The 57,671-nt window shown below is 53.9% G+C and carries 44 protein-coding genes, 2 pseudogenes, 1 riboswitch and 2 other annotated features (1 of these 49 running past the window's edge); of the genes and pseudogenes, 39 read left to right on the top strand and 7 right to left on the bottom strand.

Translation table 11 applies throughout. The annotated features are described in order from the left end of the window. The 5 genes and pseudogenes from ACFSW5_RS03790 to asd form a co-directional block, all read left to right on the top strand. A protein-coding gene (locus tag ACFSW5_RS03790; RefSeq protein WP_379270073.1) for a hypothetical protein crosses the window boundary here: on the top strand, window positions 1–634 show its 3' portion. The gene continues 104 nt to the left of window position 1, outside the view; only the last 634 of its 738 coding nucleotides appear in the window; the start codon falls outside the window, past its left edge; it ends in the stop codon at window positions 632–634. A gap of 53 nt (window positions 635–687) precedes the next feature. Further along, window positions 688–1,626, top strand: a pseudogene (locus ACFSW5_RS03785) (aldo/keto reductase family protein). 175 nt (window positions 1,627–1,801) lie between these two features. Next, a complete protein-coding gene (locus tag ACFSW5_RS03780) occupies window positions 1,802–2,935 on the top strand; it encodes a zinc-dependent alcohol dehydrogenase (protein ID WP_379270070.1) in 1,134 nt (377 codons plus the stop codon). 155 nt (window positions 2,936–3,090) lie between these two features. Then, window positions 3,091–3,317: a binding site (T-box leader), on the top strand. A gap of 96 nt (window positions 3,318–3,413) precedes the next feature. Further along, window positions 3,414–4,673: a tyrosine--tRNA ligase gene (gene tyrS / locus ACFSW5_RS03775; RefSeq protein WP_379270068.1), complete on the top strand. Its 1,260-nt coding sequence runs from the start codon at window positions 3,414–3,416 to the stop codon at window positions 4,671–4,673. Between the two features lie 57 nt (window positions 4,674–4,730). Continuing rightward, window positions 4,731–4,995 (top strand) — a binding site (T-box leader). A 187-nt stretch (window positions 4,996–5,182) separates the two neighbouring features. Then, window positions 5,183–6,268, top strand: a complete 1,086-nt coding sequence (gene asd / locus ACFSW5_RS03770; protein WP_379270066.1) for an aspartate-semialdehyde dehydrogenase — start codon at window positions 5,183–5,185, stop codon at window positions 6,266–6,268. Window positions 6,269–6,362: 94 nt separating this feature from the next. Here the strand turns inward: asd and ACFSW5_RS03765 are convergent, their stop codons facing one another. Both ACFSW5_RS03765 and ACFSW5_RS03760 read right to left on the bottom strand, forming a co-directional pair. Continuing rightward, window positions 6,363–6,638, bottom strand: coding sequence for a hypothetical protein (locus ACFSW5_RS03765; RefSeq protein ID WP_379270064.1), 276 nt, complete (start codon window positions 6,636–6,638; stop codon window positions 6,363–6,365). Then, window positions 6,619–7,362 carry a hypothetical protein gene (locus ACFSW5_RS03760; protein WP_379270062.1) on the bottom strand — a complete coding sequence of 248 codons (744 nt, stop codon included), beginning with the start codon at window positions 7,360–7,362 and terminating at the stop codon, window positions 6,619–6,621. The genes ACFSW5_RS03765 and ACFSW5_RS03760 overlap by 20 nt, the downstream gene beginning before the upstream one ends. A gap of 171 nt (window positions 7,363–7,533) precedes the next feature. Then, a riboswitch (cyclic di-GMP riboswitch) is annotated at window positions 7,534–7,625 on the bottom strand. 400 nt (window positions 7,626–8,025) lie between these two features. On the opposite strand from ACFSW5_RS03760, the gene ACFSW5_RS03755 reads away from it, so the two are divergent. After that, window positions 8,026–10,569: a LamG-like jellyroll fold domain-containing protein gene (locus ACFSW5_RS03755; RefSeq protein WP_379270060.1), complete on the top strand. Its 2,544-nt coding sequence runs from the start codon at window positions 8,026–8,028 to the stop codon at window positions 10,567–10,569. Window positions 10,570–10,789: 220 nt separating this feature from the next. After that, complete coding sequence (locus tag ACFSW5_RS03750; RefSeq protein WP_379270058.1) at window positions 10,790–11,665, top strand: MBL fold metallo-hydrolase; 876 nt, start codon at window positions 10,790–10,792, stop codon at window positions 11,663–11,665. Window positions 11,666–11,770: 105 nt separating this feature from the next. Here ACFSW5_RS03750 and ACFSW5_RS03745 read toward each other — a convergent pair whose 3' ends face one another. Continuing rightward, on the bottom strand, window positions 11,771–13,720 hold the full coding sequence (locus tag ACFSW5_RS03745) for a stalk domain-containing protein (RefSeq protein WP_379270056.1): 1,950 nt from the start codon (window positions 13,718–13,720) through the stop codon (window positions 11,771–11,773). Between the two features lie 204 nt (window positions 13,721–13,924). On the opposite strand from ACFSW5_RS03745, the gene ACFSW5_RS03740 reads away from it, so the two are divergent. From ACFSW5_RS03740 to ACFSW5_RS03725, 4 genes are all read left to right on the top strand, one after another. Then, on the top strand, window positions 13,925–14,917 hold the full coding sequence (locus ACFSW5_RS03740) for an aminoglycoside phosphotransferase family protein (RefSeq protein ID WP_379270053.1): 993 nt from the start codon (window positions 13,925–13,927) through the stop codon (window positions 14,915–14,917). Window positions 14,918–15,076: 159 nt separating this feature from the next. After that, window positions 15,077–16,543, top strand: coding sequence for an N-acetylmuramoyl-L-alanine amidase (locus ACFSW5_RS03735; protein ID WP_379270051.1), 1,467 nt, complete (start codon window positions 15,077–15,079; stop codon window positions 16,541–16,543). Between the two features lie 155 nt (window positions 16,544–16,698). Then, window positions 16,699–17,580 carry an ROK family protein gene (locus ACFSW5_RS03730; protein ID WP_379270049.1) on the top strand — a complete coding sequence of 294 codons (882 nt, stop codon included), beginning with the start codon at window positions 16,699–16,701 and terminating at the stop codon, window positions 17,578–17,580. Between the two features lie 22 nt (window positions 17,581–17,602). Further along, on the top strand, window positions 17,603–18,772 hold the full coding sequence (locus ACFSW5_RS03725) for a sn-glycerol-1-phosphate dehydrogenase (protein ID WP_379270046.1): 1,170 nt from the start codon (window positions 17,603–17,605) through the stop codon (window positions 18,770–18,772). A gap of 212 nt (window positions 18,773–18,984) precedes the next feature. On the opposite strand, the gene ACFSW5_RS03720 is transcribed toward ACFSW5_RS03725, so the two are convergent. Then, entirely contained in the window at window positions 18,985–19,395 is a 411-nt protein-coding gene (locus tag ACFSW5_RS03720) for a hypothetical protein (protein WP_379270043.1), read from the bottom strand. Window positions 19,396–19,494: 99 nt separating this feature from the next. Then, complete coding sequence (locus tag ACFSW5_RS03715; RefSeq protein WP_379270041.1) at window positions 19,495–19,887, bottom strand: hypothetical protein; 393 nt, start codon at window positions 19,885–19,887, stop codon at window positions 19,495–19,497. 318 nt (window positions 19,888–20,205) lie between these two features. On the opposite strand from ACFSW5_RS03715, the gene ACFSW5_RS03710 reads away from it, so the two are divergent. The 4 genes from ACFSW5_RS03710 to ACFSW5_RS03695 all read left to right on the top strand — a co-directional run bounded on the left by ACFSW5_RS03710 (window position 20,206) and on the right by ACFSW5_RS03695 (window position 26,069). Then, window positions 20,206–22,509 carry a helix-turn-helix domain-containing protein gene (locus ACFSW5_RS03710; RefSeq protein WP_379270039.1) on the top strand — a complete coding sequence of 768 codons (2,304 nt, stop codon included), beginning with the start codon at window positions 20,206–20,208 and terminating at the stop codon, window positions 22,507–22,509. 218 nt (window positions 22,510–22,727) lie between these two features. Next, window positions 22,728–23,627, top strand: a complete 900-nt coding sequence (locus ACFSW5_RS03705) for an ABC transporter permease (RefSeq protein WP_379270129.1) — start codon at window positions 22,728–22,730, stop codon at window positions 23,625–23,627. A 23-nt stretch (window positions 23,628–23,650) separates the two neighbouring features. Then, window positions 23,651–24,526 carry a carbohydrate ABC transporter permease gene (locus tag ACFSW5_RS03700; RefSeq protein ID WP_379270037.1) on the top strand — a complete coding sequence of 292 codons (876 nt, stop codon included), beginning with the start codon at window positions 23,651–23,653 and terminating at the stop codon, window positions 24,524–24,526. A 58-nt stretch (window positions 24,527–24,584) separates the two neighbouring features. Beyond that, window positions 24,585–26,069, top strand: a complete 1,485-nt coding sequence (locus ACFSW5_RS03695) for an extracellular solute-binding protein (protein ID WP_379270035.1) — start codon at window positions 24,585–24,587, stop codon at window positions 26,067–26,069. A 158-nt stretch (window positions 26,070–26,227) separates the two neighbouring features. On the opposite strand, the gene ACFSW5_RS03690 is transcribed toward ACFSW5_RS03695, so the two are convergent. Together ACFSW5_RS03690 and ACFSW5_RS03685 are read right to left on the bottom strand one after the other, a co-directional pair. Next, complete coding sequence (locus ACFSW5_RS03690) at window positions 26,228–27,469, bottom strand: MFS transporter (RefSeq protein ID WP_379270033.1); 1,242 nt, start codon at window positions 27,467–27,469, stop codon at window positions 26,228–26,230. Window positions 27,470–27,570: 101 nt separating this feature from the next. Then, complete coding sequence (locus tag ACFSW5_RS03685) at window positions 27,571–28,527, bottom strand: AraC family transcriptional regulator (protein ID WP_379270030.1); 957 nt, start codon at window positions 28,525–28,527, stop codon at window positions 27,571–27,573. 234 nt (window positions 28,528–28,761) lie between these two features. Between ACFSW5_RS03685 and ACFSW5_RS03680 the strand changes: the two genes are divergently transcribed. From ACFSW5_RS03680 to ACFSW5_RS03565, 24 genes and pseudogenes are all read left to right on the top strand, one after another. Continuing rightward, window positions 28,762–31,575 (top strand): glycoside hydrolase family 3 C-terminal domain-containing protein, encoded by a 2,814-nt coding sequence (locus tag ACFSW5_RS03680; RefSeq protein ID WP_379270027.1) that lies wholly within the window; start codon window positions 28,762–28,764, stop codon window positions 31,573–31,575. 245 nt (window positions 31,576–31,820) lie between these two features. Then, window positions 31,821–33,629 (top strand): sensor histidine kinase, encoded by a 1,809-nt coding sequence (locus tag ACFSW5_RS03675; protein WP_379270025.1) that lies wholly within the window; start codon window positions 31,821–31,823, stop codon window positions 33,627–33,629. Further along, window positions 33,622–35,169 carry a response regulator transcription factor gene (locus ACFSW5_RS03670; protein WP_379270023.1) on the top strand — a complete coding sequence of 516 codons (1,548 nt, stop codon included), beginning with the start codon at window positions 33,622–33,624 and terminating at the stop codon, window positions 35,167–35,169. Before ACFSW5_RS03675 ends, ACFSW5_RS03670 begins: the two co-directional genes overlap by 8 nt. A 428-nt stretch (window positions 35,170–35,597) precedes the next feature. Further along, window positions 35,598–36,488, top strand: a complete 891-nt coding sequence (locus ACFSW5_RS03665) for an ABC transporter permease (protein ID WP_379270128.1) — start codon at window positions 35,598–35,600, stop codon at window positions 36,486–36,488. A 13-nt stretch (window positions 36,489–36,501) separates the two neighbouring features. Further along, window positions 36,502–37,395, top strand: coding sequence for a carbohydrate ABC transporter permease (locus ACFSW5_RS03660; RefSeq protein ID WP_379270021.1), 894 nt, complete (start codon window positions 36,502–36,504; stop codon window positions 37,393–37,395). A 77-nt stretch (window positions 37,396–37,472) separates the two neighbouring features. Continuing rightward, on the top strand, window positions 37,473–39,158 hold the full coding sequence (locus ACFSW5_RS03655) for an ABC transporter substrate-binding protein (RefSeq protein ID WP_379270019.1): 1,686 nt from the start codon (window positions 37,473–37,475) through the stop codon (window positions 39,156–39,158). A 254-nt stretch (window positions 39,159–39,412) separates the two neighbouring features. Then, a complete protein-coding gene (locus ACFSW5_RS03650) occupies window positions 39,413–40,873 on the top strand; it encodes a spore germination protein (RefSeq protein WP_379270017.1) in 1,461 nt (486 codons plus the stop codon). Window positions 40,874–40,893: 20 nt separating this feature from the next. Further along, window positions 40,894–42,015: a spore germination protein gene (locus ACFSW5_RS03645; RefSeq protein WP_379270015.1), complete on the top strand. Its 1,122-nt coding sequence runs from the start codon at window positions 40,894–40,896 to the stop codon at window positions 42,013–42,015. Further along, window positions 41,999–43,189: a Ger(x)C family spore germination protein gene (locus tag ACFSW5_RS03640; RefSeq protein WP_379270013.1), complete on the top strand. Its 1,191-nt coding sequence runs from the start codon at window positions 41,999–42,001 to the stop codon at window positions 43,187–43,189. The genes ACFSW5_RS03645 and ACFSW5_RS03640 overlap by 17 nt, the downstream gene beginning before the upstream one ends. 421 nt (window positions 43,190–43,610) lie before the next feature. Then, entirely contained in the window at window positions 43,611–44,105 is a 495-nt protein-coding gene (spoVAC, locus tag ACFSW5_RS03635; RefSeq protein WP_379270011.1) for a stage V sporulation protein AC, read from the top strand. Window position 44,106: 1 nt separating this feature from the next. Beyond that, window positions 44,107–45,120, top strand: a complete 1,014-nt coding sequence (gene spoVAD, locus ACFSW5_RS03630) for a stage V sporulation protein AD (protein WP_379270009.1) — start codon at window positions 44,107–44,109, stop codon at window positions 45,118–45,120. A gap of 5 nt (window positions 45,121–45,125) precedes the next feature. Then, window positions 45,126–45,476 carry a stage V sporulation protein AE gene (spoVAE, locus tag ACFSW5_RS03625; RefSeq protein ID WP_379270007.1) on the top strand — a complete coding sequence of 117 codons (351 nt, stop codon included), beginning with the start codon at window positions 45,126–45,128 and terminating at the stop codon, window positions 45,474–45,476. A 724-nt stretch (window positions 45,477–46,200) separates the two neighbouring features. Next, entirely contained in the window at window positions 46,201–47,151 is a 951-nt protein-coding gene (locus ACFSW5_RS03620) for an AAA family ATPase (protein ID WP_379270005.1), read from the top strand. 3 nt (window positions 47,152–47,154) lie between these two features. Beyond that, window positions 47,155–48,411, top strand: coding sequence for a DUF58 domain-containing protein (locus ACFSW5_RS03615; RefSeq protein ID WP_379270002.1), 1,257 nt, complete (start codon window positions 47,155–47,157; stop codon window positions 48,409–48,411). Between the two features lie 2 nt (window positions 48,412–48,413). After that, window positions 48,414–50,729: a transglutaminase TgpA family protein gene (locus tag ACFSW5_RS03610; RefSeq protein WP_379270000.1), complete on the top strand. Its 2,316-nt coding sequence runs from the start codon at window positions 48,414–48,416 to the stop codon at window positions 50,727–50,729. A 99-nt stretch (window positions 50,730–50,828) separates the two neighbouring features. After that, window positions 50,829–52,079, top strand: coding sequence for an MFS transporter (locus ACFSW5_RS03605; RefSeq protein WP_379269998.1), 1,251 nt, complete (start codon window positions 50,829–50,831; stop codon window positions 52,077–52,079). A 97-nt stretch (window positions 52,080–52,176) separates the two neighbouring features. Next, window positions 52,177–52,701, top strand: a complete 525-nt coding sequence (locus ACFSW5_RS03600) for a YqeG family HAD IIIA-type phosphatase (RefSeq protein ID WP_379269996.1) — start codon at window positions 52,177–52,179, stop codon at window positions 52,699–52,701. Next, entirely contained in the window at window positions 52,698–53,822 is a 1,125-nt protein-coding gene (gene yqeH, locus ACFSW5_RS03595; protein ID WP_379269994.1) for a ribosome biogenesis GTPase YqeH, read from the top strand. Before ACFSW5_RS03600 ends, yqeH begins: the two co-directional genes overlap by 4 nt. A gap of 42 nt (window positions 53,823–53,864) precedes the next feature. Further along, window positions 53,865–54,767, top strand: coding sequence for a shikimate dehydrogenase (aroE, locus tag ACFSW5_RS03590; RefSeq protein WP_379269991.1), 903 nt, complete (start codon window positions 53,865–53,867; stop codon window positions 54,765–54,767). 53 nt (window positions 54,768–54,820) lie between these two features. Further along, complete coding sequence (gene yhbY, locus ACFSW5_RS03585; protein WP_379269989.1) at window positions 54,821–55,120, top strand: ribosome assembly RNA-binding protein YhbY; 300 nt, start codon at window positions 54,821–54,823, stop codon at window positions 55,118–55,120. Between the two features lie 30 nt (window positions 55,121–55,150). Beyond that, window positions 55,151–55,741 (top strand): nicotinate-nucleotide adenylyltransferase, encoded by a 591-nt coding sequence (gene nadD, locus ACFSW5_RS03580; protein ID WP_379269987.1) that lies wholly within the window; start codon window positions 55,151–55,153, stop codon window positions 55,739–55,741. After that, complete coding sequence (yqeK, locus tag ACFSW5_RS03575; RefSeq protein WP_379269985.1) at window positions 55,731–56,306, top strand: bis(5'-nucleosyl)-tetraphosphatase (symmetrical) YqeK; 576 nt, start codon at window positions 55,731–55,733, stop codon at window positions 56,304–56,306. Before nadD ends, yqeK begins: the two co-directional genes overlap by 11 nt. Before the next feature lie 3 nt (window positions 56,307–56,309). Next, window positions 56,310–56,657, top strand: a complete 348-nt coding sequence (gene rsfS / locus ACFSW5_RS03570) for a ribosome silencing factor (RefSeq protein WP_379269983.1) — start codon at window positions 56,310–56,312, stop codon at window positions 56,655–56,657. Further along, a pseudogene (locus ACFSW5_RS03565) lies at window positions 56,654–57,547 on the top strand (CvfB family protein); the annotation flags it as partial. The gene rsfS and the pseudogene ACFSW5_RS03565, both read left to right, overlap by 4 nt. Between the last annotated feature and the right edge of the window lie 124 nt (window positions 57,548–57,671).

Here is a 57,671-nt window from a genome sequence, read left to right as displayed (position 1 = left end):
CGATCTGAAGATGTACTATATTCCGTTTAATACGGTCAATGCGGAGGCGAAGGTGTTCATCATCGGCATTACGCCGGGTTTTACGCAGATGGAAATCGCGATCAGGCAAGCCCGGACGGACTTCTTGAACGGGCTGCCGGACGAAGAGGTGTACCGGCGGGCCAAGCGGCAGGCCAGCTTTGCCGGTTCGATGCGCCGCAATCTGATCGCTATGCTGGACGAGCTGGGACTGCCGGACGCATTATCGCTTCGCAGCAGCGCCGACCTTTTTCAAAACCGGAACGATTTGCTGCATACGACTTCGGTCGTTCGCTACCCGGTATTTGCGAAAGGCCGCAATTATACCGGACACAACCCTGAAATATTGAAGTCCCCTATGCTCAGCCGGTTCGCATGCGGGCTGTTCCGCTGGGAGATCGAGACGGTGGGCCAGGCGCTCGTCATCCCGCTCGGCAAAGCCGTCTCCGGGGTGCTGCGGCATTTTATAAACGAGGGGATTGTCCCGGAAAACAGATGCCTGCTGGACTTTCCGCATCCGTCGGGGGCCAACGGCCACCGGAGGCCGCAGTTCGAAAGCCTCAAATCCGAACACCGGAAACGGATTGCCGATTGGTTCGGGGCTTCCCAAGCTTAAGGCATTGCTATATCATGAAAGGGTAACCATAACAATCCAGGGAGGAATGTGCAATGAAGTACCGGAGATTGGGCGGAAGCGGGTTAAAGGTAAGCGAAATCAGTTTGGGAAGCTGACTTACATACGGCGGTTACGTAGAGAAGGAGAACGCGATCCATTCGATTAAAACGGCTTACGAGCTCGGCATAAATTTTTTTGATACGGCCAATGTGTACGAGAAAGGAGCGGCCGAGGTACTTGTCGGCGAAGCGTTGAAAGCGTATCCGCGCGAGTCGTACGTGCTGGCGACGAAAGCGTTCTGGCCGATGGGCACGGGTCCTAACGACCGGGGCTTGTCCCGCAAGCATGTGACGGAGCAGGTGAACGCCAGCTTGAAACGGCTTGGGCATGATTACGTCGATATTTTCTATTGCCATCGCCACGATCCGGAGACGCCGCTGTACGAAACGCTTCGCGCCATCGACGATCTGGTGCGCCAGGGCAAGGTGCTGTACGTCGGCGTAAGCGAGTGGCAAGCGTCGCAAATCGCGGAAGCGCTTGGCGTCGCCGACCGTTATTTGCTGGACCGCATCGTCGTCAATCAGCCGGTTTACAACATGTTCCAGCGGTATATCGAGAAAGAGATCATCCCGCTTAGCGAACGGTCCGGCATCGGCCAAGTCGTATTCTCGCCGCTGGCCCAAGGGCTGCTGACGGGCAAATATACGTCCGCGTCCGATCTGCCGCAGGACAGCCGCGCGGCGAAGCTGGAAAATATGCGCAAAAACATTACCGAGGACAAAATCGAGAAGGTGAAGCAGCTGGAAAAAGTGGCGGCGGAGCTCGGCATTTCGGTCGGCAACCTCGCGCTTGCATGGATACTGCGGCAGCCGAATGTCGCGAGCGCCCTTGTCGGCGCCAGCCGGCCGGAGCAAGTGGCCGAAAACGCCAAAGCTTCCGGCATCACGTTAAGCGAAGACGTGCTTGCGCGCATCGAAGAGATTTTGAACTGATACGATCTTAGTTGAATCGATTGATTGGCGGGCGTAACCGGCACACCGGATTTCGCCCGTCTTTTTTGTTCTTCAAGCGGTCTCCTCATTTTCGCGCAAGGCGAATAAACGGCAGTATTTTCAACAAAATAAACGTTGTTTAACTTGAGTGAACAGGGAGGCGGCTTGACGGATCATGAAGGCGGTAACGTATCAGGGACCTAACACGGTTGAAGTGAAGAACGTGCGGGACGCGGCAATTGAGAAAAAGGACGACATCGTGGTGAGGATTACGAGCACCGCGATTTGCGGGTCGGATCTGCATTTGTATCGAGGAAATTTTCCGCTTCCGCCGGGCTATGTGATCGGACATGAGCCGATGGGCATCGTGGAGGAGGTCGGTCCGGAAGTGACGCGAGTCAAAAAGGGAGACCGCGTCGTCATTCCTTTTACGGTGGCATGCGGCGAGTGCCGATACTGCAAGCATGGGTTGGAGAGCCAATGCGATAACAGCAATCCGCATTACGATTCGGGCGGTTATTTCGGCTACTCGGAGAAATTCGGCAATTATCCGGGCGGGCAAGCCGAATTTTTGCGGGTGCCGTTCGGGAATTTCATGCCTTTCGTCATCCCGCCGTCTTGCGAGCTCGAGGACGAATCGCTGTTGTTCCTGTCCGACGTGCTCCCGACCGCATATTGGAGCGTCGATCATGCCGGAGTCAAGGACGGCGACACCGTCATTGTGCTCGGCTGCGGGCCGGTAGGGCTCATGACGCAGAAATTCGCTTGGATGAAAGGGGCGAAACGGGTGATCGCCGTGGATTATTTGCCCTACCGGCTGGAGCATGCGAAGCGGATCTACGCCGTAGAAACGTTTAATTTCGAGAAGCACGACGACATGGGAGAGTATTTGAAGGAGATTACGCACGGCGGGGCCGACGTCGTCATCGACTGCGTAGGGATGGACGGGAAGCTGTCTCCGCTTGAATATATCGAACAGAAATTAAAGCTGCAAGGCGGAACGCTCGGTCCGATCCAAATCTCGACCAAAGCCGTCCGCAAATGCGGAACCGTCCAAATGACGGGCGTTTACGGCGGCAATTACAATTTGTTCCCGCTCGGCGCTTTTTTTGTCCGCAACATTACGCTGAAGATGGGACAAGCCCCGGCCGCCCATTATATGCGGGAACTATACGACAAAATCGCAAATCGCGAATTCGATCCGACAGCGATTATTACGCACCGGGTGCCGCTAGACGAGGCGGATCGGGCGTATCGGATGTTTCACGGGCATGAGGACGGCTGCATCAAAGTCGTATTGAAGCCGTAAACCGGGGGGTTCATTTACTTGCGGGACGCGGCCATATCCGGTAACAAGCCGCCGTGAATCGGCCCGTTTCCGGACGGGGAAGGAGGCGGGGCGGCTGTCTTTTTGCCGTATTGACATCGATTTTGCGGTTCGCTATACTGTCTGTAATCTTATAGCGCAATACGTTGAAAGAGAAAGTAGCAGCTTTGTCCCTGTTGCAGAAAGTCAGGGGTTGATGGAACCTGATACATACAAGGACTGCGAATTACACTCTGGAGTATCTTGGGTAACGCCAAGCGGAGACGGCGAACGATATCTCGCCGAGAGTGGCATGCGAAGATGCGGTTTCCCGCGTCGGTCATGCAAGCTGGGTGGTAACGCGGTCATAACGATCGTCCCTATGTCTGAACTAGACGAGGGGCGATTTTTTTTATGCCCGAAACGACAGTAAGAACCTTACCCCTGGAACAACCAATTTGATTGAAGGAGCTGTTACGCAGTGAACATTATCGACGAACTGGAATGGCGCGAAGCCATCAACCAGCAGACCGACGCCGAAGGATTGCGGGAATTGACGAATACGAAGTCGATTTCGCTTTATTGCGGCGTCGATCCGACCGGCGACAGCATGCATATCGGCCATTTGATTCCGTTTATGGTGCTGAAGCGGTTCCAGCTGGCGGGCCATCGCCCCGTTATTTTGATCGGAGGAGCGACGGGCACGATCGGCGACCCGAGCGGCCGGCAGACGGAGCGCTCGCTGCAAACGCTGGAGCAGGTGCAGGCGAACGTCGAGGCGCTTACCGCCCAGATGAAGAAGCTGTTCGTTACCGAAGGAGACAATCGGGTCCGCCTGGTCAACAACTACGACTGGACGCACAAAATTAACGTGATCGACTTCCTGCGCGATTACGGCAAAAACTTCAGCATCAACACGATGCTGGCGAAAGACGTCGTGGCGAGCCGCCTGGAGACGGGCATTTCGTTCACCGAGTTTTCTTATCAAATTCTGCAGTCTCTCGACTACCTGCACTTGTACCAGCATGAAGACGTGCAGCTGCAGATCGGCGGCTCCGACCAATGGGGCAACATTACGAGCGGCCTGGATTTGATCCGCAAAAAAGTCGGGCCGGAAGCGAAGGCGTTTGGCTTGACGATTCCGCTTATGCTGAAAGCGGACGGCACGAAGTTCGGCAAGACGGCCGGCGGCGCGATCTGGCTGGACCCGGCCAAGACGACGCCTTATGAATTTTACCAGTTCTGGGCGAATACCGACGACCGCGACGTCGTGAAATATTTGAAATACTTTACGTTCCTGAGCAAAGAAGAGATCGAAGCGCTTGAGGAGAAGGTGAAGACGGAACCTCATAAACGCGAAGCGCAAAAAGCGCTGGCAGAGGAAATGACGCGATTCGTGCACGGCGAGGAAATGCTGGAGCAAGCGAAGCGCATTACGGCGGCGTTGTTCAGCGGAGATATCCGTTCGCTTACGGCGGACGAGATCGAGCAGGGCTTCAAGGAGATGCCGACGTACGAGGCGGGCCGGGAATCGAAAAACATTGTGGATTGGCTTGTGGAGCTCGGCATCGAGCCGTCCAAGCGCCAGGCGCGCGAAGACATTACGAACGGCGCGATCTCGATGAACGGCGACAAGATCACCGACCTTGCGTTTGAAGTGGCGGCGGAACAAGCGATCGGCGGCAAGTTCATCATCATCCGGAAAGGCAAGAAAAACTACAGCCTCGTCCGGTTGGCGTAGCACCGACAATTTCATATTTACTTCTCTGTCGATATTTGTTATTATATTCGCAACATTTCAAATGCGATGAAGAGACGAGTAGATAGATGAATTCTTTTACAGAGAGCCCGGATGGCTGGGAACGGGCAAAGAATTGTTTATTGAAGAAAGACTCAGAGCAGCGCATCGGAATTCGCTTAAGCGGAGGGTGGTGCGACAGGAGCTCCTGTTACAGAGCTAGAGTATAAGCGTTGCGCGGCAATGCCGTACTCGAAGAGGTTAATATGGCGACGTATTGACGAATTTAGGGTGGTACCACGAGGATAACAATCTCGTCCCTGAGGCTGACACGAGTCTTGGGGGTGGGATTTTTTTATTGTTGCTTCAGCAGCTCGATTTGGTTTATATACGTGTTATGCGGCTTCGGCACACCAAATCGGCCGGCTTGAATAGTAATTTAGGGAAGACCTTCGCTTGGAACATGTATTCTTACTTATTGATCATAACTAAGGAAAGGATTTGGAATTCCGATGGCACAAAAATTGAAGGTTGGTATCGTTGGCGGAACGGGAATGGTAGGTCAGCGTTTCGTCGAGCTGTTGAATGGGCATCCTTGGTTTCAAGTAACGGCTATCGCGGCGAGCGCCGGCTCCGCGGGCAAAACGTACGAGGAAGCGGTGCAGGGCAGATGGAAGCTGTCCGGTCCGATTCCGGAAGACGTGAAGCCGATCGTCGTGCAGGACGCCTCGAAAGTGGAGGAATTTGCGGGCCAGGTCGATTTCGTGTTTTGCGCGGTCGACATGAAGAAGAACGAAATTCAGGCGCTGGAGGAGGCTTACGCCAAAACGGGCACGCCCGTCATCTCCAACAATTCGGCTCACCGCTGGACGCCGGACGTTCCGATGGTCATCCCGGAAATCAACCCGGGCCATATCGAGGTTATCGAGGCGCAGCGCAAACGGCTTGGCACCGCAACCGGGTTCATTGCCGTGAAGCCGAACTGCTCGATCCAAAGCTATGTGCCGGCGCTTAACGCGCTTCTCGATTTCAAACCGACCAAGGTGGTCGCTTCGACGTATCAGGCGATTTCCGGAGCCGGCAAAAACTTTACCGACTGGCCGGAAATGCTGGACAACGTTATCCCGTACATCGGCGGGGAAGAGGAAAAAAGCGAGCAGGAGCCGCTCCGCATCTGGGGCAGCGTCGTAAACGGCGAAATCGTGAAAGCGAGCGCGCCGCTCATTACGACGCAATGTATCCGCGTTCCGGTAACGGACGGACATTTGGCGACGGTATTTGCGTCGTTCGAGAACAAGCCGTCGAAGGACGAAATTTTGGATCGTTGGCGGAGCTTCAAGGGCCGTCCTCAGGAGCTGGGCCTTCCAAGCGCTCCGAAGCAGTTCATCACCTATTTTGAAGAAGAAAACAGACCGCAGACGAAGCTCGACCGCGATATCGAACGCGGCATGGGCGTGTCGGTCGGCAGGCTGCGCGAGGACTCGATTTACGATTATAAATTTGTAGGATTGTCTCATAACACGCTTCGCGGCGCGGCAGGGGGCGCCGTCCTGATCGCCGAGCTGCTGAAAGCGGAAGGCTACATTAAAGCCAAATAAGGATATCAGGATCGCTATAGCACTTTATTGATTGCGGCCGGCCAGAGCTTTACGTTAAGCTCTGGCCGGCTTTGACTTGGCAGGTGTTAATGCATTATTCCCTTTCAACGATACGAAGCAAATCCGCGGCAATTTCTTTTTGCGACTCAGGAATCGTATTCGCCCATTCATGGAGCGCCAACCGTACACTGGTCTCAGTCATCGTCTGCGTATCCATGATGGATTTAAGCTTCGGCGGCAGAGCAATACCTTCTTGTTGACTGATGTCAGCCGCCATCCCGACGACGGTGGCAAGCTCGCAAGGGCGATGGTCGGCTATGCTGCATTCCGCTGTCAAGCCATACACGGTCTCATTGTCTAGTTGACTCATATGATTTTCCTCCCCAAGCTTTAAGTACATCCCGGCGAAAGCTTGAATTCAGTTCCGCCGCTTCCTTCTGCGCGAGTTGCAATGTCTCCTGGTCCGGATTCACGTTGACTTTCCGCGAGATTTCGGCAAAACGGACGCTTACGAATTCAAGATCATCCGGTGTGGTGATGCCGTTCACAAGCTGATGCCGAGCCTCGCGAATTTCCGGAAGCACCTGTTTTATTTCGTCGCGCGTCTTCGGATCCAGAAGCAGCAGTTTTTCCGGCGCGAAACGAATCCGTTCCAAGCCATTCACCAGTTCCTCAGAACGTTCAAGCCGCATCTGTACTTCGGGATGCTCTATACCGTCCACCCTGGCGAAACGGATCGCTTCTTTAAGCGATGCAGCAATCGCCGTCAATTCCGGCACACGTTCGGCCAGCTTTTGTTGCAAGGAGGAAATAGCCTCTGCATACTTGGCTAATACTTCCCGGTCTTTATCCGGTGTTGCAGCCAGCTTCTCCGGCGTCAAATCGTACTCCATCAGTGCGGAGATCTCTTCACGCGCCGTCTCGGCATCCCCCTCCTTGAGCGCTGCGGAAACCGACGACAAGTGCGCTCTGGTACATGGGATACAACCGACCGATACATGCATGTCCGGCGCATATTGACTGTAAGGCGCCGCCCCATTTTCCATTACTGCAGATCCCGAAATAGAGGTATCGTTCTGTTTGAAGTTACTCATCAGTATCCTCCTTTAAATTTAAGTTCAACCACAAAAAGCTCGAAAACTTGTTTTTTGAGTAACAGTGTTTAATTAATAAGGTAATCTTTGACTTATTCAATATAAAAAAGCAGCACAAAAAACCTCCCATCTGGAATCATTAGTATGAATAGACGGAGGTATCCCGTCGTATTCGGTAACTGGCTGGCATAGCGAGCGGTACATTCGCCTTAGCCCCTGTAGCTTTGCGTCCCCGTTTTTCAACGGGTTTGCCATTATCGTACGACCATATATATTTGTCGTATAATGTAAACTTACAAGATTTTTCCTCGATTTTATATAGGACTTTGGTTTTATTTCTCATTAAATAATAGTTAATTAGAAATAGTTAATTCATTTAAAAGCATTCGAAGAGGCAATTTTACCATAGTCCTTAGACTTAAACGATTTGAACAAAAACGGAGCAACAGGTTCTTGTCAAAAGCGGGAGCGTATAGTAATATTAATTTGTTAATGAATTAATTAATGATGTTGTTATCTTATCCATAAGGATAACGGAGAAACGGGGGGGATGCCCCGCGAAACGGTCTCGCCGCCACAGGCCGGCAGCAGCTTTTCGCGAAAGTGTAAGCGCTTTTTTGTTGTAAGAGGTTTTTATCACGAGATGGGAGGAGTATGGACGAAATGATTAAGAGCTTCGGCAGCAAGCTTGCGTCATTATCATTAATGATTATGTTAACTATTCCAACGACGGCGATGGGGGGAGGAGCGATGAGCTATAACAGCGAAAAGCCGCAAGAGGACGCTGGCGATACGGAGCCCGTATTCCAAAACGTATCGGTTCACGACCCTTCCATTGTGAAGGACGGCGATACGTATTATGTGTTCGGCACGCATATCGAGGCGGCCAAGTCCAACGACTTGATGAGCTGGACGGTGTTCACGAACGGCTACACGACGCCGGGCAACGCGATTTACGGCGATCTGTCCAAAAACTTGGCCGCTTCGTTCGCATGGGCGGGCGAAAACGATTCGGACAGCAAAGGCGGCTTCGCCGTATGGGCGCCGGACGTTTTTTACAACCCGGACTATATCAATGAAGACGGCACCCAAGGCGCGTACATGATTTATTATTCGACGTCTTCGACCTATATTAGGTCCGCAATCGGTTACGCCGTATCGCAAAACATCGAAGGGCCTTATACGTACGTCGATACGATTATTTATTCGGGATTTACCGAAGAGGAAGCCTACGACGCGAACAGCAAGGTAAACAAAAAGTGGACGAACACCAATCTTTCGTCGCTGATCGATTCGGGCGCGCTGCAGGGCGAAAACGGCGATTGGTTTAACGAAGACGGAAGCTATAACAACAAGATGTATCCCAACGCCATCGACCCGATGATTCTGACGGACAAAAACGGCAAGCTGTGGCTCACGTACGGCTCCTGGTCCGGCGGCATTTTCCTGCTTGAACTCGACCCCGCAACGGGCAAAGCGGTTTACCCCGGCGCCGATTCGACGACGGCGGACGGCCGCATGGTGGACCGTTATTTCGGAACGAAAATTGCGGGCGGCTACTTTAAATCGGGCGAAGGCCCTTATCTCGTTTACAACAAAGAGACCGACTATTACCACCTGTTCGATACGTATGGCTGGCTTGGCGCGGACGGCGGCTACAACATGAGAACGTTCCGTTCGAAAAACCCGGACGGCCCTTACGTGGACGCTGCCGGCAACGCCGCGGTTCTGCCCGGCGACGTCGATCATGCGGCTTACGGCAACAAGTTGATGGGCAATTTCCTGTTCAAACGCGAAGTGGGCGATCCGGGAACCGGTATCGGATTCGGTTACAAGTCCCCGGGGCACAACTCCGTGTATACCGATCCGGAGACGGGCAAAATGTTCGTGGTGTTCCATACGCGTTTCCCGCAAAGAGGCGAGACGCACGAGCTGCGCATCCATCAATTGTTTATGAACAAGGACGGCTGGCCAGTCGCGGCTCCATACCGCTATACGGGCGAGTCGCTGGAGAAAGTCGATAGGCAGGATATCGTCGGCGAATACAAGTTTATCAATCATGGAAAAGCGATTTCCGGCGATCTGATCGAATCGTCCTATATCAAACTTGAGCAAAACAACAAAATTAGCGGCGATGTGACCGGCACCTGGAAAAAAACCGGCCATAACGAAGCCGAGCTGACGATCGACGGTCAAGTTTACAGCGGCGTATTCGTGCGCGGCTGGGATCCTATGGCGGAGCAATACGTCATGACGTTTACGGCCATGTCGGAGCAAGGGGTTGCGGTTTGGGGAAGCAGGCAGGAAGATAAAACTGATCAGCAAATCGCGGACGATATTATCGCCGATCTGGAGCTTGAAAATACGGATGCGGTAATTGCCGATTTGAGCTTGCCGACCGAAGGCGCCCGTCACGCGTCCATTGTATGGACTTCCTCCAATCCGGACGTCGTGGCCGAGACGGGAGCCGTCAACCGGCCGGAATCCGGATCGGACAATGCGACCGTTACGTTGACGGCAACCGTGACGAAAGGATCCGTCTCCGCTTCCAAAAGCTTTACGGTGACGGTGCTTCCTTATGTCAATGCGGAGCTGACGGCAAAGTATTCGTTTGAAGGCAATCTGGACGAGTCGACCGGAAGTCTGGAGGCTGGCAAAGTAACGGGCGACCGGATCGACAACACGGGCGGCACGATTACGTATGCCGAAGGCGCAAACGGCGGCCAAGCCGCCGTGTTCGACGGAGCTTCCGGCATTCGACTGCCGGACGGCTTGATCGCAAGCAACGACTATTCGGTATCGCTGTGGGTGAAGCCGGAGCAGCTGACGACGTATACGGCGACCTTCTTCGGCGCCAGGGACGCGAACAACTGGGTGAGCCTTGTGCCTAAAGGCTCCGTAGGTGACAATACAATGGTATGGTCCGGCAGCGAAAGCTGGTATGACGGAACGACCGGGCTGACAATCGCCGCGGGCGAATGGACGCATCTGGCGTTCTCCGTCAGCAACGGCACGCTGAAAGTTTACGTAAACGGCGAGCAGAAGTTTACGGGTTCGAATTTCCGCGATATTTTCACGACGGACAGCGGCGCCTTCAGCTTGGGCGTAAACTGGTGGGACGCGCCGTTTAAGGGCGCATTGGACGAGCTGCAAGTTTTTGAAGGCGAGCTGACTCCGGCACAGATTGCCGAGCTGTCGAACCGGTAGCCGTCAATCGGCGAAGGAGCCGGGAATGATTCGAAACGACTTTGTCTTCCGTGAGGAAGGCAAAGTCGTTTCTGTTTGTATTCGGCCGCCGTTCAACCTAAGCGGCCAGCGGAACGCGAATTCTCTTGGAAAAAGGAAAGAAAAGGACTACAATCGGTTAACGAAGGAGCTTATTAGAAGGAGCATATTAGAAGTAGCTTCTATGAAGGGTGGAGAGAGGATGACGGAAACGTCTTGGGCAGGATGGAATCCGGAACGTTTGGCGGCGGAAATCGAGGAGACGGCCGTACCGTACGGCATGGTTGCGGTATGGTGGCTCGGCCAAGGCAGCTTTGTGCTGAAGGGCGGAACTTCTATTCTTTATATCGATCCGTTTGCGATGGGGGAGGATGAACTCAAAAGCCGGCACGGGTTAAAGAGAAGCTACCCCCCGCTTCTTGAGCCGGAGCATATCCGCCATGCGGATTATTGCCTAATTACTCACGAGCATATCGATCATCTTGATCCCGCAGCAATCGCCGCCATGGCGAAGCAGAAGCGGGAGACGATTTATATGTCGCCGCGCTGCTGCATCGATGTTCTTGTTGAGCTCGGCGTCCCGGCGAATCGGATAACCGCTGCCGACGTCCGCAAGCCGCATGTGGACCAAAACCGGAAATTGGCCGTGCAGCCCGTTCCGGCCGCGCACGAGGAACTGGAGCCGGACGAACATGGCTACCATCGGTATGTAGGTTATGTGATTCGTTTTAACGGCGTTCATATTTACCATGCCGGCGATACGCTTGTTTACGGCGGTCTTCCCGAGAGGCTGAAGCAGGAAAATATCGATTTGGCGTTTGTTCCGATCAACGGCCGGGACGTCTTCCGGACCGATCGGGGCATCGTCGGCAACATGAACTACCGCGAAGCGGCCGAGCTGGCTCATCTGGCGAACTTCCGGACAACCGTGCCGATGCATTACGATATGTTTCCCGGCAATACGGAGCATCCCGGTTACTTCGTCGACTACGTATACGATCGTTACCCGCATCTGCCGGTCGCAGTTCTGGCGAGAGGACGGCGGTTTCTTTATGCAAGCGACGAGGCGCTTCGATGAGAAATAGGGAGTACAAAGAACGGGCTGCAGGCTCCGCCGATTATCGGCAGGCCGTGCAGCCCGTCTGTCGTCTTCATCCTCGAAGGATTTCGATCAAGTTTATATTCAGTCGATTCGTTCCGGCATCGGCTCGAAAATAAGGTTCAGCGGCAGATTGCTTCCGGACGCCGGAGTAAATACGATCGTTACCGTTTCCTCCGTATTGCCGGTGCGGTACAGGACCCCAACCTCCGTCGAGCTGTTTACGACGGAATTGTTGGTGGTATAGACCACTTCGCCGTTTACCAGGAACGTTCCGCCGTAATGGCCGCCGCGAGGATTAAGCCCGATCAGCGTATTCGGCTGCACCCGCTCCAGCGTAATATAGTAGTTTACGCCGTAGTTCCCGCCGTTTGTTTTCTTTTCTCCGGTCGTTGCGTCGACGCCGGTCAGATAAGGGTCGAAGTTATTGTCGGCCAAAGCCATGCGCGAAGCGGTGTCGCCGATCGGCTCCGAAATCGTAATATGCTTGTCGGCGTTCAGGAACGTACCGCGGTCATGCTTCATATCCCAAGGCAGGACGGATAGGTTCGGAAGCTCGGTCAATACGTCTTTGCCTTTGTCCAGAACGACAACCGTAAATTTGATCGGAGCGGTCGTTTTCACGTCCGCTTGAGCGGTAATGACTTTTCCCCTCTGCAGCGTAGCGGCGCTGATCTCGTTCAAAATGACCTTGCTTTCGCCGGCTTTGATGGCGATCTCCTTGTTTTGCGGCTCACCGGACAAATAACGGGCAACCGAGGATTTGCCGGTAGCCGATACGTAGGTGGACGGGCCGCCGATGCCTACGTTGCCGATCGTGACGCTTGCGTCGGTCGCATTTTCGTTGGTGGCGACAACGTAAATATTGACCGGATTCGCCCGCAGGTTCATGTTATGAAGCAGGAAACGGACGTTGCCGCCGGCCGTCTCTTCATAATAGATGCCTTCTTCGACGATCGATTCCGGAGAGTTGGCGCGAATGAGCGTATTGGGCACGCCGCTGGTTGACGTATACGAAAGAAGCGGAAGCTGCAGCACGCTTGTGGAATCGATCTCGAATTTTTCGCCGATGTCGGTGAAGAGCAGATTGAAGTCCAGGGCATTGTACATCAACTCGTCTTCGATCGTTATCGTTTTGGAATATTCCGTGGTCAAGCCTTGCTTATCCGTAACTTTCAGCGTAACGGTCTGTTCGCCGGGCGTAAAGAAGCCTTTTTGGTTGTTGACCCACTCCGTTTTTGCGATGCCGTAATCGTCGGTGCTTTCGTCCTCGTACACGACCGGCTCGCCCATCTTGTAGCTGTCCTTGTCGGTCGTGAAACGGGCGACAGGAGGTTCGTTCGCTTTCAGCACGGTTACCGAAACCGAATACGTATCGCTCCAGACGCCGTTTGCGTCCTGGACGGTACGGGAAACGGTATAAACGCCGGGTTCGTCGAATACGGTTTGTTTATTGGTCCATTGTTCGTCAACGATTTCCGTATCCGATTCGCTAAGATCCGTATAAATAACCTCCGTCTGGCCGGCATAAATTTCCGCCGGGCCGACCGAGAATTTCGCGGAAGGCTTGACGGACCAGCTTAATTTGATTTGCTTTCCTTCCGCCGCCATCGTAATTTGGAACGGCGCGACCAGCGAACGGAGCGGTACCATCAGCGTTCCGTCCCATACGTACGGCGTTCCCGTCCCGTTTACGCTCGTTCCGTTAACGATGTAGGCGCTGCTGCCGGCAGCATACCGGACTTCCGTCGTTGTATTCGTAAGGACGTATTGCTTGGCGGCCGAGTCGTATTTCAATTGAAGCGACAGCCTGTCGGAGACGGAGCGAAGCGCGACGTACGTCACGCCGTCTTTGACGACGGCAGGCTTCGCCGATGTATACGCGCTTCCGTTATGGAGCAGCTGATTCGAGTCTTTTGTAATGACAAGCTGCTCTTTTCCGTTTGTTTCGCCGGCAGCTTGCGCAGGAGAACCGATTGTGACCGCCAATACAAGGATTGCGATTAATGAGGCCAAAGACAGTTTCTTCATCATACTTCGAGATTGTTCCTTTCTGCTACTAGAGTCATAATTAATAGATACCGGTAATATAGACGTGGAAAATCAAAGAAAGTTGTACGCTCTCGAAAAAAATTGGATAAAGAAGATTTTTTGAGGCAAGTAGATGTTGAGCTTCGCGGAAAAATGTTTTACTTTGAAATATAGAAAGGAATTATGCCGCGGGGAGGGAACGCTCGCATGGAACGGCCGGCCGAAGGATGGGATAAACGGATTTGCGGGAGAGAGCTGCTGTATCGAGGATTAAACGGCAGGAATGTCGAACGGGTCTGGCTCGCCTCCGGAGAAAGCTTTATTTTGAAGCCGCTTCCGGCGGACGACTCTATCAATCGCGAAGCATGGGTATACGAGCATGTGCTGCCCATGTTTCCTCCCGTATTTCCCAGACTGGCAGCTTCGTCGTCCGTTTCCGGCATGCCAGGCCGAGGCTGGCTGCTGTTCGAGGACATGGGCGAGCTGAACCATTCGTTCAGCGAAGAGACCGCCGTATTGCTGGCGGCTGCCGTCGCCGAATGGCATTCGCTGCCCGTCTCGCGCTGGGCGGACGCGCCGCTAAGCGGCCCGAAGCCCGGCATCGAAGCGATGGCCGCCGAGCTGATGGAGGACGGACGAAAGCCGTCCCCGGACGGCTCGGCGGGAGGCCCGGGCGAGCGGGATGCGGCGGAGGTTATCCGGGCTCTCGCGCGGCGTCTGAACCTGCATGAAATTGAGGTCGAATCGGTGCTGAAGCTGTGGGAACAAGAGAAGCCGTCCCCGGAGACGGTTATGTGCCACGGAGACCTGCATCTGGGCAACTACGCGGTGAAGGATGGACGGTTGATCGTATTGGATTGGGAGCACGCTCATCCGAATTATCCGTATTGGGACTTGTATCATCTCATCGATTTGTCCCATCCCGTATTTCCAAAGACGGTCACGGCTTCCGTACGGGAGCGCGTGCTCGACGTTTACGTCGAACGGCGGGGCCTCCGCGGGTTTCCTTCCGACCCGGGTACATTCAAACGGGGATACGCTCTTTTTGCGTCGATCTTCTCGTTATGGATGCTGAGGCTGATTGCGGCCGATCTTGAAAGCGGCGGCGATGTTCCGTGGACGCCCGATCAATTGAAAAGGCAAAGGACGGAGACGGAGGCCGCTTTGGAGGCTTGTCTATCGATGTTGAATTTGCGTTAGGAAGGAATCGACAGGAGAAGCAACATTTTGCAAGATTTAGCGTCTGTTTAATAGAAACAGCGACGTATGATTACCCATGTACGCCTAGCCCGTCACGCGGCGCCATTCCCGCAGGCGAGCGGTTTGTACGGATAAAAAAGAATATGGTTGAGGTGCAGGATGAAGAAGCTGATGCTGGCGTTGCTTGTCGTAACGATGCTGTTGTCTTTGTTCCCCGGAATCGGACTGGCCGGGCCGTCCGCGGTCGTTCCGAAATTGTATTTGAACGGGGAACAGTTGAAATCCGAAGTAGAACCGCAGATGATTAAAGGGATGTATACCGTCGTTCCGATCCGAATCGTTTCGGAGAGCATCGGCTACGAGGTCGAGTGGAACCAAGCTTCAAAACTAGTGACGATACATAACGGCAATGACGAAATTATTCTTCAAATCGACGATTCAAGCGCATTGGTCAACCAATCGCCGGTTCAGATGGATGTCCCGGCGATCGTTCAGAACGGCGTAACGCTCATCCCTCTTCGCTTTGTCGGGGAACAGCTTGGCCTTAAGGTCGAATGGGACCAGCAAACGAAGTCGGTCTATTTGACGCAGGAAGTGCAAGATAACCCCGCGGAACCGGAAGAAGAACAGACGGAGGAACCGGATAAACCGGAGCAGACGGAGGATTCCGGTTCCGGCACTTCTTCCGCCGGCGGTACGGTGACATCGGTAGCCGTTGACGACGAAGGCGCCATCGTCCTCGCTTATAGGGGAGAGGTCGAGCCGGACAAGCCGTTTAAGCTCGACAACCCGCAGCGTATCGTCCTCGATCTTCCGGATGCGGATTTTGCGCCGGAGCTGCTTGACGCGCCGGACAAAGCGCTTTCCCTTCCGGATCATCCTTACGCCGGGCAAGTCCGTTACTCGCTGTTTGCGAACGATCCCCCCGCCGTCAGGCTCGTGTTCGATCTGACGGCGGATGCGGGAATCAAGCTGGAGAACGGGGACGGCCAGTTGCGGATCGTGCTGACCGATCCCGCTCAATCCGAAGCATGGGAGCCGGATCCGGACGATAACGAGCCCGAACAGCAGCCTGTCGTACCGGACAAGCCGTATACGGTTGTCATCGATGCCGGCCACGGCGGTGAAGATCCCGGAGCCAAAGGAGTGAACGGCAAATGGGAAAGCGAGCTTAACTTAAGCCTTTCTTTGAAAGTAAAAGAGCTGCTTGACCAAGAACCGTATATTACGCCTTTATTAAGCAGGCCGGAGGACAAATATGTGACGCTGCCCGGCAGGGTGGCGTTCGCGGAGCAAAACGGCGCCGATTTGTTCGTTTCCATCCACGGGAACAGCGACCCGAAAGGGACGGCAACCGGCACGGAAACGTATTATACGCGGGACGACAGCCGAGCGTTTGCCGAAGCCGTGCACAAGGAATTGGCCGCCGCTACCGGACTGAAGGACAGAGGCGTCAGGAAGCAAAGCTTGCATGTCACGAGAGAAACGACAATGCCGGCGATTTTGCTGGAAACCGGCTTCCTCAGCAATCCGTCCGACGTGGAAGTGTTGTTCGACGAAGAGGCTCAATATCGGATGGCAGAGGCGATCGTTGCCGGCATTAAGCACTATTTGAATCTTCCATGATGCAAAAGGCACGGATGCGAAAGCCTGCGGCTTCGTTATCCGTGCCTTTTTAAAGCGCTTTTGTCCCCAATTAAAACCCGGATGTGGTACACTTTTACACGGGATTGTCTTTTATTCCAGCAATATTCGATATTAATCAAAACGGGGTGCTGCTATTGTTTATCGGCGCAATTGAAGCTGGCGGAACAAAAATCGTATGCGGAATCGGGAAGGAAGACGGACAAATCGTCGACCGGGTCTCTTTTCCGACGGAAAACCCGGACGTCACCATTCCTCGTATCGTCGAGTATTTCCGAGACAAATCGATCGAGGCGATCGGAGTAGGGACGTTTGGACCGATCAATTTGGATAAGAACAGCCCGCAATACGGCTTTATTACGACGACGCCCAAGCCGGGCTGGTCTAACTTTGATTTTTTGGGAACGCTGAAAACGTTTTTTGACCTGCCGTTCGGCTGGGATACCGACGTTAACGCGGCCGCGCTTTCCGAAGCGGTGTGGGGAGCCGCCAAAAATCTGGACAGCTGCGTTTATTATACGATCGGTACGGGGGTCGGCGTCGGGGTTTACGCGGAAGGCCGGCTTGTTCACGGCTTGATGCATCCCGAAGGGGGACATGTCCCGGTCAAACGCCATCCGGATGACGCTTTCGCGGGCTTCTGCCCGTATCACTCGGACTGTCTGGAAGGGATGGCTGCCGGTCCGGCGATCGAGAAGCGCTGGGGGATAAAGGGCAGCGAGCTTCCGGTCGATCACCCCGCATGGGCGATGGAAGCCCATTATATCGGGCAAGCGCTGACAAGCACGATTCTGATGCTCGCTCCGAAAAAAATTATTTTGGGCGGAGGCGTCATGCATCAGGAGCAGTTATTTCCGTTGATCCGTTCGGAAGTTCAAAAAAATTTGAACGGCTATATGAATATACCGGAAATCGTATCCGGCATTGACAGCTACATCGTTCCGCCGGGACTTGGGGACAACGCGGGCTTATGCGGCGCTTTGGCGCTTGGTCTGGCCGCTCTGAAGCAAGGTTCATAATCGAAGGAAGGGAAATTTGGCGATGAGCGAGTTAATGGCATATGTCAGGGAGCAAGCGGCGCGTCTGGAAGGTTTCGACCCTTCGGCCATCGATATCGGGCCGGTCCTGCTGGAGGCGGGAGCTTTGAACCGCGTTGCGCCTTACTTGAAGGAGCAAGGATACCGGAAAGTTATCGTGGCAGCCGATGCGACAACCATCGGGATTGCCGGGAGGGTCGTGGAGCAGGCGATTTCCGGGGAAGGCATCGAGGTAAGCGCAACGATTATCCGGCCGAACGAGCTGGGGGACGTCATTGCCGACGAACAGTCGCTCATTCAGCTTATATTGGATGTCCGCTCCCGCGGCGTGGAGGCGATTATCGCTGTCGGCTCCGGCACGCTGCACGATATTTCGCGTATGTCCGCTTATGCGACGGGCATTCCGTTTATTTCGGTTCCGACCGCACCGTCGGTTGACGGCTTTAATTCCAAAGGCGCACCGATTATTTTGCGCGGCGACAAACAGACGATCCAATCGGTTGGCCCCGATGCGATCTTCGCGGATCTGGACATTTTGACGAAAGCTCCGCCTGCGCTTATCGCGGCCGGCTTCGGCGACATGCTCGGCAAATATACGTCGCTGTTCGATTGGGAATTCGGGGCGTTAACGGGCGGAGAAGCGTATTCCCCCGTCATTGCGGACATGACCCGCAAGGCTTTGTCGGATTGCGTTCAGCATGTGGACGAGATTGCCGCCCGTACGCCGGAAGGCATCCGGCTGCTGACCGGCGCTTTGCTCGAATCGGGCTTTGCGATGCTGCTGTTCGGCCAATCCCACCCGGCATCGGGCGCGGAGCATCATTTGTCCCACTATTGGGAAACGTCGTTTTTGCGAACCGGCCGGAGACAGATTTTACACGGAGCCAAAGTCGGCGTCGCATGCGCGGAAATATCCGGCTTGTATCACCGTCTTGCGGACGAGGACAAGCTTCCGGTCGAAGACCCGGACAAGAAAGCTCGAATCAAAGAAGCGATCGCCAGCATTCCGCGGCAGGACATGATCCGGGGCTGGCTGGCCAAGGTCGGCGGTCCGAATACGCTTGAGCAGCTTGGCGTAGACAACGATCTGTTCGAGCGCAGCCTGAAGGAGGCGCACCTTATCCGGCTGAACCGGCACACGCTGCTCCGGGCATACAACGAATTGAAATCGTAAGTTGTAGTAGTAAAATACCGCAAACCGTTTAGGGCTTGCGGTATTTTTTGTTGTCCCATGGCAGATTGCGAGCAGTGACGCCGAAGACACCTCGACTCCAGCAGCCCACCAAAATCATTTGCAGAAGGTCGGCACTATGGATTTAACGAAGTTTCCGATACAAGGAAATACTGCTTGTTAGTAAATAACTATACGAATTGTTTGATAACATTCTATTTGCTCTCATCTTTCTCAAAAAGTGCGTTGATGTAGTCCTCATCAATCTTTCCAGATTCATCTATGTAAAAGAAACCACGGTATCGTATTCTTTCATTACTGTTAATAATAATTTCTTTATATTTTCTTCCCTTATCATCATAAATAGTCATTCTAAACTTATATCCCATGTAACCAATACTTGGCTTGTCTTTTTTAAAAGTTATCTTATTAAGATTTGATATAATATGCTCCGTTTGTTCTGAATTACTTATTGTTATTAATTCGCCACGGTTTCCATCAAATATCTCTATTTTAGAAACATTATTTGGTTGAATAGAAATAATATTTTTGGGGATATAAGTAAATCCATATAGTCCGATTATAATGACTACAGTAATTATAAATAGAAAAATCTTTTTTTTCAAAATATCCTCTCCATTTTAGAACCAGGAGCACCTTCCTTCTTGTTAGTACATTTCCGGATTAATTTGGAAATGTACTCCTGACTAGATGTTCATTAGTGACTACATTTCAAAAACTGTCACACTGCCAAATTCATTTATCATTTGTTGATAATGAATATATCTTGTTGAAGTAGACCAATTATCTTTAACCATTAAGAATTTAGCAACATCATATTCTTTATATCCAAATACAGAAACAGTGTGATTCTTATAGTAACATGTACCAAGATTGTATAATAATGGCCTCTCATTATCAATTTCATTTACAAAAGTACTAAAACCCCATACGTATTCATTAGTAGCATTTCCGCCATACCCCCATCCACTAAAGCTATCTTCAATTATATTATCAATATTAGTTGGAGGTGTTCCACTAGATGTAGTATACCCATGATTTTTAGCTTCCACTAGTACGTCTGCATAAATTGAGCTTGCAGTGTTCGGAATATCCAAATATCCTTTTTCGTTCCCCCTTAATTTGTTTTCATAATTTTGGCATCAAAATCATTATTAGTATAATTTGGTTAATCACGAAACGTTAACTTGTATTTCCCGCAATATGCATTTCGGGTCAATAACATGAAGCTATTCTATATGATTCGACGGAAAACCTCGGTGCTCGCACCATACCACTTCAGTCTCAGGTTCTAAGCAGATAAGTACTCATGATCTCAGTAATGTTTAATAATGAAAACCCGTTATCTTTGACGATTTGTCTAGATTATGCCATTCTTTGCCTATATGACTCATCATTTTTTAAGGGGGTAAGGGATGCGTACCTATTCGCTCAGGCTGCTTTGGTTCAGTTTTGTTCTCGCGACCGTTCCCGTTATTGCGATCGGATTGATTTCCTACTCCATCGCCTCGAACGATATCGAGAACAAAGTGAAGGAAAGCAATATGCTGATTTTGCTTCAGACGCAGATGAGGGTCGAGCAAATGCTCAAAACGCTGGAAAAATCGGCTCTGCAGTTTACGAATTCCCCAATGGTCAAGCGGGCGCTGAATGAAAAGTGGACGACAGACGACTTTGTCAAGGTGCGCGAGATGTCGACCGAGCTGACCAATCTACAGACGTCCGTTATGATTCATAAGGCGTATTTCGCCAACCTGAAGCAAGGCTGGGTAGTCGGCTTCGATGTGTTCAAACCGCTGAACGAATTTGGGCTCGGGCCTTTGTTTCAATCTTATGCCGGGAATCCGGACAGCCTGTTTCTTGCGACGGGCCCGCAAGCTGCCGTTCAGGGGGACGAGGATACCGGCGGCAACGAGAACGAATCGACGATTACGATGGTTCAGAAGATCCCGCTTCTTCCGGGGCAATCGATGCCGAGAGGCTTGCTTGTCGTACAGATGCTGAAGAAAGACGTCCGCCATCTGCTTGCGCCGGCGAAAGAGCTTGGCGTTCATTATTTAATCGATCAGAACGGCGACAACTTTCTTGGATCGCCCCAGGATAAGGAGAGGTACGGCGGCATAAACGAAGCGATCATTCGGCGGGTCGGACGGACGGATGCAAAGGCTAAGGAAGGCGCATTCCGTACCACGCTTGGACGAGAAGAAGTTGACGTTGCTTACCGAACGTCTTCCTACAACGGCTGGACGTATGTATCCGTCGTATCCGTATCGCAAATGATGAAGCAGACAAGGAATATTCAAGCGGCAACGGCCGCGGTGTGCTTGCTGATGGTCGCGCTTGTTTTTGTTAGCGCTTACTTCGGGAGTCGTCGAATGTATTTACCCATCCGCCGCTTGCTGGAGCTGGTGAAGCAGACGGTAGCGGCCGTTCCTTCGGATCCGAAACGGGGCGACCTTCATTACATCGAGGATAGCATCCGCTCCTTGTGGAAGTCGCGTACCCAGCTCGAGCAGGAGATGAACGTCCAGATCCATCATCTGAAAGAGTTTCTCGTACAGAAGTTGTTTACGGGACAAATAAAAGAAAAAGATTTCGCAAGCCTGTCCGGCCAATACGGATTTCCCCGCGAGTGGAAACGGCTGGCCGTCATGACGCTGCAGATCGATACGCTTCAGGGGACCCGATATCGGGAATACGACCGGGAGCTGCTGCTCTTCGCCATCCATAATATGGTCGGGGAGCTGCTGCGGCCGGAGATCCGGTTTGCACCGATCGTCATTGACCAGTCGCAGGCAACGATACTTGTCGGCGATACGGATTCGGACGCCGCGCTGCAGGAGTATGTGTACCGCGTCGCGGAAACGGTTCAACACGAGGTAAACCGTTATCTCCAGCTGCAAGTGAGCATCGGAATAAGCAAGCCTTTCTCCGGCTTGTCGGAAACGGTCCGGGCCTACGAGGAAAGCCTGATCGCGTTGAAAGGCAGAATGAGCCTCGGTTACGGCATTATTGCGCAATACAAGGAAGCGGACAACCGGGAAGGCCCGGATACGGCGGCATACGCCCATTTGAAGGCGTTGGAAGAGAGGATCGTTCATTATTTAAAAACAGGCGACGGAGACAAATGGAAGGAAGGGTTCGACGCGTATTTGCGCGCCATATTCGACAAGGATGCGCCCCTGAAAGAGCATACGCTCTTTTTGCTTCAACTGATCGCAAGGGTGACGGGGCTCGTTCAGGAACAAGGGATTCCGCTCGGAACGATGCTGAATGGAGAAAAAACGATCAAGCAATTGCTCGCTTTAAACACGAAAGAAGAGCTGGCGGAGTGGTTTTGCGCCAATCTGTTTGCACCGGCATCCCGTCTGTTGGAGGAAAACTCCGAAGCCCGCCACGTTTCGATTTCGAACCAAATCCTGGAGATCGTTCACAGCCGCCGGCATGGCGATATTACGCTCGAAGCATGCGCCGAGCTTCTAAATTATCATCCCGTTTACTTAGGCCGTGTCTTTAAGAAGCATGTGGGGATACCGTTTAGCGATTATGTCACGGGATATAAAATGGATCAGGCCAAAATGATGCTGGAGAATACGGAAATGAAGGTATCGGAAATCGGCGAAAAGCTGCATTACAAAAACACGAGCGCCTTTATTCGGACGTTTCGCAAAGCGCTTGGAATGACGCCGGGGCAATATCGGGAATTGAACCGGAAGTAGCCGGATTGCCGCCGGTCGTTGTCTTCTGCATAGGAGCAGGTTGTCTGAGAATTATCGGGGCTGCGGAAGTGCAACAGGTTGTATTCGGGCTATTCCTTGGCATGGGCCGAGCAAGCATAATGGACTTGAATTCGAAAATGGAAGGGAGGGACTTGTTTGCGATGAAAAGCTATGCCGAGTCGACAGGGACGGCTGCCGGCGCGAAAAGCCGCAACAGCATGCTCATTCGCGATCTGCTGCGGGACAAATGGCTATATGTCATGCTGCTGCCCGGCGTCATCTATTTTATCGTGTTTAAGTACGTTCCTATGTACGGACTGGCGATGGCGTTTCAAGACTTCAAACCGCATCTCGGGATTATGCACAGCCCCTGGGTCGGCTTCAAACATTTCGAGCGCCTGTTTAGCGAAGCCGGGTTCTGGATTTTGTTTCGAAACACGGCTTTGCTCGCCGTGTACAATCTTGTTTTCTTCTTCCCGGCACCTATTATACTTGCCTTGATGATGAATGAGGTCCGCAGGGAAAAATTCAAGCGGCTCGTGCAAACGCTCGTGTACACGCCGCATTTTGTATCCTGGGTCGTGGTGGTTGGCATTTGCTACATCCTGCTGACAACTGAAAGCGGTGTCATTAATGAGCTGCTTTACCGGCTGACCGGGAACAAAATCGCTTTTCTAATGGAGCCGGAATGGTTCAGAACCGTCATTATTTCCCAGCAAATATGGAAGGAGGTCGGCTGGGGAACGATTATTTTTTTGGCGGCGTTAACGGCGGTGGACGTACAAATTTACGAGGCGGCAAGGATCGACGGCGCCGGAAGATGGCGCCAATTGTGGCACGTTACGCTGCCGGCCATCCGCAGCACCATTATCATCCTTCTCATTTTACGGCTCGGAAGCTTTCTGGACACCGGTTTCGAGCAGATCTTCCTTATGCTTACGCCGACCAACCGGGAAGTCGGGGAAGTCTTCGATACGTACGTGTACGTCAGAGGGATGACCCAAGGCCAATACAGCTACAGCGCAGCGGTCGGCATGTTCAAATCGCTGGTCGCCTTCGCGCTCGTCAGCTGCGCCAATTGGCTGGCGAAGCGGTTCGGGGAGGAAGGCATTTATTAAAACCGGGGAGGAGATGACGTTCCGTGGTTCAAGACAAATCAGTTGGGAACCGGCTGTTCGACATCGTCAATTACGGACTTCTCAGTCTTGTGTCCATTCTGGCGGTGCTCCCGTTCGTCTATGTGCTGGCGGTATCGTTTACAAGCCCGGAAGAAGTGGCGCGGGGCGGACTGATCCTGTTCCCGCAAGAATGGTCGCTGGCCGCTTACCGGTATATTTTTTCCACCGATACGTTATTCGTCAGTTTGTTATTGACGATTTACGTGACGGTAGTAGGAACCTTGATCAATCTGGTGTTCACCTCCCTTATGGCCTACCCGTTGTCGAGAACGCGGCTGCGGGGGAAGCAGGGGATTATGCTCGGCGTATTGTTCACCATGCTCTTTAGCGGGGGGATGATTCCGACCTATTTCGTCGTAAAAAATTTGGGACTGACCAATACGTTGTGGTCGCTCATGATTCCAAGCGCCATAAGCGCGTTTAATCTGATCGTCCTGAAAAACTTCTTCCAGCAGCTCCCGAGCGAGCTCGAGGATTCCTCGAAGATCGACGGCTGCAGCGATCTCGGCGTTTTTGTCCGCATCGCTCTGCCGTTATCCGGGCCCGCTATGGCGACCTTTGCGTTGTTCTACGCGGTGTCGCATTGGAACACCTTCTTTACGGCGATTCTCTACATTAACGATAGCGCGAAATGGCCGATTCAAGTTTATTTGCGGGAAATCGTCATTTTGGCGCAGAACGGCATCGGCAATTCTGCGGGATTCGAGGAGATCGAAATCCAGCCGCTCACGATCCGAATGGCCGTGGTCGTCTTCGCAACGGTGCCGATATTGCTCGTCTATCCGTTTTTGCAGAAGCATTTTGTCAAAGGCGTCATGCTCGGCTCCGTGAAGGGCTAAAGCTTTGCGCCGGGAACTTATCCCGAGTTGGATCTCGATTTGGAGGAGGGGGCTATTGATGAGAAAAAGCTGGCTGATCCTGTTATGCGGCGTTGTCCTGACAGCCGGAGCTTTATCGGGCTGCGCGCAAAACGCGGGCTCAAAGGAGGGCGGTCCTTTCACCGTCACGATGTCGCTGGCGCAGGTCGGCGAAGTTCCGGAGAAAGGCAATCCGGTCGAAAAGGCGATCGAAGCGTACACGAATACGAAGCTGGATATTCAATGGATTCCGTCGTCCGCTTTTGACGAGAAGGTAAATGTCATGTTCGCTTCAAGCGAAATGCCGAAAATTATGAAGGTCAATTATGTTCCGATGGTGATCAGCTCCATTCAATCGGGACTATTCTGGGAGATCGGGCCGTATTTGGACGAATATCCGAACCTTTCCGCTCAAGACGGGCAGCATTACAAAAATATATCCGTAGACGGCAAAGTGTATGGCATTCCGCTGTACCGGGACATCGGGAGGCCGACGTTCAACTATCGGAAGGATTGGCTCGAGAAGCTCGGCTTAAGCATCCCGACCAACATGGAAGAGTGGTATGAGGTGCAGAAGGCGATGGTGCAAAACGATCCGGACGGCAACGGGAAAAACGACACCTACGGATTTGTGCTGGATAAAGGATACAATGTCGGTCATTCGGCCTTGACGACAAGGCTTGCGGTCAGTATCGGGGGCGTCAACAAATGGGGAATCGTCGACGGCAAAATGACGCCGGAATTTATGACGGAGGAGTTCATGGAAGTGCTGAAGCTGTTCCGGCGTTTGTTCGCGGAAGGGTTGATCAACCAGGATTTTGCCGTGCTGGACGGGTCCGAAGCGGCCAAATTGTTCGATTCCGGACGGGCCGGCCTCGGCAATTCGGTGGCGCAATCGGCAAAAAGTCAATATGACCGACTCATAAAGACGGAACCGGATGCCGTTATGGACAATTCGGCATTTATCGGTCCCGGCGGCATCCGGCTGGCGGGCGAGCCGGGCCATAACGGCTTCCTCGTCATTCCGAAGTCTGCCGTACCTTCGGAAGAGGAACTGAAGAAGGTGCTTGAGTTCCTCAATGCGTTGATGGACGAACCGGCGACGACGCTTCTTATGCGGGGAATCAAGGATGTCCATTATAGGGAAGTAGATGGAGATAAAACCGAGTTTATCGATTTTTCCTTGTTCCAGCGCGAAGTGAAGCCGTATCGCGACAATCTTCCGAACGTCGAAGGCTATAATGTAAAAACGCTTAAGGATACGCCGCTTGGAGAGAAAGGGACGAAGATGGCGAAGGAAAATGCCCAGTACGCGATACCGAACGAGGCGCTGACGCTTTCCTCGCCGTTGTACCGGGAAAGAGGCAATGAGCTGGACCAAATGATAAGCGATGCGGAGACGCGATATATTATGGGGAAAATCGACGACGCCGGATGGGAGGAAGAAGTCCGCAAATGGCTGAATGCAGGCGGCGAACAAGTCATAAAAGAATTTCAGGAGTCGTACGAGGCTCTTAATCCTTGAACGGATTGAGGACTTACTTAAGAGAACAAACGCAATGGCAAATTTAACAACAGGACAGTGGGGGATGGATCTTATCGCCTAAAGATATTCATTAGGATGGGCCGATACTTCTCGGTCCATCCTATGCTATCCATCCATTTTGGCAGAGAGGTTCGAATTCATGACCTGCCCCGCACCTCTGTGCCGGGATGAATCTCCCGGCCTTCCGTTCTGTCACTAGCGTTATGGCCTGGTCTCTTTCGGAAGCGGGCAAATATCACTGCGCCCAAGAGGGCAGTCAGAATGGCTATCATGATCATAGGGCTGTAGCGATTCGCCTGATATAGAACGATGCTTAGGATAGGTGCGATGATGGCGGAAATCCCCTGCATTGCCGCAACCAAACCGGCAACGCCTCCTTGCTGTTCATTCCTTACGGAGAGGGAAGCGCCTGTCATAAATCCAGTCATCATCAATCCCGATCCTAATCCAAAAACAAAAAATGCCGAATAGTAGAACGGAAGGTAAGAAGTAAGAAGGAATAAGAGCATGCTTGCGACGAGAATCAAGGAACCGAGAAGGATCATAGGCCGCGGCTCCCATTTCAGCCATTTGGCCTGAACATATTGTGCAGTTAACATAGCCGTGCCCGAGAGCATTAAACCGAGCGAAACGACTCCCGCCAACTTTTCGGAGGCGAGATTTAGCTGATCCTGTAGATAAAACCCTCCAATGACTTGTATCGTTACGATCCCTATCATCGTAACTAACGCCACGAATAAATAATTGCGCAATCCGGGTTGAAACGGACTGACTTTAATAGAGCCTCTTGTCATCGCCGGTTTATCTGCAGGCATCAGCAGCAGATTTACTATAAATGCGACCGTCGCGATCCCAATTCCAAAATATAATGGCCAAAGCAAACCAAATAATGTAAATACGCCGGCGATGGCCGGCCCGAGAATAAGCCCAAGCCCGTTTGCGGCGCTAATGATCGCTATCCCGCTTCCTCTTTCCTTCTCCTCCGTCACATCTCCCATATAAGCTTGCGAGGAGGAAAGTACTGCAGGGATAAACATCCCGACCAAGCTTCGCGTTACGATCATGAAAAACAGCAACAGTCCGCCGCTAAGCCATTGGTGGAGACCGCAATAAAAGGTGACCGTCAACAATAAAGTGCTGATGGACATTCCAATAAACCCGATCAGGATAACCGGTTTCCGTCCCTTCGCATCACTGATATTCCCCCATACCGGTGCCATAACTGCAGTCATAATAGATCCGACGGAAATAAGTATTCCGGAGTGGATTTCCCTTAATCCTAATTCTCGTATTAGCGAGGGGGTGATCGGCGCGATGAGCATAAGCCCCAACATCGCTACAAAAACACTGAAAAAAATGCTTCCTTTAATTTTATTCATCCTTTACACTCCTCTTCTCGAAACGATTGTTTGATGAGGAGTATAAGTGAATTTCGGCAATTACCGCTCCCTTGAAACGGATTAAATTACGGTCTAACGGATTAATAATATTTTTTTATCTCAGACGGCTTAACCCCAAATTTTCGAATAAATTGCTCGGAAAAGGCGCTTACATTGCTATAGCCCACTCTCATCGCCGTTTCGGTTACATTAGCTTCTTCGTTTCGCAGAAGCATCATCGCATGATCGAGGCGAACGTGTCTTAAATATTCGAATACAGTCATTCCAAAACATGCTTTGAATCCCTTCTTCAGTTTGAAGTCGTTTAACCCGACCATTTTTGCTAATGCCAGCAGAGAAGGAGGGTCGGCCATACAAGATTCAAGTACTTGCTTAGCCTTTTGCAATTTTTCGATATCTCCTTTAGACAAGCCATTTGGTCGCGGCGTCAGTTCAAATAATTGGAACATATACATGTTCAATAGCTCAAGTGCGGTTGCTTCCATCATTAACGGGGATCTATTGGCATTTTTAAAATCTGCGATTAATTGCTTTACCAATACCATGCTTTTGGCATCATGTTCAAAATAATAGCTGCGAAATGCCTGGCCTTGGATGAGCCGGTTAAACTCGAAATTTCTATTTGGAGAAATCGCCAATTCATTAGCCGCATAATCGAATAGAGAAACCGGAATGGCCAGTGAAAGTGAAACATATTGCACTTGTGCCGGGGGATAAAACCGGGCCTGAAAGTCTTGGATTAAAGCAAGGGCTCCCTGCCCAACCGGAGTTTCATGATCCCGACCGGACACCATAACCTGTCGTTGACCGGAAAGCGTAAACTGAAGTTCAACCATACGTCCTCTGGAAGCGAAACAAAAAGGGTACGGTTCATGATAACGAATATCGTGGTACACGATTTCTATCCCGCTGTAAGTCGTAATCTTGTAAGCGTTCCCGGCACCGATATCGGATCGAAGCATATACGATATTCCATTCTTTCGGCCAAATAAGGTTTCATCGAAATATCGCTGATAAATGGACTTCAATGATTCCATTTTAGTCACCTCTATACGCAATATTATAGCGCATCAATATTGGGTTGTGATCCCAACCATGGCGGGCGGCTTTCAGGGGCGAAGCCCCTTGACTCCTTTTAAAGGGGGGAAGGGGCTGCCTTATCCGATTTTGACATGATTTTATGTTCGATATGACGGGTTATCGTTTGGAAGCTTAGCCGATAAGATAGAAATGGCAAACGATATCTTTTATATAAACGGAGATGAGAACATATGTCACGGGCGACCGGTTATCCGTTTCAAGACGTGAAGCTTCCGGTAGAGGAACGCGTTCGCGATCTTGTGTCGAGGTTCACGATTGAAGAGAAAATTTCCCTTATGGTTCAATACCAGCCTGCTGTCGAACGGCTGGGCGTAAAGCCGTACAAGCACGGCACGGAAGCGGCTCACGGCGTTGCTTGGCTTGGCGAAGCGACGGCTTTTCCGCAGCCGATCGGGCTGGCTTGCACATGGAACCGGGAGCTGCTGCGGCAGGTCGGCTCCGCCATCGGCGACGAAGCGCGCGTATTTTATCAGCGCAACCCGGCAGTCAACGGCTTGACGTTATGGGCCCCTACGGTCGATATGGAACGCGATCCCCGCTGGGGAAGAACGGAGGAGGCGTACGGCGAAGATCCCCGGCTTGCCGGCGATCTCGCTTCGGCGCTTATTCAAGGGGTTCAAGGCGATCACCCGGTATACAAAAAAGCGGTCGCGACGCTTAAGCATTTTGTAGGCAACAATAATGAAGTCGACCGCGGCAGCTGTTCGGTTACGATCGATCCGCGCAATATGCGGGAATATTATCATAAGCCTTTTGAAGCCGCCTTTACGGAAGGCGGAGCGCTTTCGATGATGACGTCTTACAATGCCGTCAACGGCGTGCCGACGATTCTTCACGAAGACGTGCAGAACGTAGTCAAAGGCGAATGGGGCATGGACGGTTTTATCGTCAGCGACGCGGGCGACCTGCTCGGCATCGTCAACGATCATCGTTATTGCGAGTCGTACAAGGAAGCGGTCGCTTATGCCATTAAGGCCGGGATCGACAGCATTACGGACGACCGCGAGAAGTCGTGTCAAGCTATCGAGGAAGCGCTTCGCGAAGGGCTGCTCGAGGAAGCGGATCTTGACCGCACGCTGATCAATACGTTCCGGGTCCGTTTTCGCTTAGGCGAATTCGATCCCGACGAGCTCAATCCCTATGCGAATATGCCGGAATCCAAGGTTTGCGCCCAAGAGCATGCGCAGTTGTCGCTGGAGGCGGCGCGCGAAGCCGTCGTTCTGCTGAAAAACAATAGCCTCCTGCCGCTTGACAAAGCGAAAGCCGGCAAAGTCGCCGTCATCGGGCCGCTTGCGGATGCGGTCTACCGCGACTGGTATTCCGGCACCCTTCCGTACAAGGTTACGCCTCTCGAAGGCGTTGCGGAAAAGCTGGGGAATGGCAACGTGACGTATAGAAGCGGGCTGGACCGCGTACAGCTGAAACGGACCGCAGATGGAAGGTTCATCGGCTTGAATGAACAAGGCAAGCTTTCGGCGGCGGCCGAAAAGGCGGAAACGTTCGTTCATACCGATTGGGGCTGGGGCAGCCATACGCTTTGGAGCGAGACGGCCGAAAGATTCGTCACGAGCGAAGGCGACGAGGAGCTGTCGGCCGCTTCTAAAGAGGCGTTCGGCTGGTACGTGAAGGAAATCGTCCGTTTCGAGGAATGCGGCGATAACCGCGATTTTGAATTGCGCAGCTGGAACGGGGAAGCGGTTCATGCTTCGGCCGACGGGACATTGAAAATCGCCAAGGAGGCCGGCCGGCCGGCTGCCGACCGGTACGCCCTTTGCGTCGTGGAGAACGGACTGGAGGAAGCCGTTGCCGCGGCGAGGGAAGCGGAGACGGCGATCGTATTTGTCGGCAACAATCCGCTTATCAACGGCAAGGAAGAGATCGACCGGGAAGACCTCGTCTTGCCGGCCAAGCAAGAAGAGCTGATCCGGGCCGTATTGGCCGTGAATCCGAACACCGTCGTGGTGGTGATCGGAAGCTACCCGTTTGCGATCAATTGGGCCGAGGAACATGCGCCGGCCATTGTGTACAGCTCGCATGCCGGTCAGGAGCTTGGCCGGGCGCTCGCGGACGTCTTGTTCGGGGATTACAATCCGGCCGGCCGCTTGCCGATGACTTGGTACCGTTCCGTCGACCAACTGGCCGATATTATGGATTACGATATCCGGAAAGGCAAACGGACGTACCAATATTTTGACGGGGAGCCGTTGTATCCGTTTGGACACGGGTTGTCTTACTCGTCGTTCGACTACGTGAAGCTGGTTATCGAAGGTTATGAGAACCTGAACTCCCGGCAGTGGACAGCCCGAGTGACCGTGCGCAATACCGGGGATAGAGCCGGAGACGAGGTTGTGCAGCTATATGCAACGGTGGCAGGTTCCCGCGCGGAGCGTCCGCTGAAGAAGCTGGTCGCGTTCGAGCGCGTAAGCCTGAAGCCCGGCGAGAAACGCGAATTGACGCTGTGGGTCCGGACATCGGACCTCCAGCTGTGGGACGTTACGCGCGACCGGTTCGTTCTGGAAGCGGGCACCTATACGTTTGCGGCAGGCGGTTCGTCCGCCGATCTTCGCTTGACGGCGGCACTTGCCGTCGACGGAGAGGTCATTCCCGCCCGCAAGCTGGATCGGTTGGTCCAAGCAGACCGGTATGACGATTATGAAAGCGTCATGTTGACCGAGTGCAAGGAAGGCGGCACAGCAGTGGCGGCCGTCGGCGGAGAAGGTTCGATCGTTTTCAAAAATGTCGCTTACGACAAAGCTCCGGCTAGCTTGGAGCTCCGTGCAAACGGCGGCAAGCTTGGCGGATCGGCCGCGTTGTATTTCGGCGATCCGGGAACCGTAGAGCCGGCATGCGTCGTCAACGTTGGACCGGGCGAAGAACAGCAGTGGGCAAACTATGCCGGGGAACTGAACCGGGCCGAACCGACATCGCAGGTCGTGCTGGCGCTGTCGGGCAGCGTGCAAGTCAGCGCGTTCCGTCTTGTTTGACGAGCGCGATTCCGATTTCTTCAATGGAAATGCGAAATGCGACACGCCCAAAAACCTGTCCTTTGAGAGACAGGTTTTTTGGCGTGCGATAGATTCAATCGAGTTTATATTTAAGGGAATACCGAGGATGATCGTGTTTTAATACCATTTTTTTATATATACATGCCTGTTTATAAAGAGATATAATGAAATTTACGCTGAAAACGCTTACTGTCTCGGACGGGAAAAAGGGGGCTGGAGGTTATATGCCGACACCGACGGCCAAACAAAGGCTGTTAAAAAAAATAAACGACATGCGCATCAAAAACAAGCTGATCTTCTCGTTTATCCTGGTCGTGTTTATTCCCGTTCTTATCGTCGGCGTGTTCCTGACCGCTTCGTACCGGCAGGACGTACTCGATCAGGCGACGGAGCAAACGCTGAACAACGTCGAGAAAATTAAACGGCAAACGTCGGATATTATAAGCATGCCCATCGATATTTCGGATAAGCTGCTGGCGGACACCCGGTTGACGGATGTCGTCAACACGCAATATAAAACGACGTTTGAAGCGGTAAAAGCACTGTGGGACTACCGCGAATTCAGAGATTATATGGTGCTTTACAACGAAATATACAATATCCGGTTTTATACGACGAACAAGACGATTCTGGATAATTGGGAGTTTATGAAAACGAACGACGCGATCGAAAACGCGTTCTGGTACCGGACCGCGATAAACGAGGAAGGCATTCATTGGTTTTATATCCATGACGAGACCAAAGGAAACGAGCAATTTCTAAGCCTGGTCCGCAAAATCGTGTTCCCGCAATACCGTACGAACGGCGTCCTCGTCGTCGGCGTCAACCAGAACGAATTAAACGCGATGTTGAGCAAGGAGCCTTTCGATACGATGATATTCGACGAGAACGGATACATCGTGGCGTCTAGCGACAACGCCCAAGTCGGGGGCAACATCGAAGCTCTTCCGTTCGCCAGCCAATTGACGGACAAGCAGCCCGGCACTTACGAATTTGAGTATGAGGGGAAACCGTCCAAAATCGTCATTGAAGAGCTGACGCCTCCGTCGAGCCGCAACAGCCTGAAAATCGTTTCGGTCTTTTCGATCGACAGTATCGTAAGCGAAGCCAATCGAGTGAGCCTGTTCGGACTTGGCATCATTTCGGTCAGCCTTCTGATCGCCGTCATGCTTATTTACGTGTTCTCGACGATGATCTCCAGGCGGATGCTGACGCTGAACAAAGATATAAACAAGCTCGCGCTCGGCGATTTGAACGTCACGTCGACGATCGAAGGCGCGGACGAGATCGGTCTATTGTCGAGGCAATTCAATAATATGGTCGGGAGCATTCGGATGCTGATGGAGGAAGTGGAGGAATCCCACGAGCAGCAAACGAAGCTGAAGCTTCATCAGAAGGAAATCAAGCTGAAGATGATGGCCAATCAAATTAATCCTCATTTTTTGTTTAATGCGCTGGAGTCGATTCGGATGAAAGCGCATATGAACGGAGAAAAGGAGATTTCCAATATCGTGCGGATGCTCGGACGGATGATCCGGCGCAATCTCGAAATCGGGGCTCGCAATATTCCGCTCAAGGAAGAAATCCAAATGATCGGCTACTATCTCGAAATCCAGAAATTCCGCTACGGCGACGAACGCTTGGCGTTTAACGTCACGATGGACGAGGAAGCGGAGAAGCTGCTTATTCCGCCGCTCATTATCCAGCCTTTGGTGGAGAACGCAGTTGTGCACGGCCTGGACAACCGGTCCGAAGGGGGCTTCGTATCGGTAACGGCCGTGCTGGAAGACGGCGATTTGCTCGTCGAAGTCGCGGACAACGGCATGGGAATAAACGAAGCCAGAATCGCAGAGATCTATCGCTCGCTGAACGACTTCGAGGAAGAGGACGGTTACCGGATCGGGCTTCGCAACGTTCATCAGCGGTTAATCTTAACGTACGGGGAAACGAGCGGTCTTCGCATTGCGAGCGTATCGGGAGAGGGCACGCGAATTTCTTTCCGCATAGCGGCAGGAGGGATTGAGCATGTATAAGTTAATGATCGTAGATGACGAACCGATGATCCGCAAAGGGCTTCATACGATAATCGACTGGGAAAGCTTCGGTTTCGCCGTCGCCGGAGAAGCGGCTAACGGCCAGGAAGCGATGGAGAAGCATGCCGGCCTGAAGCCGGATTTGATACTAATGGACATCCGGATGCCCGGGATGGACGGCATCGAAACGATCGAGGCCATCCGGCGCGCGGACAAGGAATGTCATATCCTCATTCTAAGCGGCTACGCCGATTTCACTTATGCCAAGCAAGCCATCGCTTTCGGGGTGGACGGCTATATATTGAAGCCCGTCGACGAAACGGAGCTGGAGGAGTACGCGGAACGGATAGCCGACGCGTTAAATCGCAAGTCCGCAAACAAAGCCTTGCCTCAAGCGGACGAACGGATCGAAAAGGTGCTGGAGGAAGCGGTGCGCGGCTTTGGCTCCGACCGGCAGCGCGAGAAGGACATAGAACAGCTAAGCGTCGCGCTTGGGCGGCCGGCGGAAGGCTTTCGGCTCGTCTTGATCGAGTGGTCGAGAAGCGCAGAGCTGCCCATCGCCTTGTTCGCCGCGGCCAGACGCCGGCTTCGCGATATCGTAAACGAAGCGGATGCGGGCTGGGTGTTTGCGGCGGAGCCATACACGGCGCTGCTCGCTAAAGGGGGAAGCCCGGCCGACAGCGAAGACCGGCTCCTTGATTGGATCCGCCAAGCGGCAGGGCAGAACGGCAAATTCATCGCACTCGCCGGCGAACGGTTCGAGTCGGGCGGGGAATTGGCAGCGTGCTTTGGCAGGCTGCAGCAGCCCATGAAGGCTAGCTTCCGGCTGCGGGAAGGCTGCCTTCATACTTTACAGGACGTGGTCAAGGTTACTGCCGGAATGCCCGGCAATCAGCCGCTTCCTTCTGTCGAAGAACTGTCGCATTGGCTTTACGATGCGGTCGATACCGGCAACGAAGAAGCGATACCGAAGGCGCTTCGCGAAATCGGCGGGCGATTGTGGAACCATTCGGCTTCCGAGCAAACGGTCAAAACCGCTTTCGCCCAGCTGCTAACGTTGCTGATCAACCGGCTTGCGGCGAACTACAGCGAGCTCAACATGCAGGAGGAACTGACGGCCGTTACCGAGCTTTACAAGCAGACGAACTATGATGCGATGCTTGACGGGCTTGCCGAAAGGCTTGTCGACTTGATCGGCCGGATCGGCAATTCGAGCAGCGTTCCGATTATGAAACGGATTACGGCGTACATCGAGCGGCACTATAATCAAAATTTAAAGCTAGAGACGATTGCGGAGCGGTTTAATTACAACAGCGGATATCTGGGTAAAATGTTCAAAGCCCATACCGGCGAGCATTTTAATACTTATCTGGACCAGGTTCGTCTCCGCCACGCGGTAGAGCTTCTGCAGCAAGGCTATAAAGTCCATCAAGTGTCCGAGATGGTCGGATACGCCAACGTCGACTATTTTCACGCCAAATTCAAAAAGTATAAAGGCGTATCGCCTTCTTATTACAAAACCGGCGGAACCAAAAACTGAATAGCAATCCTATGTCGTTTTTCCGGTCGTACAAGCGGCCGGTTTTTTTGCGTTTTGCCGCCTGCTCCTATTTTTATATGATTTTCTGTCGGATTTTTCGGGTGCACATTTGAAAGCGCTGTCGGTATCATTGCATTAAAGATAAGCGTAAGCTTCCGAAGCGAGTTTTGTTGCGAAGCGTACTCGAGAAGCACAGCTACACAAAAACGCAGCTTATGCTTCCGAAGCACGTTTTTGTTGCGGAGCATATTCGAGAAGCACAGCTACACAAAAACGAAGCTTATGCTTCCGAAGCACGTTTTTGTTGCGGAGCATATTCGAGAAGCATAGCTACACAAAAACGTTTAGGAGGAGCGGTAATGAAACCAACAGCATCAAGCGTCGCACAGAAAACGGAAAATAAAAAGAACATCCGTTTCTGGCGCAAAATGGTTCAACAGCGTTATTTGTACTTGATGTCGATCCCGTTCGTCATTTGGGTGTTCGTTTTTAATTATATGCCGATTTGGGGATGGCTGATGGCGTTTCAAAACTTTAAGCCGGCCAAGTCGATTTTGGATCAGGATTGGGTCGGTTTGAAAAATTTTATCGAGCTGTTTCAGGACGAGCGGTTTTACCTCGTTCTTCGCAATACGCTGGCCATGAGCGTGATGGGGCTAATCGTCAGCTTTACGGTTCCTGTCATTTTCGCGCTGCTGCTTAACGAGATGAGAGGGAAGTTTTTCAAGCGCTCCATTCAGACGATTTCTTATTTGCCCCACTTTGTGTCTTGGGTCGTCGTCGCGGGGCTTGTGACCAAAATGCTGTCGATTGACGGCGGAGCGGTTAACCAGTTTCTGATGTGGCTGAACGTGATCGACGAGCCGATCCAGTTTATGGCGAAGGGCAGCTGGTTCTGGAGCATCGTGACGGTGTCGGACATGTGGAAGGAAACAGGGTGGAATTCGATTATATTCCTGGCCGCCATGACCGGAATCGATCAGGAGCAATACGAAGCGGCGACCGTCGACGGAGCCGGCCGGTTCAAAAAAATGTGGCATATTACGCTGCCGGGCATTCGATCGACGTTTATGGTTCTGTTTATTTTGTCGATCGGCCATCTGGTCAGCATCGGCTTCGAAAAACAAATGCTGCTCGGCAACACGCTTGTGACGGATTATTCGGAGGTTCTGGACTTGTACGCGTTGAAATACGGCATTAATCTCGGCCGGTACTCCTACGGGACGGCAATCGGCATTTTCAACTCCGTCGTCAGCATTATACTGGTGTTTACGGCCAACGGCATTTATAAACGAATCACCAAAGAATCGGTCATCTAAGGAGGGAAGCCGCATGCAGGGCATTCGCATGAATCGGTCTGATCGCGTGTTTCACACATTTGTTTACATGATTATGACGTTCGTCGCAGTCGTTACGCTTTACCCGTTTTTGAACGTGCTGGCGATTTCGCTGAACGATTCGATGGATACGGTTAAAGGCGGCATTACGATATATCCGCGGGAGTTTACGCTGAACAACTACGCGACGATTTTCTCGTACCCGAATTTGCTGACCGGCTTTCGCAACTCGGTTATTCGCACCGTGCTGGGGACGGTGGTCGGCGTAATCGCCGCTTCGATGGTCGCCTACGTGTTAAGCCGCGCGGACTTCCAAGCGCGCAAATTCATGTCCGTCATGTTCGCGATGACGATGTATTTCTCGGGCGGGCTTATTCCGACTTACATGCTGATCAAAAACCTTGATTTGATCAACACGTTCTGGGTTTATATCATCCCGGCCATTCTGAGCGTATGGAACGTATTTGTCGTCCGTTCCTTTATCGACGCGCTGCCGTTCGCGCTGCAGGAATCGGCCAAGCTGGACGGCGCCAACGACTTCGTCATTTATTGGAAGGTCATCCTGCCGCTTTGCCAGCCCGTCCTTGCGACGATCGCCTTGTTTATCGCGGTCGGGCATTGGAACTCCTGGTTCGACGCCTATATGTACAACCGTTCGAACGAAGTGAACACGATTTTGCAATACGAGCTGATGAAGGTTCTCCAATCGGCGGAATCGGCCGCAACGAACTACCGCGATCCGAACGCGCAGCAATCGATGGCTTCCGTATCGCCGGAGTCGATCAAGATGGCGATTACGATGGTCGTGACCGTTCCGATCCTGCTGGTCTACCCGTTTCTGCAGAAGTATTTCGTAAGCGGCATGACCCTTGGAGCTGTAAAAAGCTAAGCGGCTTTACTTTCGGTATTAGCAGGCAACTGTTATATACATTATAATTTGATTTTAGAAAAGGGAGGAAAACCGCAATGAAGAGAAAGAAAAAGACAGCGCTCGGTTTGCTGGCCGCGGCGGCGCTGCTTGTCGTGACCGCTTGCGGCTCAAGCAACAACGCTCCTTCGAACGAAGGAGGGGCGGAAGCGACGGGCACCGAACCGTTTACGTTTAAAGTGTTCTCCGGTGACGTCAACAACGAATGGGACCACATGGAAAGCGATATCGGCAAGTATATTAAGGAAAAAACGGGAGTCACGGTCGAGCAGGAGTTCCCGGTCGGCGGCAACGACGGCGAACAGATTTCCGTCATGATCGCCAGCGACGAATATCCGGACGCCATTATGGCGAAAGGCAACGTAACGAAGCTGGTTGACGCCGGGGCGCTTATCGATCTTGCTCCGCTTATCGACAAATACGGTCCGAACCTGAAAAAGGTATACGGCGAATATTACAACCGTCTGCAATACAGCAAAGACGACCCTGCCATCTACGTTCTTCCGCATGCCGGAGTAGGACAAACGTATTTCGAATCCGGCGGCGGCTTCCAAATTCAACATCAAGCGCTGGAAGCGGCCGGTTATCCGGAAATGAAAACGGTTCAAGATTACGAAAACGCCATCAAATCGTTTATCGAAAAAAATCCGACGACCGAAGACGGCCAGAAGCGCATCGGCTTGTCTCTTAACGGCGGCGAATGGCAGTTCCTGATCTCGGTAACGAACCCGGCGTTCTACGCGACAGGCGCTCCGGACAACGGCGAAATGTACGTCGATCCGAATACGTACGAAACGATCATGCACTATCAACGTCCCGAAGAACAAGAATATTTCCGCTGGCTGAACCATATGAACGACATCGGCTTGCTGGACCCGGAAAGCTTCGTGCAAAAATACGATCAATACAAAGCGAAAATCGCAACGGGCCGCGTCGTAGGCCTTATCGATCAGCAATGGGATTATGCACAAGCGGAAAACACGCTGAAAAGCGAAGGAAAATTCGACCAAACGTACGCCCGCTTCCCGATTACGCTTAACGAATCGTATCAGGACCATTCGTTCCAAGGTACCGGTTACTTGGGAGGCTACGGCATTTCGATTACGAAGGACGCCAAAAATCCGGAACGCATCATCCAGTTCCTCGATTACCTGGCATCCGACGAAGGGCAAGTGCTCGTCAACTGGGGTATCGAAGGCGTACATTACGACATGGTGGACGGCAAACGCGTCATGAAACCGGAAGTTCAGAAGCTGAAAGCGACCGACGGCAACACGTTCAAGAAAACGACGGGCATCGGCAACTACTTCTTGTCCGCCCGCTACGGCGACGGCGTAAAGGATCCGTCGGGCAATTACTATACGACCGTATTTAAGGATCAGATCGTAGCCGAATATTCGGATGCGGACAAAAAGACTCTCGAAGCTTACGGCGCGACGACGTACCGCGACTTGTGGCCGGCGGACGACGCGTTCCCGGAACGCCCGTACGGCGCATTGTGGACGATGTCGCTGGAAACGGCTTCGGAAGAAAACGTAATTTTCCAAAAAGCGCAGGATATCGCGAAAAAACGGATTCCGGAAGCAATCCTCGCCGATCCGTCCGAATTCGACGCGATCTGGGATACGTTCCAGAAAGAGCTGGTTGAAGCCGGCGTCGATAAAGTGAACAAAGCTTATACGCAGAAGGTTAAAGAGCGCATTGAGTTGTGGTCGGCGAAATAGGCCGAACCCAGCGGGATGCGAACCCATATTGCCGCAACGCCTCCGAATCGATATCGATCGGGGGCGTTTTTCGTCTGATCCATTATTGGCGCAAGCATCAGGATTCGCCTTTCAGCGCATATTAAGGAAAAAAGAGATGCGACAGAGGAGAGAATCATGGTGAAAGAAACCTTTTCTCATTTATTGGACTGGAAGATCATGCTGCAGTCGGTCGTTGTCACCTTGGTGCCGGCTCTCGTTGCGTGGATTAACCGATGGATCCGAAAACCAAACTGACCGGGAGCATCGGGCAAGATTTACCTGGCCTGCAGCAAGTTTTGCGCGATTGCGACGATGTCCGCATCCGGAAGTTTCAACTGCCGGACTCCGGCAAGGAAGCGGTTTTGATTTATTCGGACGGCATTACAAACAAAATAGCGATCAATCGATTGACGCTTTTGCTCCTTGAGATCAATGCCGACGGTTTACGCGATGCTTCGCTGGGCGACAAGCTGTTTACGGTCGGGGAGACTTCGTCGGATTCATACCTGTCCGCGATTGCGGCGAAGGTGTTAAGAGGATGTACGGCGCTGCTAGTGGAGAGCGAAACGTCGTGCCGCTTGATCGATACGTACGAGCCCAAGACGAGAGCGGTCGAGGAGCCATTGTCCGAAGCGGTCGTCCGCGGCCCGCGGGTCGGCTTTACGGAATCGCTTTCGGATAACATCGCGATTTTGCGCCAGCAAGGCGAAAATCCCGGCATGGCGGTCGTTACCGTAAAGGTCGGCACAACGATCAAAAAAGATCTTGCCGTCGTTTACATCAAAGATATCGCGGACCCGGAACTGGTTGAAGAGGTCATGCGGAGAATTCGATTAATCGACCTCGATCATATTGCGGAGTCCGGTTACGTGGAGCAGCTTATCGAAGACGATCATTTCAGCCCGTTTCCGCAGCTTCAAAACACGGAGCGGCCCGATCGGGTCGTCTCGGCCATCGTGGAAGGGCGGGTTGCGATATTGCTGGACGGAACCCCGTTTGCGGTTATTGCCCCGGCTACGGTCACGATGATGCTTCAATCGCCTGAGGATTATTACGAACGCTGGGTTCCGGGCACGCTTATCCGTGTCCTTCGATTCGGGGCGGCGATTATATCGCTGTTTGCTCCGGCCCTTTATATTTCATTGATTTCCTTCCATCCCGGCTTGATTCCGACCAAGCTGGCGATCACGATCATGGGAACGAGACTTGGCGTGCCGTTCTCTTCGCTGACGGAGGCGCTGATTATGGAAGGGGCCATCGAAGTTTTGCGGGAAGCGGGTTTAAGGCTCCCGAAAGGCGTAGGTTCTGCGATGGGCATCGTCGGCGGCATCATTATCGGAGAAGCGGCCGTCCAAGCCGGGATTGTCAGCCCGACTCTCGTCGTTGTTGTTGCCCTTACCGCCGTGTGCTCCTTTTCGATGCCGCAATACAGCACCGGGCTGTCGTTCCGGATGCTGCGGTTTGTGGCGATGTTTTGCTCCGCTCTCTTCGGGTTGTACGGGATTATCCTGTTTTTCCTGATTCTGACGAGTCATATGGCCAAGCTGACCAGCTTTGGCGTCCCTTATCTTACTCCCGCTGTTCCGTATCGACTGTCGGATTGGAAGGACGTCTTCGTCCGCGTTCCGCTTGCCATGATGAAGCGCAGGCCGAAGATGATGCGTACGATCCGTCCGAAACGGAAAGGATCATAAATTACGAAGGAAGGTCGGGATTGGAGGTGCGCCGCATAAGCACGACGAAAAGCACGATCACTGTAGAGCAAGCCGCCGTTATCATGACGAATTACATGCTTGGTGCCGGAATATTGACATTGCCGAGAGCGGCGGCCGAGGCGGTGAAAACACCCGATATTTGGCTCTCCGTCATTTTGGGCGGAGCCGTAGCCATTGCGGCCGGTTTGGTCATGTACGCTTTATCGATTCGCTATCCGGGGAAAACGTTTTTCGAATACAACGGACTGATCGTCGGCAAATGGCTTGGCGTCCTGCTTAGCATCGCCGTTATCGCTTATTTGTGCACGGTCGCTTCGTTCGAGCTTCGCTCCATGTCGGAAGTGACGGGCATCTATTTATTGGAAGGAACGCCGCAATGGGCGATCAAGATGGTTTTTTTCTGGACGTCGCTGCATTTGGCGACCGGGGGGCTTCAGTCGATTGCCCGGCATTTTGAAATTATTATGCCGATTACGGGCGTTTTTTTCATACTCTCCATGCTCGTCAGCGGCCGCATTTTCGAGGCGGACAATTTGCGACCCGTTTTGGGAGAAGGGATTTGGCCCGTTATAGCGGGAATTAAGACGACGGCTCTTACGTTTATCGGCGTCGAATCGATTTTGCTGTTGCTCGCTTACGTCAACGAGCCGAAGAAAGGGCCGAAGGTCGTGCTGCTCGGCACGGCGGTTCCTCTCGTATTTTATTTGATTTCCGTCGTCATGACGATTGGAGCGATGTCCGTCCAAGGCGTATTGATGCGCTCCTGGCCGACGCTGGACCTCGTGCGGAGCTTCGAGCTGCCGGGCCTCGTCGTCGAACGGCTGGAGACGTTCCTGCTTGTTTTGTGGATCATGCAGATGTATTCGACGTTTACGATCACCCTTTATTTTGCCGCGCTAGGATTCTCCCAGTTGTTCGGCAAGCCGATCAAGCCATTTTTATACGGGCTGCTTTCCGTCATTTATTACATCGCTGCACAGCCCGGCAATATACAAGCGGTGTTCGCGCTTGGCAGCAGGCTTGGCGACGTCGCGGTTTATTTATTCGGTTTGCTGCCGGCGCTGCTTCTAATGCTGTCGGCGGCGCGGGGAGGCGGCGGATCCGATGTCCGTAAAAACTAGAGGGAACCGGATGTGGAGGTTCCTATTATGCTGCGTTCTGCTTGCCGTCCAAAGCGGCTGCTGGAGCCAGCATGAAATCGAAAGCTTGAGTATGTATGTCGGCATTGCTTTGGATTTGCCCGAGCAGTCCCCGTTGGAAAAAGAGTTGGGCCGGAAAGGGACGGTGCCCGGCAGGCAGGAGATTCTGACGCTAACGATGCAAATCGTAAGTCCCCAGGCGGGCCGCAAAGGGGAAGGCCAAACGACCTTCAGACAATATATCAACGTGAAATCGACAGGGGATTCGATCTTCAAAACGTTGCGGGAATTTGCGCTAACCCGGGAGAGGCCGATCATTGCGCATCATCTGAAGGTTATCGTAATCGGGGACAAGTTGATCCGGAAATACGGTTTGGATCAGCTTCTTAACATGTTTTTGAAGGATAACGATATTCGTCCGAGCACTCTGATATTCGTAAGCAAAGGAAATGCGGCCGAAACGCTGGCCGGGCACGGTTCCGAGGATATTCCTTCGTTCCGGGTGGCCGGCTTGCTCAGGAATCGCTTTCGAAACATGAAAATTTTGCCTCCTGTCACTTTAATCAAGGTGCAAGGGAAGATGGTGCAGCCATCCAGCTTTCTGCTGCAAAACGTCGTGTCCGCCGACAATGATCTCAAGCTGTCGGGAGCGGCCGTTATCGACGGCAAAACGTTAAAGCTTCGCGGGTTTTTAAACGAAGACGAACTGGGGGCCGTATCGATCATCACTTCAGAAACGAGAGGCGGCTACATTAAAACTTCGATAGACGGGCAGCCGTTAACCTACGAAGTAACCTCGATCAAAAGCAAAATCAAACCGCATTACGAGAAAGGGGCCGTCTCCTTCGCAATTGATGTGCAAACCAAAGGGCGGCTGATGGAGGACTGGGCCGAACCGGACAAGCCGCTTACGAATACGCGCAGGAATGAGCTGGAAGAGGCGGTCAAGCGGGAAATAACGCAATCCGTAGGCAAAACGATGCGCAAGCTGCAGCAGGATTACCGAACGGATGCCGTCGGTTTTGGCAAGCGAATGGAAATCGTGTATCCGAAGCTTTGGAAAACTTTAAAAAAAGATTGGGACGAAACCTTTGCGGAAGCGGATGTCGAGGTGAACGTCAACGCGGAAATCGTAGATATCGGGTCGAGCATGTAGCCTTAAAAGCGCTTATTTTTACGACGGACAATCTCCGCCGAAGCGGATAGGCGCATATACTGCCAGCAGAAGCCTATTTTGGGGGGGAACAACGAATGAGTTGCGGTTATGGACCATCAAACGGGACGACTTTATTCATATTGGTGCTTTTTCTGCTGCTTGTCATAATATTGCTCGCCATGGGCTGATTTACGCATGTTGCATATTGGATACGGAACCGGCCGGACTGCGGATGGCAGCCGGCTTTTTTGTTGTTTAGGAAATTATGCGAAGCCACTTCCGGCGGGGATATTGTTCCTTCGCCGTTTCCGCTCTATTCCCAGACATAAGGACGACCCGCTTGACGAATAATGAGCACAGGCCGGAGCTATGGAGGCATTAAGCGACAGCACAATCTGGTTAGCATCAAGGAGGAGAACGTATGGCGACAGGCAATGCAGGCGACAACGGTTATAACAAAATGACGATGTCCCCAAAAGAATACAAGGCTTTCGCCAAACAACGCGAGCCTGCACGTTCCGTATTCGGCAATTGCATTAAGGCGTTTGTGGTGGGCGGCGCGATTTGCGTATTGGGACAAGCGATACAGCTGCTTTTTATTCATTTGGCCGGAATGAGCAAGGAGGAAGCAAGCAATCCTACCGTTGCCGTACTTATTTTAATATCGGTTATTTTGACGAGCATGGGAGTCTACGACAATTTCGCCCAATGGGCGGGGGCGGGGACGGCCGTTCCGGTAACCGGCTTTGCCAATTCCATGTGTTCGGCGGCTCTCGAGCATCGGAGCGAAGGGCTGGTGCTCGGGGTAGGCGGGAATATGTTCAAGCTTGCCGGGGCGGTTATCGTGTACGGAACGGTTGCAGCCTTTTTCGTCGGCATCGCGCATCTTATTTTTGGAACGGGGGGTGCGCACTGACATGCTGAAGGGCAAGCAAACGTGGTGGTTTGAGAACAAGCCCGTCATTATCGGCGCGGCGACCGTCGTAGGACCGGAAGAAGGCGAAGGACCTCTTGCGTCCGATTTCGATTTGGTCCATCAAGAGCTCGATATGCAGCAGAAAAGCTGGGAAAAAGCGGAAAGGCTTTTGATGGAGCAGGCGGCGCAGTTTGCTCTTCAGAATGCGGGCATCGACAAAAACCGGCTTGAGTTTTATGTCGGCGGGGACCTGCTCAACCAGATTATTAGCAGCAGTTTTGCCGCCCGCTCGATCGGCGCACCTTATCTCGGACTGTTCGGCGCTTGCTCGACCTCCATGGAGTCTTTGGCCATCGCAAGTTTGACGGTCGATTCCCGTTCCGCCAACTACGCGCTTGCCGGCGTTTGCAGTCACAATTGCACGGCGGAGAAGCAGTTTCGTTATCCGACGGAGTACGGATCGCAGAAGCCGCCAACTGCGCAGTATACGGTGACGGGCGCAGGGGCGGCCGTCGTGGCGGCGACCGGCAGCGGACCCGTCGTCGAATGCGCGACAATCGGAAAAGTCGTCGATCTCGGCATTAGCGACCCGTTCAATATGGGAGCCGCCATGGCGCCTGCTGCGGTCGATACGCTGACGGCCCATTTCAACGACACGGGCCGGACGCCGTCCGATTACGATTTGATCGTAACGGGGGATCTGGCCAGCGTCGGGCATAAAATCGCCAAAGATTTGCTGCTTCGGGACGGCGTTAAAATCGACGATACCGTATTTAACGATTGCGGACTGATGGTCTACGACGTCAACAAACAGAAGGTGCAGGCGGGGGGCAGCGGGTGCGCCTGTTCAGCGGTCGTGACGTACGGCCATCTGTTGAAAAAGCTGAAAAAAGGCGAGTTGAACCGCATCTTGGTATGCGCGACGGGAGCGTTGCTTTCGCCTTTGTCCTACCAGCAAGGGGAAAGCATTCCTTGCATCGCCCATGCGGTGGCCATCAGCGGAAAGGGGGATTAGGGAGCATGCAATTTCTTTGGGCTTTTGTCGTTGGCGGGCTTATATGCGTAGTCGGCCAAATCATGTTCGACGTGTTTAAGCTGACTCCGGCGCATACGATGGCGACGCTGGTCGTGATCGGGGCGGTTGTGGACGGGCTCGGCTGGTACGAGCCGCTTATCGAGTTTGCGGGAGCGGGAGCGACGGTCCCAATCACCAGCTTCGGCAACTCGCTTGTCCACGGCGCGCTGACGGAGCTTCAGAAAACCGGTTGGATCGGCGTTATTTCCGGCATATTTAAAGTAACGAGCGCAGGCGTATCCGCGGCCATTATTTTTTCCTTTTTAGCGGCGCTCGTCGCCCGGCCGAAAGGCTAAGCGAAGCGGAGTTGTCTCCCGCCTGAAATGGCGGAGACAACTTCGTTTTTTGCTTTACTCGGGTCGCCTGAGGGAGGCCATGCCGATCTGATCGAGCGCCGGTGTAGTGCATTTTTGCACCATATGGGCGTCCTTGGCGCTGTTCAAGCGCCGATGTGGTGCATTTTTGCACCATATGGGCGTCCTTGGCGCTGTTTTAGCGCCGATATGGTGCATTTTTGCACCATATGGGCCGCCGGCCCCATGCTTTTATTATTGACTCGGTAAATCATCCAAACTTGCGTAACAATTCGGAGAACAGTCTGTTACATACAGAACGGTTTCTTTTTCCGTGGGGAGAGGGATAGAGGACGAAAAAAAGAATTAGTTTCTGTGAGAATAATAGCTTCGAAAGCCCGCCTTTCTAAACCGTTTTCCTTTTAAGCCTGGCCGAAGCATTTATGAGGATATGACCGGTTTATCAAGCCTTTCCGCCAACTTGGTAAATAGACGATTCAGAAAAAATCGTAGAGCTTAGGACAATGCAGGCCTAGCACGTGTTATTGTCGAAGACGGCCGCGTGGCAGGAGCGCTAATTCGGGGTATCGAGAGGGCGCAGCCCTTCGGGGTCCCTCCTTCGGAGGGTGGGGGAAGGAATTGTCCCAATTATTTGTCTATCGCCATAAGGTGCTGTAAAATAGTAACAACGTACTATCATTTACATATTTATCAGGAGGTAACTCTGATGGGCAATCATCTCATGTCATTGTGTTCGTCTATTCTACGAAACATGGAATCTTGCATTTTGGGCAAGCAAGATGAAATCGAGCGACTCCTGATTGCGGTAATGGCCGGCGGGCATGTGCTGCTTGAAGACGTGCCCGGCACCGGCAAAACCCAGCTTGTCAAAGCGCTGGCCAGATCGATTGGAGGCGAGTTCAGACGAATCCAATGCAACCCCGATCTGCTTCCGACCGATATCACCGGCGTATCGATATACCATCCGAAGCAGGAGGAGTTTATTTTTCGGCCGGGTCCGGTCATGTCCAACGTGCTGCTCGCCGACGAAATAAACCGGGCAACAACCAAAACCCAATCCGCGCTTCTGGAGGCGATGGAGGAAGGCCATGTAACGGTCGACGGCAATACGTATAAGCTTCCGGAGCCGTTTATATTGCTCGCCACGCAAAATCCGATCGAATTCGAGGGGACGTATCTGCTTCCGGAAGCGCAGCTTGACCGTTTTATGATGAAGCTGTCGCTTGGCTACCCGACCGAAATCGACGAGTACCGGATGATCTTGAACGGCGGAAAAGGGCATCCGTCCGACGCAGTCGAACAAGTCGCAACCATGGAGGACATTCGGCTGATCCGCGAGCAAGTGCTGGAAGTGCACATGGACGATGCGGTCGCCAGCTACCTGGTTCAGATCGTCCGGGGAACCCGGGAGCACGGCGGCGTGCTGATCGGGGCAAGCCCCCGCGCGGCGATCGCTTTGTCCAAAGCGGCCAAGGCATCCGCTTATTTGCAGGAGCGGTCGTTCGTAACGCCTGACGACGTCAAGAAGCTGGCCGCTCATGTGCTCAGCCACCGATTGCTGCTGCATACCGAAGCGAGAATGAACGGCCTGAAGCCGTCCGATATTGTGGCTTCCGTCCTGGAGAGGACGAAGGTACCGGTCAGACTGGAGCGTTAAACGATGGGGAACGCGAGAAGGGAGAAAGTGCGCTGGCAGCTGGTTGCCGCGGTTTATGCGGCAAGTCTGCTGTACGTGTTGTTTCAGGGCGGCAAAACATCGCTCATGCTGTTTATGATCTTGAATTTGCTGCTTGCGTATTTGCTGGTCGGTCGATGGAGCGGCATTTCCGGGGTAAAAGGAGCCCGGTCCTTCGTCAGCGCGAATGCGTCGGTCGGGGCGGAGCATGCCCTATCGTCGGGCCATTCCGTCGAAGTTTCGCTTCAGGTGAAAATTCCGGGGGTTTATCCGATCCCTTACGTGCTTGTCCGCGACGTGCTCATTCGGCACGACGGGCAAAAACACGAATTTGAAGCTTCCTTCGTGCCGAGCTGGAAACGGGAGGGCGAGGTATCTTACCGGACGCCGGCGCTGCCGCGCGGAGAGTACCGATTCGGCCGGACGTTGTGCTCCACCTACGACGTATTCGGACTGTTCGAGCATACCGGCGAGTTTGAGGCTGAAGCCGGCTTCAGCGTGCTGCCGGCCACGGTGCCGGTGCGCAGATGGCACGGCATTCAGCGCGGCGCGAGAGGGGTATATTCCCATGCGGCCGCCCCCCGCTCCTCGAAGGAAACGACGCAAATTAACGGCGTACGGGAATATTTGCACGGCGACAGGCTGTCGCGCGTCCATTGGAACGCCACAGCCAAAACAGGCGATTGGAAGTCGAAGGAATTCGAACGCGAGTCGCTGCCGCGAACAATGATCGTGCTCGACCGAAGCCGGAGCGCCTATGCCGGAGGCAAGGAGGAAGCGTTCGAGCTGGCCGTCTCGGTTGCCGCTTCGCTGATGGAAAGCGGCCATCGTTCGGATACGGCCATCGGGCTTCTGTCCGCGGGGGAGAAAACGGTCGTCCTGCCGCCTAAGCAAGGCATCGACCAGCGGAGCGCGGTCATGAAGCATTTGACTTCGGCGGATATGGACGGCGGCGGGAACCTGTCCGCCGCTCTTCAATCGTCGGAAGGACTTCTTCCGGCAGGCATGTTCGTCGTGCTTGTTACGGCGGACTCGGGCAAAAACGCGCTCTCCTGCATGGAGTGGCTGCAAAAGCGGGGCATGTCGCCATGCCTGCTGCATATCGCGCCGGGCCGAGGAACGGGGGAGACCGCTGCCGACCGCCAGCTGTATCAGCTGATGCGCGGCCGCGGCTGGCCGGTCGTCGCGGTCAGCCAGCTGCAGGAGCTTCCTTCGCTGCTTGAAGGGGGTGGAGCCGCGTGAACATGACTCAACCAACGGCCGCGCCGCGGCGCGGGCCGGCGGGGGCCGTCGTCCCGAAGCAGCCCGCCGGATGGTATAGCAAAGCGACAAGCGTCGCCGTCGCCGTTTTAATATGGAAGACGCTGGCCGTATTCGAAGGCTATTGGTGGGAGGAAACGATGCTGATGACGGCATTGACCCTCCTGTGCGCCGCCTTGATCGAAGTCGCGCTTCCGAAAGGCTACCGTGCGGCGAAGTCCGTCTTCCAAGCAATCCTATCTCTTATCCTAATTGCAGTCGTCGCCAGCGCCTATGGAGAATTGACCTGGCAGCGCGTATCGGCTGAAGACGGCGGGCTTCCGAAATGGCTGGAAATCCATTTTGCCCAGCTGTCCGCCTTTATCTGGATTTGCGCGGCCGTTCTTATCCTTTATACGATGTTTATTCATTGGGCTACGACAAGAACGCGCCTGTTCGCCGTTCTGTCCGCCGTTCTGCTCACGTTGACCGTTGCCGATTCCTTCACGCCCGTCTGGTTATGGGACGAAGTCGCCTGGGTCGTGCTGACGGGACTGCTATGGCTGGTAGCGAATCATTTATCCGGTTTTCAGAGCAAGCATCCCGGCAACTGGAAAGCGCTGCTTCGCTCGCCGTTTCAGCTTTTTGTCCCGGTGGCGGCCGTGCTGGCCGTACTGATGACGGGCGGACTCATTATGCCTTCCATTTCGCCGCTGCTGCAGGACCCTTATACGATCTGGAAGGAATCGAAAGGGGAACAGGTCGGAACGTTTATCGGCGATAAGGCGGATGCGGACAATCCGTTGTCGAATATGGATTCCAGCTCCGGGTACGGCCGGAACGACACGAATTTGGGCGGAGGCTTCAATTACGACTATTCGCCTGTCATGACGGTAGAGTCTTCGAGACGCAGCTATTGGAGAGGCGAAACGAAGGACGTTTATACCGGGACCGGGTGGCTTGACAGCGAGGCGGCCGCCTCCCGTTTCGCAAGCGAGCGGGTTGGGCTCCGGTCGGTTCTGCCCGGGGAGGACAGATATAGGGCTGAAACCGTTAAGGTCGAGCAGACCGTCCGGATGATTCGGGAGGAGCCGTATCCGGTGCTGTTCGCCGCGCAGCAGGCAACGAGTCTCAATTGGGTCAACGATCCCGATGCGTCGCGTTTGAATCCCCCGCTCTTCTGGTCGGAGGAAGACGGGGAATTAAGGCTGTACGAAGGGGCTGAAATGCCGGACGATGGCTACGACGGCCCGTATCCCGGCGCGTATTCCGTAACTTCGGAGGCCGTTGTGCTGGACGAAGAAGCGCTTAGGCAAACGCATGCCGGCTGGGAGGATGCGAGCCGCAACGCGCCTTATCTTCAGCTGCCCGGCGAATTGCCCGAACGGGTGAAGGAGCTGGCGGAGGAAGTGACGGCCGCAGCGGCAAGCGATTACGACAAAGCCAAGATGCTCGAGCAATATTTGCGCTCGGCTTACCCGTATACGAACCAGCCGGATTTATCCAAGCTGCGGGGAAGCGACAGCACCGACTTCGTCGATCAATTTTTGTTCGTGCTGGAGGAAGGGTATTGCGATTATTTCTCGACGGCGATGGCCGTCATGGGGCGCGCCATCGGTTTGCCGACGCGCTGGGTCAAGGGCTTTGCCCCCGGCGCGTTGCCCGTTGCCGATCCGGGGCCGGGAGGCTTCGGGCCTGAAGAGTTGATGGAGATGAATCCGGACGGCGCAGGCACGTATACGGTGCGAAATTCCGACGCGCATTCCTGGGTGGAGGTTTATTTCGAAGGCTTCGGCTGGATTCCGTTCGAGCCTACCTCCGGCTTCTCGTATCCGTATTCCGTTCCGGAAACGGATTCGGAGCCGATTCCGTCCAGCACGCCTGAAGAAACCGACAAGACGCCCGCTCAGCCGGAGACCGAGCAAAATAACGGATCGGGTGTTCCGTTCCGCCTGATCGGCTGGACGGCAGCCGTTCTGCTTGCCGCAGCCGCCGCCTTTTGGGCGTACGCGCGGCGCCATGCGATCGCCTCCGCTTGGGAGGCTTACCGGTTCCGCAGCTTTACGGCCGATGAAAGGATCGTATGGGAAACGGAGCGGCTGCTGCGCAAATGCAAACGCCGCGGCCTTGTCCGAGGCGAGCATGAAACGATCCGCGAGGCGATCGGAAGGTGGAACGGGACGGGAAGCCAGCTGAAGCGAGAGCTTCACGAGGTCATCGACCGTTTCGAACTGGCGAAGTACAGTCCGGTTCAAGCAAGCAGCGAAGACGCCGAGCGCTTCGCGAGCAAAGTGAAAGCGATCATCGAGCAAGTGAAATAATTGAGGCGGGGCCGCAATCGGCCTCGTTTTTTTTGAGCAAAGTATGCCATAATAAGTTTAAAATAGGAGGGTAATCCTTTCGGACAGGAGAGTTGCCTCATGGGCAGATCGTTAGGGCTTGCCGATTCGAAGCAGCGCAAGCTGCTCGTCAACGCCGGCTTCGGCTGGCTGTTCGACGCGATGGACGTCGGCATGCTGTCTTTTATCGTTGCCGCGCTTGCCGCGGAGTGGAGTCTCGGGGCGGATCAAGTCGGCGTGCTGACGGCGATCAATTCGATCGGGATGGCCGTAGGAGCCGCGGCGGCCGGCTCGCTCGCCGACCGCTTCGGGCGCCGGTCGATGCTGTTATGGACGCTCGTCATCTTCTCGGTAGCGACCGGATTGTCGGCTTTTGCCGGAACCTTCGCCTTGCTGTGCGCGCTTCGCTTTGCGGCCGGCTTCGGACTTGGAGGCGAGCTTCCCGTCGCTTCGACGCTTGTGTCGGAGTCGGTCCCCGCGAAAGACCGCGGACGCATCATCGTCCTGCTGGAAAGCTTTTGGGCCGGCGGCTGGATCGTGGCCGCGCTCGTTTCGTATTTCGTCATTCCGGACTACGGCTGGAGAATCGCTTTTATCATCGGCGCGTTGCCCGTTCTGTATGCCGTTTATTTGCGAAGGGCGATCGAAGATTCCCCGCGCTTCAAGAAGCAGGAAGGCGTACGCCCGTCGTTCGGCCAGCGGCTTGCCGGGATATGGTCCAAGCCTTACCGGACCTCTACGATCGTATTGTGGATTTTATGGTTTACCGTCGTCTTTTCCTACTACGGCATGTTTCTGTGGCTGCCGTCCGTTATGGTTCTGAAAGGATTCGATCTGGTGAAAAGCTTCCAGTACGTGCTGCTGATGACGATCGCGCAGCTTCCGGGGTATTTCACCGCCGCTTATTTCATCGAAAAATTCGGCCGCAAATTCGTCCTTGTCGTCTATTTGCTCTTGACGGCCGCTAGCGCTTTATGGTTCGGCAATGCGGAGTCGGAAGGAGCGCTGCTGGCGGCGGGGGCCTGCCTTTCGTTTTTCAATCTCGGAGCTTGGGGCGGCATGTACGCCTATACGCCGGAATTGTACCCGACGGCGGTCCGGGCGACCGGCGCCGGCTTTGCCGCTTCGTTCGGACGGATAGGCGGCGTGATCGGCCCGTTTCTGGTCGGCTATTTAATCGAGAGGGGGGCGTCGGTCGCGGCGGTGTTTGCCGTGTTTGTCGCGGCGATTCTGATCGGAGTTGTCGCCTTATTGTTGTACGGGAAGGAAACGAAGGGGATCGACCCGGACAACGTCTCTTCTCCCCAGGCGGCGGGCCGTTCGGGAGCTTGAAATGAAGCCGCTTTGGCGGGTTGATCTTTTTTGCAACAAATTCCGTTTCTATGGTAAGCTATCGTAAGGTAGCAGGTAAAAGTAGAGGGGTCATGGGATGTTCGAAAGGTTTATGCCGAATATGCGGGTCAATTCCATATACGATATTCCGCTGCAAGAGCTGCAGGCGCGCGGCGTCCGCGGCATCATAACGGATCTGGACAATACGCTCGTGGGAGCCAAGGAAGCGCTGGCGACCCCCGAGCTTGCTCGTTGGCTCGATCAAGTGCGCGAATCGGGCTTTCGCGTCGTCATCGTATCGAACAATAATGAGACAAGAGTATCGAAATTCGCGTCGCCGCTTGGCATTCCGTTCATTCATGCCGCTCGCAAGCCGGGAACTTCGGCTTTCGCCCGGGCGCTTCAGGAGCTAGGTCTCAAAGCGGAGGAGACGGTCGTCATCGGCGACCAGATGATGACGGACGTCTTCGGGGGCAAACGGATGGGCTTGTTTACGATATTGGTCATTCCGATTTCGCCTGCCGACGAAGGGATTGGAACCCGCATCAACCGTATGCTGGAGAAAATCGTATTGTTCCGGCTGCGGAAAAAAGGGTTATGGTACGAGGGGGAAATAAAGTGACGGAACGACTTGCATTACATGAAGCTTCGTGCGCCGGCTGCGGAGTCCGTCTGCAGACGGAAACGCAGGAGAAGCCGGGCTATGTGCCCGAATCGGCGCTGAACCGCGATCCGGTCATATGCCAGCGCTGCTTCCGGATCCGGAATTATAACGAAGCGGCGTCGGTTGCGATCGATCAGGATGAATTCCTCCGCCTGCTTGGCGGAATTGCCGAAACCGACAGCCTTGTCGTACATATCGTCGATTTGTTTGATTTTGAAGGCAGCCTCATCTCCGGGCTGCAGCGGTTCGTTGGGGCGAACCCGGTTCTTCTGGTCGTCAACAAGGTCGACTTGCTGCCGAAGGCGGTCAACCTGAACCGGATCCGCAACTGGGTGCAGCAGCAGGCGAAGGCGGAAGGGCTCAAAACGGTCGACGTCGTGCTCTGCAGCGCCAAGAAAAACATCGGCTTCGACCGCGTGATCGAAGCGTTGGACCGGTACCGCGGCGGCCGCGACGTCTATGTCGTAGGCGCGACGAACGTCGGCAAATCGACGCTTATCAACCGGCTGATCCGCGATTACAGCGACATGGAGGAAGAGCTGACGACTTCCCGCTATCCGGGCACGACGCTCGATGCGATCTATATTCCGCTCGACGACGGAAAATACATTATCGACACGCCGGGCATCGTTTACCCGTCGCGCATGACCGAGATCGTGCCGCGCGGCTTTCTGCAGACGCTGCTTCCGGACAAGCCGATCAAGCCGCATGTGTACCAGCTGAACGACGGGCAAACGCTGTTTATCGGAAGCTTGGCGCGGTTCGACTTCGTGGAAGGGGAACGCCAGTCGTTTACGTTTTACGTATCGAACGCGCTTAACCTGCACCGTACGAAGCTGGAGCGGGCGGAGGAGCTCTATGCGGAACATCGCGGAGGGCTGCTGGGCGGCCCGTCCGTCGAGCAGCTTGAAGAAATGCCGGCTTGGACGAGGCATTCGCTGCGCGTAAAGCGGGGCGAGAGGAAGGACGTGTTCATCTCGGGAGTCGGCTGGATCCAGGTAAACAGTGATTCCGGCGCCTTGCTCGACGTGTACGCGCCGAAAGGAATCAAGGTGCTGCTTCGCAACTCGATCATTTAGCCGATTATACGGATTCGGCGATACCGGGGAGAGGGGAATTGCATGAACTATTCGGCAGAGCCGTTTGCGGGAAATGTCGCGGCCGGCGGCGCGATCGACAGCCATACCGTCCTGTACGGCGTCATCGGGGATCCGGTCCGCCATTCCAAGTCGCCGATTATGATGAATCGGGCGTTTCGGGAGACGTCGGTAAACGGCGTGTATGCGGCGTTCCATATTAAAGAGGATCAGCTCGCCGCTTTTGCCGGCGGCGTAAGGGCGATGGGCATAAGAGGGGTTAACGTCACGATCCCCCATAAGGTTAATATAATGAAGTATCTGGACGAGATCGATCCGGCGGCCGCGGCCATCGGCGCCGTCAACACGATTGTGAACGAGGACGGCAAGCTGATCGGCTACAATACGGACGGCGTCGGTTATGTCCGTTCGCTCAAGGAAGAGGCGATGCCGTCGATTGCCGGCAAGCGCGTCCTCGTCATCGGCGCGGGAGGGGCGGCCCGCGGCATCGTCCATGCGCTTGCGGCCGAGAGGCCGGAGCGGATCGTCATCGCGAACCGCAGCCTCGGCAAAGCGGAAGAGCTCGCCGGCGCGTTTGCGAATCTGGCCGAGCTTGAGCCGATCGCATCCGGCGGGCTAGAGGAAGCTTGCGGTCAAGCGGATCTGGTCATCAATACGACGTCGGTCGGCATGTATCCGAATGTGGACGAAAGCCCGGTCGGCAAAGGCTGGCTCAAGGAAGGGGCGGTAGCCAGCGATTTGATTTACAACCCGCTGGCGACGAGATTTTTGCGGGAAGCGGAGCAGCTCGGCCATACCGTTCACGGCGGCCTTGGAATGTTCATTCAGCAAGGGGCAATCGCTTTCGAGCATTGGACAGGCAAGCCGGCTCCCGTCCAAGCGATGCGGGAAACGGTGCTCGCCGCGCTGAACGGGCAGCGTTCTTGAAGCAAGAAATTAGCACCATAAGACACGTTTAACGAAAGAAGGAAACTACGAGCATGTTGACTGGCAAACAAAAACGGTATTTGCGCTCGATGGCGCATCACCTGACGCCTATCTTCCAGGTTGGCAAAGGCGGAACGAACGAGCATTTGATCAAGCATATCGAAGAGGCTTTGGAGGTGCGGGAGCTGATCAAAGTTTCCGTCCTTAATAACTGCCTGGATGATCCGAAGGACGTCGGAGAAGAGCTGGCGCGCGACGCCGGCGCGGAACTCGTGCAGGTTATCGGCAAGACGATCGTTCTGTACAAGGAATCGAAGGAAAACAAAAAAATCGAGCTTCCGGCAAAAGCTTAGCATCGTACGGAGGGGAGGCTTGAGCGAAACGTGGCTGCCATCGGCATTATGGGCGGGACTTTCGATCCCGTGCACATCGGGCATTTGATCGCGGCGGAAACCGCGCGCGGCAAGTGCGGCCTGGACGAGGTGTGGTTTATCCCTTCCTATGCTCCGCCGCTTAAAGACAACGAGCCGGGCGCCGACAGCCGCGCCCGGTATTTGATGGTACAAGAAGCGGTGCGGACGAATCCGTTCTTCCGCGTTCTCGATATCGAGCTCGTGCGCGGAGGCACGAGCTATTCTTACGATACGGCGGCCGAGCTGGTCCGCTCGTACCCGGAGCATTCGTTCAGCTATATTATCGGCTCCGACCGAATTAACGATCTGCCCCGCTGGCACCGGATCGAGGAGCTTGCGGAGCTTGTTTCCTTCATCGGGCTGGAGAGGCCGGAAACGCCGGCCCGGCCGGAAGGGCTTCCGGAATATTTGCGCAGGAAGCTGCGGCTGGCGCTTATGCCTCCGATCGGCATTTCCTCGACGGACATCCGCGAATGCTTGATGTCGGGGCAATCCGTTCAATATATGGTGCCGGACGGCGTCCTCGATATGATAAGGAGGAATGGCTACTATGGAACGTGAGCAAATGATCGAGTCGGTACGCTCCCAGATGCCGGAAAAGCGCTGGCGCCATACCGAAGGCGTGATGGCGACGGCGGTTCTGCTGGCGGAACGGTTCGGGGGCGACCCGCGCAAGGCGGAGCTAGCCGCCATTCTTCACGATGTCGCCAAGTATTGGGCGACGGACCGGATGGAGAGAATTATACGCGAGCAGGGCATGCCGAAGGAACTGCTGGAATACGATAAGGAACTGTGGCATGCGCCCGTCGGCGCGTGGGCGGCGGAGCATGATTACGGCGTGACCGACGAAGAAGTGCTGGACGCGATCCGTTATCATACTTCCGGAAGGCGAAGGATGACGAAGCTGGACAAAATCGTTTGTCTGGCGGATTATATGGAGCCGGGCCGCGATTTTCCGGGCGTGAATAAAATTCGCGAATATAGCGAGCATAGCTTAGAGAAGGCTTTGCTTGCCGGATTCGATTCCACCATCGGTTTTTTGCTGGAAAAGGGGAGAATGATTTTTCCGCTGACGGTAGAGGCGCGAAACGGATTAATTGAAGAGCTGACCAAACAAGGAGGCTGAGCTATGACAGTAAATTCGGATAAGCTTCTGGAGCTTACGGTTGCTGCGGCAGAAGATAAAAAAGCAATGAACATCGTAGCGTTGAACTTGAAGGAAATTTCGCTTGTCGCCGATTATTTCGTTATTTGCCACGGCAACTCGGATACGCAGGTGCAGGCGATTACGACGGCCATCCGCAAGACGGCCGACGAGCACGGCGTCCGTGTCCGCGGCATCGAAGGGGTCGATACGGCGCGCTGGGTTCTGATCGATCTCGGCGACGTGATCGTTCACGTGTTTCATCGCGACGAGCGCGAATATTACAGCATCGAGCGGCTTTGGTCCGACGCGAAGGTTGTGGAATTCGCATGACCCTGACGGCGGGAACGGTTCAAAAGCTGCAGGTGGCGCGCGAAGTTCCGCCGAACGGATATTTTTTGACGGATGGGGAATCCGACGTTCTGCTGCACTACAGCGAGATCGTCGGCGACCGGCCGAAGCCCGGCGACGAGATCGAAGTGTTTCTTTTTCACGATACGGAAGACCGTCTCGCCTCTACGATGAAGCGTCCGCTGCTGACGCTTGGCGAGCTGGCGAGGCTTAAAGTCGCGGATATACATCCTCGCTTGGGCTGCTTTCTGGAGATGGGGCTTGGCAGGCAATTGCTTCTGCCGCTGTCCGAGCTGCCGGAGCTCATCGAATACCGGCCGCTTGTCGGGGACGAGGTATTCGTTATTTTGTCCCATGACAAGGCCGGGCGGATGATCGCAAAGCTGGCGCGGGAGGAGGATCTTGCGAAGCGGGTGTTCCGCGCTCCTTCGTCCTGGAACAACCAGTGGGTTGAGGGATGGGTGACGAAATCGCTTCAGATGGGTTCCTTCGTGCTCGTCGACGGCGGGGTCGTCGGATTCGGCGTGTACGGCTTTATCGCCAGCCCGGATCGGACAAGGGCGCTAAGGCTCGGCGAACGGGTATCGGCACGCGTATCGTTCATACGGGAGGACGGACGGGTAAACCTGTCGATGTCCCAGCGCAAGGAGGTCGGGCGTATCGAAGACGCCGACCGCATCCTGGCGTTTTTGAAGGAGCGTCCGGGCGGCGCGATGCCTTATTCGGACGAAACGCCCTCGGACATTATTAAGCAGAAGTTCGGCATCAGCAAATCTGCGTTCAAGCGGGCCGTAGGGAAGCTGATGCGCGACGGCATCGTCACCCAGCAGGGCAGCTGGACGCGGCTTGCCGATCCTTCGCAAGCGGCCGGACCGGCTGCCGGCGCGAGCGCGGCGCCGATTCCGGCGCCAGGCGGCGGCCCGGTTCCCGGCTCGCAGAAGCGCGCCGAGGACGTCTGGCGCCGCCACGACGCCGGCGGGGGCCGCGCGGACGGAG

This window comes from Paenibacillus thailandensis, assembly GCF_042685365.1.
In the GTDB taxonomy this organism is placed as follows: Bacteria; Bacillota; Bacilli; order Paenibacillales; family Paenibacillaceae; genus Paenibacillus_AP; species Paenibacillus_AP thailandensis.
Note: the sequence above shows the minus strand (reverse complement) of the source record. Positions and strands in the feature narration are given on the sequence as shown.

Coding starts and splice junctions, on each gene's coding strand:
- ACFSW5_RS03780 (WP_379270070.1), top strand. CDS start 1,802: ATGAAGGCGGTAACGTATCAGGGACCTAACACGGTTGAAGTGAAGAAC.
- asd (WP_379270066.1), top strand. CDS start 5,183: ATGGCACAAAAATTGAAGGTTGGTATCGTTGGCGGAACGGGAATGGTA.
- ACFSW5_RS03765 (WP_379270064.1), bottom strand. CDS start 6,638: ATGAGTCAACTAGACAATGAGACCGTGTATGGCTTGACAGCGGAATGC.
- ACFSW5_RS03760 (WP_379270062.1), bottom strand. CDS start 7,362: ATGAGTAACTTCAAACAGAACGATACCTCTATTTCGGGATCTGCAGTA.
- ACFSW5_RS03755 (WP_379270060.1), top strand. CDS start 8,026: ATGATTAAGAGCTTCGGCAGCAAGCTTGCGTCATTATCATTAATGATT.
- ACFSW5_RS03750 (WP_379270058.1), top strand. CDS start 10,790: ATGACGGAAACGTCTTGGGCAGGATGGAATCCGGAACGTTTGGCGGCG.
- ACFSW5_RS03745 (WP_379270056.1), bottom strand. CDS start 13,720: ATGATGAAGAAACTGTCTTTGGCCTCATTAATCGCAATCCTTGTATTG.
- ACFSW5_RS03740 (WP_379270053.1), top strand. CDS start 13,925: ATGGAACGGCCGGCCGAAGGATGGGATAAACGGATTTGCGGGAGAGAG.
- ACFSW5_RS03735 (WP_379270051.1), top strand. CDS start 15,077: ATGAAGAAGCTGATGCTGGCGTTGCTTGTCGTAACGATGCTGTTGTCT.
- ACFSW5_RS03725 (WP_379270046.1), top strand. CDS start 17,603: ATGAGCGAGTTAATGGCATATGTCAGGGAGCAAGCGGCGCGTCTGGAA.
- ACFSW5_RS03710 (WP_379270039.1), top strand. CDS start 20,206: ATGCGTACCTATTCGCTCAGGCTGCTTTGGTTCAGTTTTGTTCTCGCG.
- ACFSW5_RS03705 (WP_379270129.1), top strand. CDS start 22,728: ATGCTCATTCGCGATCTGCTGCGGGACAAATGGCTATATGTCATGCTG.
- ACFSW5_RS03695 (WP_379270035.1), top strand. CDS start 24,585: ATGAGAAAAAGCTGGCTGATCCTGTTATGCGGCGTTGTCCTGACAGCC.
- ACFSW5_RS03690 (WP_379270033.1), bottom strand. CDS start 27,469: ATGAATAAAATTAAAGGAAGCATTTTTTTCAGTGTTTTTGTAGCGATG.
- ACFSW5_RS03685 (WP_379270030.1), bottom strand. CDS start 28,527: ATGGAATCATTGAAGTCCATTTATCAGCGATATTTCGATGAAACCTTA.
- ACFSW5_RS03680 (WP_379270027.1), top strand. CDS start 28,762: ATGTCACGGGCGACCGGTTATCCGTTTCAAGACGTGAAGCTTCCGGTA.
- ACFSW5_RS03675 (WP_379270025.1), top strand. CDS start 31,821: ATGCCGACACCGACGGCCAAACAAAGGCTGTTAAAAAAAATAAACGAC.
- ACFSW5_RS03670 (WP_379270023.1), top strand. CDS start 33,622: ATGTATAAGTTAATGATCGTAGATGACGAACCGATGATCCGCAAAGGG.
- ACFSW5_RS03665 (WP_379270128.1), top strand. CDS start 35,598: ATGGTTCAACAGCGTTATTTGTACTTGATGTCGATCCCGTTCGTCATT.
- ACFSW5_RS03660 (WP_379270021.1), top strand. CDS start 36,502: ATGCAGGGCATTCGCATGAATCGGTCTGATCGCGTGTTTCACACATTT.
- ACFSW5_RS03655 (WP_379270019.1), top strand. CDS start 37,473: ATGAAGAGAAAGAAAAAGACAGCGCTCGGTTTGCTGGCCGCGGCGGCG.
- ACFSW5_RS03650 (WP_379270017.1), top strand. CDS start 39,413: ATGGATCCGAAAACCAAACTGACCGGGAGCATCGGGCAAGATTTACCT.
- ACFSW5_RS03640 (WP_379270013.1), top strand. CDS start 41,999: ATGTCCGTAAAAACTAGAGGGAACCGGATGTGGAGGTTCCTATTATGC.
- spoVAC (WP_379270011.1), top strand. CDS start 43,611: ATGGCGACAGGCAATGCAGGCGACAACGGTTATAACAAAATGACGATG.
- spoVAD (WP_379270009.1), top strand. CDS start 44,107: ATGCTGAAGGGCAAGCAAACGTGGTGGTTTGAGAACAAGCCCGTCATT.
- spoVAE (WP_379270007.1), top strand. CDS start 45,126: ATGCAATTTCTTTGGGCTTTTGTCGTTGGCGGGCTTATATGCGTAGTC.
- ACFSW5_RS03620 (WP_379270005.1), top strand. CDS start 46,201: ATGGGCAATCATCTCATGTCATTGTGTTCGTCTATTCTACGAAACATG.
- ACFSW5_RS03615 (WP_379270002.1), top strand. CDS start 47,155: ATGGGGAACGCGAGAAGGGAGAAAGTGCGCTGGCAGCTGGTTGCCGCG.
- ACFSW5_RS03610 (WP_379270000.1), top strand. CDS start 48,414: ATGACTCAACCAACGGCCGCGCCGCGGCGCGGGCCGGCGGGGGCCGTC.
- ACFSW5_RS03605 (WP_379269998.1), top strand. CDS start 50,829: ATGGGCAGATCGTTAGGGCTTGCCGATTCGAAGCAGCGCAAGCTGCTC.
- ACFSW5_RS03600 (WP_379269996.1), top strand. CDS start 52,177: ATGTTCGAAAGGTTTATGCCGAATATGCGGGTCAATTCCATATACGAT.
- aroE (WP_379269991.1), top strand. CDS start 53,865: ATGAACTATTCGGCAGAGCCGTTTGCGGGAAATGTCGCGGCCGGCGGC.
- yhbY (WP_379269989.1), top strand. CDS start 54,821: ATGTTGACTGGCAAACAAAAACGGTATTTGCGCTCGATGGCGCATCAC.
- yqeK (WP_379269985.1), top strand. CDS start 55,731: ATGGAACGTGAGCAAATGATCGAGTCGGTACGCTCCCAGATGCCGGAA.
- rsfS (WP_379269983.1), top strand. CDS start 56,310: ATGACAGTAAATTCGGATAAGCTTCTGGAGCTTACGGTTGCTGCGGCA.